46 protein-coding genes and 1 tRNA gene (1 of these 47 running past the window's edge) are annotated in these 57,671 nt (G+C 53.3%); 11 read left to right on the forward strand and 36 right to left on the reverse strand.

The features are described 5' to 3' along the window. Positions 1-155: 155 nt before the first annotated feature. The 11 genes from CE153_RS02975 to CE153_RS08765 form a co-directional block, all read right to left on the reverse strand. The gene (locus CE153_RS02975; protein WP_236824439.1) at positions 156-2,297 is read right to left on the reverse strand and encodes a hypothetical protein; all 2,142 of its coding nucleotides are present in this window, start codon (positions 2,295-2,297) and stop codon (positions 156-158) included. Between the two features lie 175 nt (positions 2,298-2,472). Next, on the reverse strand, positions 2,473-2,886 hold the full coding sequence (locus CE153_RS02980) for a chorismate mutase (protein WP_099571960.1): 414 nt from the start codon (positions 2,884-2,886) through the stop codon (positions 2,473-2,475). 24 nt (positions 2,887-2,910) lie between these two features. Continuing rightward, positions 2,911-3,387 carry an Lrp/AsnC family transcriptional regulator gene (locus tag CE153_RS02985; protein ID WP_099571961.1) on the reverse strand — a complete coding sequence of 159 codons (477 nt, stop codon included), beginning with the start codon at positions 3,385-3,387 and terminating at the stop codon, positions 2,911-2,913. Between the two features lie 380 nt (positions 3,388-3,767). Then, positions 3,768-5,891 (reverse strand): transcription termination factor Rho, encoded by a 2,124-nt coding sequence (gene rho, locus CE153_RS02990; protein WP_099595065.1) that lies wholly within the window; start codon positions 5,889-5,891, stop codon positions 3,768-3,770. Between the two features lie 335 nt (positions 5,892-6,226). Next, complete coding sequence (locus CE153_RS02995; protein ID WP_099571963.1) at positions 6,227-7,816, reverse strand: NAD(P)/FAD-dependent oxidoreductase; 1,590 nt, start codon at positions 7,814-7,816, stop codon at positions 6,227-6,229. Positions 7,817-8,004: 188 nt separating this feature from the next. Beyond that, positions 8,005-8,316: a DUF2469 domain-containing protein gene (locus CE153_RS03000; protein ID WP_003833998.1), complete on the reverse strand. Its 312-nt coding sequence runs from the start codon at positions 8,314-8,316 to the stop codon at positions 8,005-8,007. Next, positions 8,316-9,419 (reverse strand): GNAT family N-acetyltransferase, encoded by a 1,104-nt coding sequence (locus CE153_RS03005; protein ID WP_099595066.1) that lies wholly within the window; start codon positions 9,417-9,419, stop codon positions 8,316-8,318. Before CE153_RS03005 ends, CE153_RS03000 begins: the two co-directional genes overlap by 1 nt. A gap of 283 nt (positions 9,420-9,702) precedes the next feature. After that, entirely contained in the window at positions 9,703-11,199 is a 1,497-nt protein-coding gene (gene gatB / locus CE153_RS03010) for an Asp-tRNA(Asn)/Glu-tRNA(Gln) amidotransferase subunit GatB (RefSeq protein WP_099571965.1), read from the reverse strand. 25 nt (positions 11,200-11,224) lie between these two features. Next, complete coding sequence (gene gatA / locus CE153_RS03015) at positions 11,225-12,754, reverse strand: Asp-tRNA(Asn)/Glu-tRNA(Gln) amidotransferase subunit GatA (protein WP_099595067.1); 1,530 nt, start codon at positions 12,752-12,754, stop codon at positions 11,225-11,227. Between the two features lies 1 nt (position 12,755). Further along, positions 12,756-13,052 carry an Asp-tRNA(Asn)/Glu-tRNA(Gln) amidotransferase subunit GatC gene (gene gatC, locus CE153_RS03020; protein ID WP_003833990.1) on the reverse strand — a complete coding sequence of 99 codons (297 nt, stop codon included), beginning with the start codon at positions 13,050-13,052 and terminating at the stop codon, positions 12,756-12,758. A 10-nt stretch (positions 13,053-13,062) separates the two neighbouring features. Beyond that, positions 13,063-13,275 carry a hypothetical protein gene (locus CE153_RS08765; RefSeq protein ID WP_143433071.1) on the reverse strand — a complete coding sequence of 71 codons (213 nt, stop codon included), beginning with the start codon at positions 13,273-13,275 and terminating at the stop codon, positions 13,063-13,065. A gap of 519 nt (positions 13,276-13,794) precedes the next feature. Between CE153_RS08765 and CE153_RS03025 the strand changes: the two genes are divergently transcribed. Further along, positions 13,795-14,751, forward strand: coding sequence for a type IV toxin-antitoxin system AbiEi family antitoxin domain-containing protein (locus tag CE153_RS03025; protein WP_099595068.1), 957 nt, complete (start codon positions 13,795-13,797; stop codon positions 14,749-14,751). A gap of 272 nt (positions 14,752-15,023) precedes the next feature. Here CE153_RS03025 and CE153_RS03030 read toward each other — a convergent pair whose 3' ends face one another. The 3 genes from CE153_RS03030 to rmuC all read right to left on the reverse strand — a co-directional run bounded on the left by CE153_RS03030 (position 15,024) and on the right by rmuC (position 18,163). Beyond that, positions 15,024-15,707 carry a TrmH family RNA methyltransferase gene (locus tag CE153_RS03030; protein WP_374110519.1) on the reverse strand — a complete coding sequence of 228 codons (684 nt, stop codon included), beginning with the start codon at positions 15,705-15,707 and terminating at the stop codon, positions 15,024-15,026. Between the two features lie 407 nt (positions 15,708-16,114). Beyond that, entirely contained in the window at positions 16,115-16,765 is a 651-nt protein-coding gene (locus CE153_RS03035) for an orotate phosphoribosyltransferase (protein WP_099595070.1), read from the reverse strand. 63 nt (positions 16,766-16,828) lie between these two features. Next, the gene (rmuC, locus tag CE153_RS03040) at positions 16,829-18,163 is read right to left on the reverse strand and encodes a DNA recombination protein RmuC (protein WP_099595071.1); all 1,335 of its coding nucleotides are present in this window, start codon (positions 18,161-18,163) and stop codon (positions 16,829-16,831) included. 172 nt (positions 18,164-18,335) lie between these two features. On the opposite strand from rmuC, the gene CE153_RS03045 reads away from it, so the two are divergent. Further along, positions 18,336-19,217 (forward strand): copper-transporting ATPase, encoded by an 882-nt coding sequence (locus tag CE153_RS03045; protein WP_099595072.1) that lies wholly within the window; start codon positions 18,336-18,338, stop codon positions 19,215-19,217. Between the two features lie 149 nt (positions 19,218-19,366). On the opposite strand, the gene clpB is transcribed toward CE153_RS03045, so the two are convergent. From clpB to CE153_RS03065, 4 genes are all read right to left on the reverse strand, one after another. Next, positions 19,367-22,072: an ATP-dependent chaperone ClpB gene (clpB, locus tag CE153_RS03050; protein ID WP_099595104.1), complete on the reverse strand. Its 2,706-nt coding sequence runs from the start codon at positions 22,070-22,072 to the stop codon at positions 19,367-19,369. A gap of 225 nt (positions 22,073-22,297) precedes the next feature. Beyond that, positions 22,298-23,119 (reverse strand): fumarylacetoacetate hydrolase family protein, encoded by an 822-nt coding sequence (locus CE153_RS03055; RefSeq protein WP_099571998.1) that lies wholly within the window; start codon positions 23,117-23,119, stop codon positions 22,298-22,300. A gap of 130 nt (positions 23,120-23,249) precedes the next feature. Beyond that, on the reverse strand, positions 23,250-24,092 hold the full coding sequence (locus CE153_RS03060; RefSeq protein ID WP_033501455.1) for a YggS family pyridoxal phosphate-dependent enzyme: 843 nt from the start codon (positions 24,090-24,092) through the stop codon (positions 23,250-23,252). Between the two features lie 220 nt (positions 24,093-24,312). Continuing rightward, complete coding sequence (locus tag CE153_RS03065; RefSeq protein WP_099595073.1) at positions 24,313-24,720, reverse strand: HTH domain-containing protein; 408 nt, start codon at positions 24,718-24,720, stop codon at positions 24,313-24,315. 208 nt (positions 24,721-24,928) lie between these two features. Between CE153_RS03065 and CE153_RS03070 the strand changes: the two genes are divergently transcribed. After that, entirely contained in the window at positions 24,929-26,032 is a 1,104-nt protein-coding gene (locus tag CE153_RS03070; RefSeq protein WP_099571971.1) for a glutamyl-Q tRNA(Asp) synthetase, read from the forward strand. Between the two features lie 233 nt (positions 26,033-26,265). Here the strand turns inward: CE153_RS03070 and CE153_RS03075 are convergent, their stop codons facing one another. The 6 genes from CE153_RS03075 to rpsF form a co-directional block, all read right to left on the reverse strand. Further along, positions 26,266-26,994: an MIP/aquaporin family protein gene (locus CE153_RS03075; protein ID WP_099571972.1), complete on the reverse strand. Its 729-nt coding sequence runs from the start codon at positions 26,992-26,994 to the stop codon at positions 26,266-26,268. A gap of 200 nt (positions 26,995-27,194) precedes the next feature. Next, positions 27,195-27,268: transfer RNA gene (locus CE153_RS03080), tRNA-Lys, on the reverse strand. A 586-nt stretch (positions 27,269-27,854) separates the two neighbouring features. Beyond that, positions 27,855-28,301, reverse strand: coding sequence for a 50S ribosomal protein L9 (gene rplI / locus CE153_RS03085; RefSeq protein WP_099571973.1), 447 nt, complete (start codon positions 28,299-28,301; stop codon positions 27,855-27,857). Positions 28,302-28,320: 19 nt separating this feature from the next. Then, complete coding sequence (gene rpsR, locus CE153_RS03090) at positions 28,321-28,569, reverse strand: 30S ribosomal protein S18 (RefSeq protein ID WP_003833963.1); 249 nt, start codon at positions 28,567-28,569, stop codon at positions 28,321-28,323. 70 nt (positions 28,570-28,639) lie between these two features. Then, complete coding sequence (locus CE153_RS03095; protein ID WP_099595074.1) at positions 28,640-29,299, reverse strand: single-stranded DNA-binding protein; 660 nt, start codon at positions 29,297-29,299, stop codon at positions 28,640-28,642. 56 nt (positions 29,300-29,355) lie between these two features. Next, a complete protein-coding gene (gene rpsF / locus CE153_RS03100) occupies positions 29,356-29,643 on the reverse strand; it encodes a 30S ribosomal protein S6 (RefSeq protein ID WP_003810120.1) in 288 nt (95 codons plus the stop codon). Between the two features lie 266 nt (positions 29,644-29,909). Between rpsF and CE153_RS03105 the strand changes: the two genes are divergently transcribed. After that, on the forward strand, positions 29,910-30,923 hold the full coding sequence (locus tag CE153_RS03105; RefSeq protein WP_099571975.1) for a ribose-phosphate diphosphokinase: 1,014 nt from the start codon (positions 29,910-29,912) through the stop codon (positions 30,921-30,923). Positions 30,924-31,181: 258 nt separating this feature from the next. On the opposite strand, the gene CE153_RS03110 is transcribed toward CE153_RS03105, so the two are convergent. The 4 genes from CE153_RS03110 to CE153_RS03125 form a co-directional block, all read right to left on the reverse strand. After that, on the reverse strand, positions 31,182-32,159 hold the full coding sequence (locus CE153_RS03110) for a ribokinase (RefSeq protein ID WP_099595075.1): 978 nt from the start codon (positions 32,157-32,159) through the stop codon (positions 31,182-31,184). 111 nt (positions 32,160-32,270) lie between these two features. After that, positions 32,271-33,722 carry an MFS transporter gene (locus tag CE153_RS03115; RefSeq protein ID WP_099595076.1) on the reverse strand — a complete coding sequence of 484 codons (1,452 nt, stop codon included), beginning with the start codon at positions 33,720-33,722 and terminating at the stop codon, positions 32,271-32,273. Between the two features lie 72 nt (positions 33,723-33,794). Beyond that, positions 33,795-34,751, reverse strand: coding sequence for a nucleoside hydrolase (locus CE153_RS03120; protein WP_099595077.1), 957 nt, complete (start codon positions 34,749-34,751; stop codon positions 33,795-33,797). A 275-nt stretch (positions 34,752-35,026) separates the two neighbouring features. Continuing rightward, a complete protein-coding gene (locus tag CE153_RS03125; protein WP_099595078.1) occupies positions 35,027-36,085 on the reverse strand; it encodes a LacI family DNA-binding transcriptional regulator in 1,059 nt (352 codons plus the stop codon). A gap of 202 nt (positions 36,086-36,287) precedes the next feature. Here CE153_RS03125 and CE153_RS03130 point away from each other — a divergent pair, with 202 nt between their 5' ends. The 3 genes from CE153_RS03130 to CE153_RS03140 all read left to right on the forward strand — a co-directional run bounded on the left by CE153_RS03130 (position 36,288) and on the right by CE153_RS03140 (position 37,733). Beyond that, a complete protein-coding gene (locus CE153_RS03130) occupies positions 36,288-36,761 on the forward strand; it encodes a hypothetical protein (RefSeq protein WP_099595079.1) in 474 nt (157 codons plus the stop codon). Positions 36,762-37,119: 358 nt separating this feature from the next. Next, positions 37,120-37,410, forward strand: a complete 291-nt coding sequence (locus tag CE153_RS03135) for a type II toxin-antitoxin system RelB/DinJ family antitoxin (RefSeq protein ID WP_034879801.1) — start codon at positions 37,120-37,122, stop codon at positions 37,408-37,410. 14 nt (positions 37,411-37,424) lie between these two features. After that, the gene (locus tag CE153_RS03140) at positions 37,425-37,733 is read left to right on the forward strand and encodes a type II toxin-antitoxin system RelE/ParE family toxin (RefSeq protein WP_226669216.1); all 309 of its coding nucleotides are present in this window, start codon (positions 37,425-37,427) and stop codon (positions 37,731-37,733) included. A gap of 527 nt (positions 37,734-38,260) precedes the next feature. Here CE153_RS03140 and rfbB read toward each other — a convergent pair. Continuing rightward, on the reverse strand, positions 38,261-39,310 hold the full coding sequence (gene rfbB, locus CE153_RS03145) for a dTDP-glucose 4,6-dehydratase (protein WP_180753384.1): 1,050 nt from the start codon (positions 39,308-39,310) through the stop codon (positions 38,261-38,263). 465 nt (positions 39,311-39,775) lie between these two features. Next, a complete protein-coding gene (locus CE153_RS03150; protein WP_099595080.1) occupies positions 39,776-39,958 on the reverse strand; it encodes a hypothetical protein in 183 nt (60 codons plus the stop codon). A 446-nt stretch (positions 39,959-40,404) separates the two neighbouring features. Here CE153_RS03150 and CE153_RS03155 point away from each other — a divergent pair, with 446 nt between their 5' ends. Together CE153_RS03155 and CE153_RS03160 are read left to right on the forward strand one after the other, a co-directional pair. After that, on the forward strand, positions 40,405-43,032 hold the full coding sequence (locus CE153_RS03155; RefSeq protein WP_236824440.1) for an LTA synthase family protein: 2,628 nt from the start codon (positions 40,405-40,407) through the stop codon (positions 43,030-43,032). A 60-nt stretch (positions 43,033-43,092) separates the two neighbouring features. Beyond that, positions 43,093-45,117: a glycosyltransferase gene (locus CE153_RS03160; RefSeq protein ID WP_099595082.1), complete on the forward strand. Its 2,025-nt coding sequence runs from the start codon at positions 43,093-43,095 to the stop codon at positions 45,115-45,117. A gap of 59 nt (positions 45,118-45,176) precedes the next feature. On the opposite strand, the gene CE153_RS03165 is transcribed toward CE153_RS03160, so the two are convergent. The 4 genes from CE153_RS03165 to CE153_RS03180 all read right to left on the reverse strand — a co-directional run bounded on the left by CE153_RS03165 (position 45,177) and on the right by CE153_RS03180 (position 50,536). After that, positions 45,177-46,109 carry a glycosyltransferase family 2 protein gene (locus CE153_RS03165; RefSeq protein WP_085381170.1) on the reverse strand — a complete coding sequence of 311 codons (933 nt, stop codon included), beginning with the start codon at positions 46,107-46,109 and terminating at the stop codon, positions 45,177-45,179. Further along, complete coding sequence (locus CE153_RS03170) at positions 46,109-47,800, reverse strand: glycosyltransferase (RefSeq protein ID WP_099595083.1); 1,692 nt, start codon at positions 47,798-47,800, stop codon at positions 46,109-46,111. Before CE153_RS03170 ends, CE153_RS03165 begins: the two co-directional genes overlap by 1 nt. 634 nt (positions 47,801-48,434) lie before the next feature. Beyond that, on the reverse strand, positions 48,435-49,691 hold the full coding sequence (locus CE153_RS03175; protein ID WP_099595084.1) for an ABC transporter ATP-binding protein: 1,257 nt from the start codon (positions 49,689-49,691) through the stop codon (positions 48,435-48,437). Next, positions 49,691-50,536: an ABC transporter permease gene (locus CE153_RS03180; RefSeq protein ID WP_099595106.1), complete on the reverse strand. Its 846-nt coding sequence runs from the start codon at positions 50,534-50,536 to the stop codon at positions 49,691-49,693. The genes CE153_RS03175 and CE153_RS03180 overlap by 1 nt, the downstream gene beginning before the upstream one ends. Before the next feature lie 194 nt (positions 50,537-50,730). Between CE153_RS03180 and CE153_RS03185 the strand changes: the two genes are divergently transcribed. Then, on the forward strand, positions 50,731-51,798 hold the full coding sequence (locus CE153_RS03185) for an acyltransferase family protein (protein WP_099595085.1): 1,068 nt from the start codon (positions 50,731-50,733) through the stop codon (positions 51,796-51,798). A gap of 49 nt (positions 51,799-51,847) precedes the next feature. Here the strand turns inward: CE153_RS03185 and CE153_RS03190 are convergent, their stop codons facing one another. Further along, positions 51,848-53,926, reverse strand: coding sequence for a hypothetical protein (locus CE153_RS03190; protein WP_099595086.1), 2,079 nt, complete (start codon positions 53,924-53,926; stop codon positions 51,848-51,850). Between the two features lie 222 nt (positions 53,927-54,148). Between CE153_RS03190 and CE153_RS03195 the strand changes: the two genes are divergently transcribed. After that, positions 54,149-55,096 carry a glycosyltransferase family 2 protein gene (locus CE153_RS03195; RefSeq protein WP_099595087.1) on the forward strand — a complete coding sequence of 316 codons (948 nt, stop codon included), beginning with the start codon at positions 54,149-54,151 and terminating at the stop codon, positions 55,094-55,096. 72 nt (positions 55,097-55,168) lie between these two features. Here CE153_RS03195 and CE153_RS03200 read toward each other — a convergent pair whose 3' ends face one another. Next, on the reverse strand, positions 55,169-57,671 hold the 3' portion of the coding sequence (locus CE153_RS03200) for an RICIN domain-containing protein (protein ID WP_099595088.1). Its footprint extends 89 nt past the window's final position; 2,503 of the gene's 2,592 nt are visible here — the last part of the coding sequence; the start codon falls outside the window, past its right edge; its stop codon occupies positions 55,169-55,171.

Genomic DNA, 57,671 nt, shown 5'->3' on the forward strand with positions numbered 1-57,671 from the left:
TACAGACAGTCCACCGGACTGTCTGCCTAACGGTTCAGCCGGCTAAAAAGCCAAAGAACTGACCGCACCTGTAGATGAAGCCGGCTAAAACCAAGGAGGGGTCTTCCAGTCTGGAAGACCCCTCCTTGCATATCCGAATCCTGTTTTATGGAATTTTATAAAACAGGAACTGCAAGCAAATATTGAGATTGCGTAGTCGCACTGCTCTGCAACTGCACAGAATCGTCCGGATAGAGCTTCTGCAGAGCTTGCTGCAGTATTTCAGCGGCGGTGGCAATTTTGACGGTCTCATCAATCAGATCACTATTGTCAGGCACAATCAGCGTGCGATTGCCGGAACCTGCAATACCGTATGCGGCAATCGGCAAAGCATCCGTCAACGACGTTTCGGAAGAAGCGGAATCTCCCGCTTTTCCAGTATTTTCAGTATTTCCAGATGCGGAATCTGCCGAACCGCCGTCACTGGATTTCTTTGAATCCACTCCCCCGACTTTCGCAACATTCTTCGAAGTTGCGTCAGCGGCCGCACCAAACGACGATCGCAATCCACCCGCGTAACTCATCACATCATCCATGCTGATGGCGTTCTTGTCGTCCACCAAACTGACCATGGCACCGTCAGAAGCGTTCTGCTGATTGGCGGCATCGGCCTGTGCGCGCTCCGCCTTACGCTGGGCCTTGATGCGCGTCTGCTCGGCACGGCCAGCAAGCGACGTCTCCGCAGCCGACGCAAGCCCAACAGAACCCCTCAACGTAACTTCCGAACCATCGGAAGCATATGAACCGTCGGAAGCGGTCGAATCATCGCCCGCATTAAGCTGATCCGCAAACCGAAGCACGATCTGGTGGAGCGCACTGGCCTGACCCGTATGTTCGCTCGCATCCGCCAACGCGCGCATCGCATCATCAACCTTGTCTGAAGCCGTCTTCAATTTCTCATTACCATCAATATTGTTGCGCACATCCGCAATCGCTTGAGATTCCAAGCTTTGCGCGGAACCAGCGGAGGCCCCCAATTCCTTGAGACGGGCCGTGTACGCGTCGGTGAAATCCATGGAATACGGAATCATAGCCGAAGAAAGCTGCGACTGGCCGGCACTGTAATCCTTGGCTCCGTGTTGTTGCTCTTCGCCCGCACGCTTGCTGAGCTCGGCAACCAAACCGGAGGTTCCGCGCTGTTCGATGGTGCGGATCACCTCGTTTACCGCGTCAGCGGCACCCGTATGCCGATACGCGGCGCTTACATCGTTTACCGCATTGGCGAGATCGACCACGGACTGTGCCACCGGAGTATCGCCGTTCAACTCGGCCGCGGTGCCGAGAATGGCGGTAAGCTGCGTGGACGTGCCGATCGACCCGGAAAGATGCGTAGTATACGAGCCGACATACGCGTCGATATACCCGTCGAACGCCTTCTGATGTTCCTGCTCGCGCTGGGCGATGGTTGTTTCGGCAAGCTCCTTTTCATGGTCGCGCAACTGCTCGAGCTGTGCGATAAGCTCATAATTACGTTGCGATCCGACATTCGTCAGACCGTCCACCAAATTCGACGCACGGTCGGTCAAACTGGTGAGATTGCCAGCAATACCCGCTATTTGCACAGAAGAATCCTGAATGGAATCTTGAGAAGATTCTTGAGCAGTATCGGAAGATTGCGTACTTTCGACGGCTGCGACAGACAGCGAGCTCATCGTGAAATTCTTCGCCGTCACATACGTATGAACCGTAAGATCCTCGCCCGGCTTGCCCACCATGGCGACCAATGTCGACGAATTGCCGGCAGACACGAGCACACCCTCGTCCGAAGTCACGTCATTGCCGACGCGATTGGGAATGGTGAACGCGACGATCGGCGTCAAATCCGCTGTTCTCTTCGGCTGTTCGGACTTCAGATCGATGCGGATGCCGACCACGCCCGACGCTCCGGCAATCTCGGATGCGCTGACGGTCGGACCGTTCAGAGTGAAGGTCGCCGTTATATTCCACGGAAGTTTCACGCGCTCTTGCGGAATGCGTTGCGAAGACGCCGCATTATCATCCGAACTTTCATCCTCATTCGTATCCGCGTCCGCATCAGAAGAGGCACCACTCGTCAAATACAAGCGCCCCGGCTCATCAACGGCCTCATACGCGCTCATCACATCGTGTGAAACCACCGCCGAAGCGTATTCGCCGTTCCGACGCACGGCATCAACCACATTCGAAACCCCGACCGCACATACGGGAACCGCCGTAACCAGCGTCACCGCGATGGCCGCAGCCAGCATACGTCGCAGGTGGACATTCGCCCCACGCATATCGCGCCCGTCACGCACTTTACCGGTGTGATGGGCGCAAGATGCACGAAACGCAACAGAACGATGCATGCCGAGCCTCTCAATCGCAATTACAAATGCCTGAAATACTTTCCAAAGCATTCAATGTAGCGCCCGGCATGCCCCGAAATACTTGTTTTTGCCGAAAACAGACAGGTCAGGCGAATACGTCGAGCACGCCCGGATCTCCACCGTTTTCGGCGATGCGCTTATGCCTACGCTTGGCTTCGGTCACCACGAATTCGCGGTACATTTCGGCGATATCAGGGTCAAGACCCGCGTCGACGGCATTGCGATGCAGACGCTCGATCTGGTAGTCTTCACGCTTGTAATCGGCCGGCGCGAAGCCCGCACGCGCCTTCAGCACGCCCACTTGGGACGTGTATTTGAAGCGTTCCGCCAGCAGGGAGACGATGGCCGTGTCGACATTGTCGATCGACTGGCGCAACGCGGCGATTTTCGCCACGGCGTCGGCAACCTCAGGATTGTTTTGCGCGGTACCCGCGTCGATGATGGTTTCGGTTTCGTGTTCTTCTTCTGGCCGAAGCCAGTCGTGTTCGCTATCGCTCATGCGTACAAGACTACCGCGCGAATGTCACTTGGAGAAGTACCGTTGCAGCACAATCGAGGTTTCCGTGCTCACCGGCACCGTCTGATGAATGACATTCAGCAGATCCTCAAGCTTGCTTGGCGAGGCCGCGCGCACCGTCAGCATGTAGCTGGGAGAACCGGCAACGGAATCACACGACATAATGCCGTCGATATCCTGCAATTTGCAGGGAATCTCGGATTCCTTGGAATAGTCGATCGGGGTCACCGCAATGTAGGCGCGCACGCCGAGCCCACGCTTTTCATCATCAATGACGGCCTTGTAGCCGAGAATCACATCGCGACGTTCCAGCTTCTGTACGCGCGACTGCACCGCGGAAATCGACAGTCCCGTAGCGTCCGAAAGCTGGGATAGCGTGGCGCGACCATCCTCCTCCAACATGCGGAGGATGGTCTCGTCGATGTCGTCAAGTTGACCCACGTTAGCGTACGTTGTGTCGGGTTCGTTGCCGTTGCCTGTCATACATACCCCTTTCCAACAAGCATTCTGCATCGGCCCGGCAGGACCGACTCCCCTATGCAGCTCACAGTTCGTCCATTACGATACCCACCCCAACACACAAACCGTCAACCGCATTTCCGTAACGCTTCCGACGAATTTCGATTTTCAATCACTTATCTTTTAATATTTACACATACCCCCTTATATGGCAATACATTTTTCGACTTTCAACTTTTGATTTCGTATTTTTTAGGATGTCAGAATTTATGTATCGCATGTCCACAACGTGATCATCCATACATCTGCAATGCCTTGCGGATATACGAAAGGGTCGTATGACGATTGCCATACGACCCTTGGCTTGCTTACCGCAAATTGCGATCACTCGCGACTAATTGCGATCAATTGTTGCCATTATTCGCGTTATTGCCGCTCTGCTGAATCAGCGACGCCATGAAATCACGGTTGGTCGCGGTCTTCTTCAGACGTGGCACGAGCGTCTGGTAGGCCTGCTCAGGCTCGAGACCGCCAAGCAGTCGGCGCAGACGGTAGATGATCGGCAGTTCCTGCGGATCGGTGATGAGCTCCTCGCGGCGGGTGCCGGAAGCGTTCACGTCGATGGCTGGGAACAGGCGCTTGTCCGCCAGTTCGCGGCTCAGACGCAATTCCATGTTGCCGGTGCCCTTGAACTCCTCGAAAATCACCTCGTCCATCTTGGAACCGGTTTCCACCAGAGCGGAGGAGATGATGGTCAGGGAACCGCCGTTTTCGATATTGCGGGCGGCACCGAAGAACTTCTTCGGCGGATACAGCGCCTGAGCGTCAACACCGCCGGAAAGGATACGCCCGGAAGCCGGAGCCGCGACGTTGTAGGCGCGTGCCAGACGGGTCATGGAGTCAAGCAACACCACCACGTCCTGGCCGAGCTCCACGAGGCGCTTCGCACGCTCGATGGCGAGTTCGGCGACGGTGGTGTGGTCGGAGGCCGGGCGGTCGAAGGTGGAGGAAATCACTTCGCCCTGCACCGTGCGTTCCATATCGGTGACCTCTTCCGGACGTTCGTCCACGAGCACGACCATCAGGTGGACTTCCGGATTGTTGGTGGCGATCGCATTGGCGATGTTCTGCAGGGTGATGGTCTTGCCGGCCTTCGGCGGAGACACGATCAGACCACGCTGGCCCTTGCCGATCGGCGCCACAATGTCGATGAGACGGCCGGTGAGCTTGTTCGGCGCGGTCTCCTGCTTCAGGCGCTCCTGCGGGTACAGCGGGGTGAGCTTGTTGAACTGCGGGCGGTTCTGCGCTGCCTCGACGGTCATGCCGTTGATAGAGTCGATGGACTGCAGGGGCACGAACTTCTGACGCTGGTTACGGCGGTCGCCCTCACGCGGAGTGCGGATGGAGCCGTGCACGGCGTCGCCCTTGCGCAGGCCATACTTCTTGACCTGGCCCATGGAAACGTACACGTCGTTCGGCCCCGGCAGATAGCCGGAAGTACGCACGAAAGCGTAGGAATCGAGCACGTCAACGATGCCTGCGACTGGCACGAGATCCTCTTTCGACTCCTCGTGGCGCTGTTCGCGTTCGACACGTTCGACATTGCGATCCGTGCGATCGTTGCGTTCGACGCGATCGTTGCGTTCAGTGCGGTCATTACGCTCGCTGTTACGACCACGACGATCGTCACGCTCGTCATAATCGCGGTCACGGCCACGCAGACGGCGTCCGCGACGATCCATACGATCGCCGCCCCTGTCACTGGCACGGCCACGGCCACGACGTGTGAAATCGCCATCCTCGGCTTCGTCATGGCGCTCGTCGCCCTCGTTGCCTTGCGAAGGCAGCGTGGCGAGAATATCGTCGAGATCACGCACGACATCCTCATCCTTCAGCTCCTCCACCGCACGGCGACGGCGACGCGGCTCGGCATCGGCCTCATCATCCTTGCGATGGCGACGACGGTCATCCTGCTTCGGCGAAGCATCATCCAGTCCCAATTCGGCGAGCAGATCGGCGGCTGCTTCCGTATCACGGCGACGACGGCGCTTCGGAGTCTCGTCGAGGCTGTCCAAAGCGTTCACAGCGACCATGACGCCCACGGCATCCTCGCTTGCCGGCGCTTCGGCCTGCTTACGGCGGCTGAAGCGCTCGGAACGCTCAGTGCGCTCGACGCGGGTCCTCCTAGAGGTTTTGGAAACCGATTTTTCAGAATCCTCAGCATCATCGGCCTTGACCTCGGCAACCTCAGCAGGCTTGCCGGCATTCTCGGCCCTACCAGCCGCGACCTCAGCGTCTGCGGATGGAGTTGCGACCTGAGCTGCCGGGTCAGCCGAAGCTGCGGACGCTGCGGACTTCGGGGCTCGAACGGTCACGCCGGCCGGCGCCTCGCCGCCGGAACGAGCAGCCTGAAGCGTCGCGATAAGTTCCGGCTTACGCATGGTGGAGGTGCCACGAAGGCCCATCTGCTTGGCAAGCTCCTTGAGCTCAGGCAGTTTCATATCTTCAAGATTCGGGCTGGTTGCCACTAGTTTTGCCTTTCCCTAGCTTCCCGCAGGCACACGCCCACGACAGCTGTAAAAAAGAGATACGGAAATGTTCCGCCACTGAAAGTTCGCCGCGAAATACCACGGTTTTCGAACTTTTCTAACCATACAACGTTATCCAGACCAACGCAACGCAGGCGTGCCAACGTATTCGCGCCAATCAAGCATTGCAAGTCAATCAAGCATTGCAAGTCAATCGCAAATCGCAATGCAAAAGACCCGCCATGCAATCACATGACGGGTCTTCGCTGGCAAACAACGCGAGCGTCGCACTAAAACAACGGTTTGCCGATCCTACCGAGAGATCCTACCGAAACCTACTTTTCCTCGTGATAGCTCTTGTCGGTATTGACGGACCACACGTTCTTCTTGGACGTCTTGCCATTCTTGATATTGCCGACGGCCTCGATGGCGGTGGCCATGGAATGATCCATGTTGTTGTAGCGGTGCTGTCCGTTACGTCCGACGCAGTACAGATTACCGAAGGAATCGAGGTATTCCACGAGCTCAGGCATGCGGTCGTACGTGTCGAAGTAGGCCGGATATGCCTTCTTCACGCGCTCGCGATGGGAATCGATCACATCCTGAGGGCCGTTGATGACCTGCATGCGGGTGAGCTCCTGGATGGCGAACTTCTTCGCCTCCTCGTCAGACATGTTCCAGAAGGAATCACCCTCCTCGCAGAAGTATTCAAGACCGATCCACACGGTGTTATCAACATCCTTGACCAGATACGGGCTCCAGTTGTTGAAGATCTGCAGGCGGCCGACCTTATAGCCCGGATCCTGCACGTAAATCCAGCAATCAGGCACGATCGGCGGATTACCAAGGGTGGGAATGTCGGTGGTGTTCGGCAAGCGCAGATGATTGACGAGCAGACCGACGGTCACGAAATCACGGTACGGCAGGCCGTTGGCGATTTCGGTCATATCCTTCGGCGCGGGCTTGCTGGAAGCGTCCACTGCGTTGATGAGGTCCTTGACCGGCATGGAGGAGATGAAATCGTCCGCAGCCATTTCGTTGCGATTACCTTCGGAATCCTCATACACCACGGAAGCGATCTTGCCATCAGACTGGCGGATCTCCACCACATTGGCGTCGGTAATGACCTTCACGCCCGCGGCCTCGCAGTTAGCCTCCACGGTTTCCCACAGCTGGCCCGGACCATACTTCGGATACCAGAATTCCTCGATCAGCGAGGTTTCAACCTCGGCATTGCTGCGCTTCTTCGGCAGGAGCTTCTGGAACGCATTCTTCAGCACGCCCATAATGCTCAGGCCCTTGACGCGCTGTGCACCCCAATCGGCGGAAATCTGAGACGGATGACGTCCCCACAGCTTCTCGGTGTACCCCTCGAAGAACATGGAATACAGCTTGCGGCCGAAACGATTGATGTAGAAGTTCTCCAGATTGTCTTCCGGCAGCTTGTGCACCATGGACTTCAGATAGCTGAAACCGGCAACCAACGTAAGCTTCGGCCCCATGGCCTTCAACGTATTGGCACTCAGGGAAATCGGGTAGTCAAAGAAGTGTCGGTTCCAGTAAATACGAGACACACGATGGCGCTTGAGCATCACCTTGTCTTCGACTTCCGGATCCGGCCCGCCCGGTTCCATATCGTGCTCACGACCGAGCTTCTTGTCATCATAGCTTGGCGCGCCCTGCAGCGGCAGGACCCCCTTCCACCAATCCATGATGCGTTCGTCCTTCGAGAAGAAACGATGGCCGCCAATATCCATACGGTTGCCATCATGCTTGACGGTGCGGGAGATGCCGCCGAATTCGCGGGTCGCTTCCAGCACGGTCACATCGTAGTTCTCGGAGCCACCGTCCTTGACGAGCTCCCAAGCGGCAGTCAGGCCCGCAGGGCCACCGCCGATAATCACCACGGATCGCTTTTGCGTCACTTTGAGGTCTCCTTATGAAAACAAAAATCCCTGATAGTCTACCCGATGGTAGGGAAACGAACATCGCAACTTGTGCGAATGCTTACAAAATCAAGCCAAGTCAGGCAATACCAAGCCGAACGGTCTAAAACAAGCAAGACAATATCAGGCCGAGCAAAACGATACGCGACCACATACGACCATATCGACTATATGGAATCAGGAATGTCGATATCGGTTTTCTGCACTTCCTCGACATTGACGTCCTTGAAAGTGACGATACGCACATTCTTGACGAAACGACTGGAACGATAGACGTCCCACACCCACGCGTCGGTCAAACGCACGTCGAAATACACATCCTGACCGGCGGAACGCACATTGAAATCGACTTTATTTGCCAGATAAAAACGACGTTCCGTCTCAACAACGTAAGTAAATAATTTAATAACGTCGCGATATTCCTTATACAGAGCCAGTTCTGCGTCGGTTTCGTAATTATCGAGATCCTCGGCGCTCATCACTTACCTTCCACATCACGCTTGCGACCACGCCCAAGCGTACGCCACCAAGCTTCCTTCGACGTCTTGCGCTCGCCAGCCGTATACGGCCAGCTGTTTTCGACATCGGCATCACCATTAACAGACTTGCGGTCGTCACGCTCGCTTTGCCGCGCAGCATCCACGCTTTCGACGTTCTTCTGCTGGGACGCAGCCACATCATCCATACCGTCAGAAGGAACTTCCCGCACGGATTGCGCAGCCGCCGCAGCATCGTCGGCGCCCACGCCTTCCGCATCAGGTTTCGTGGCATTCTTCTCATTCAGTCGAATGGCAATCGAATGCTCGCGTGCACTCAAAGCCTCCTTGACGCCCGGATTGTCTTCGATCACGTGCATGCCGAACGCGTCAAGCGAGCGGATCGGATCAAACTCGTCAACCAGCGTGTCCATAACGATCAGATCCTGGTAACGGTTCTGCGAGTCGTTCCACAGGGCGTCGCGGGAGCGACCGGAAGGCACGAATCCCAACGACTGGTACACGGACACGGAACGCGTGTTCTGTTCGGGCACTGCGACCCAAATGCGATGCATGCCAAGGCCTGCCGGCTCCGGAGCAAGACCGTACGTCATCACGCGCGGCATGATGTCTCGCGAATAGCCACGGCCCCTGTAATCCTTTCCAAGCACCACCTGAATGCGGGCGGAACGGGCCCAACCGTCAATATCGATCAGGAAAATCATGCCGATCACATTGTCGGAATTCGCGGCATCAATCCTACCATCGCCATCATGGTCGGCTTCGGTGATGATGGACCATGCGATTGTGCGACGTGATTCCGGGTCCCCCACACCGGATTCGGACGGAGCCTCGCCTTGGGACCATGCCACGGAACGACGTACCCACGCACGCACCGCGCCACGCTCGGCGACTCGGTCCTTACCAGTGATTCCGGAAGCGCCGACGTACGCCTCGATGGCGTCCATGCGGTCGAGATCCCCGATCACGGCCGGGCGTAGATGCACCATCTCGCCTTTGATAGGCGGCACAACGATACGTTTCGGCAGCTCACGCGACTGCCGGTCCGACTGCTCCTGTGTTACAGCCTCAAGATTCTCTGGCATTTTTCCCGCCCCCTACGTCATTGCAGGTACGACCGTCGCCGCACCTGTACCGAGGGTATTGTACCCGACTGTACGTCAGCTGTGAATTAGCGCGGCGGCAATCGTTATAAATCTTCCTCTACCAGCATAACTTGATATTGAAAGACACGTCGGTAATCGTAAGAAAAACAACTGGTGATTAGCTCTTTCCCTTTCTTTTGGAAAGATAAGAAAACACACGTCCCAAGTTTTTGGAACGTGCGTTTTCGTGCGATTCAGCAATCGCGAGTAATCGTTGTAAACGTTACTTAATCTTGCTCATCACGATCTTGGTGACGGCTTTCGCGTCAGCCTGACCGCGAGTGGCGCGCATGACGGCACCAATGATGGCGCCCATCGGCTTCATGTTACCGCTCTTGAGCTTTTCAACGATGTCAGGATTGGCTGCGAGAGCCTCATCCACGGCCTTTTCGAGAGCACCGTCATCAGACACGACCTGGAAGCCATGCTTCTTGACGACCTCATCCGGAGTGCCCTCGCCGGCGAGCACACCTGCGACGGTCTGCTTGGCCAGCTTGTCGTTGAGCTTGCCATCGGCGATCAACTTCTCAACTTCAGCCACATCGGTCGGAGTGATCGGCAGCTCTTCGAGGCTCACGCCCTTGTTGTTGGCTTCGCGGCTCAGCTCGCCCAGCCACCACTTCTTGGCGCCGGCTGCAGTGGCACCGGCCTTGACGGTTTCCTCAAGCAGGTCCAGAGCGTCGGCGTTAAGCACGTCGCGCATCTCCAGATCGTTGAAGCCCCACTCGCCCTTCAGGCGGTTGCGGCGCTCACGCGGCATTTCCGGCATCTGGGCCTTCATCTCTTCGATGTGCTCCTTGGTGATGTGCAGCATCACCAGATCCGGATCCGGGAAGTAACGGTAATCGTCGGCGTCGGACTTCACGCGGCCGCCGGCGGTGGTCTGCGAAGCCTCATCCCAGTGTCGGGTTTCCTGCAGAATCTCGCCGCCTTCGCTCAGAATGGCCGCCTGACGGCGAATCTCATACTGAATGGTCTTTTCAATGCCACGGAACGAGTTCACGTTCTTGGTTTCGGAACGAGTGCCGAACGGGTCGGACGGGCTGTTGCGCAGCGACACGTTCACATCGGCGCGCATATTGCCCTGCTCCATACGAGCGTGGGAGATGTTCAGCGCACGCACGATGTCGCGGATGGCGCGCATATAGGCGCCTGCGATTTCGGGGGCACGGTCTCCGGCGCCTTCGATCGGCTTGGTCACGATCTCAATCAGCGGCACGCCTGCACGGTTGTAGTCGACCAAGGAGTGATCGGCACCTTCGATACGGCCGTCAGCACCACCGACGTGGGTGTTCTTACCGGCGTCGTCTTCGATGTGGGCGCGTTCGATCGGCACGCGGAACACGGTGCCGTCTTCAAGTTCCACATCAAGATAGCCGTTGCCGTTGGTCGGCTTGTCGTACTGCGAGATCTGGTAATCGCGCGGCATGTCCGGGTAGAAGTAGTTCTTACGTGCGAACTGACTCCATTCAGCGATTTCGCAATGCAGGGCAAGACCCAGCTTGATCGCGTAATCGACGGCGGTCTTGTTGACTACCGGCAGAGAGCCCGGCAGACCAAGGCTCACCGGGGTGAGCTGGCTGTTCGGATCGCCACCGAACGAGACTTCGGCCGGGCAGAACAGCTTCGTGGTGGTGCTCAGCTCAACATGGGTTTCCAGACCGATGACCGGGTCGAACTTCTTGACGGCATCGGCGTACTTCATCAACTTTTCAGCCATTTTGTTTTCTTTCCTCCGATGCTTCTTACTTGTTCAAGCCGTCGAGCCACGGGGTCTTCAGGGACTGCCAGATCGGGCCGTTCCAGTCTTCCTCGAGAGCTGCTTCAAGAGCTGCGGCAGGCTTGTACATGGCCTCGTCGCGCTGCTGCGGAGCGAGGAACTGGAAGCCGACTGGCAAACCGTCGTCGCTCAGACCAGCAGGAATGCTCATAGCCGGAACGCCGGCAAGGTTGGCCGGAATGGTGGTGATATCGATGGCATACATAGCCATCGGATCCTCAGTCTTCTCACCGAACTTGAATGCGGTGACCGGGCTGGTCGGGCCCACAAGCACGTCGACCTTGTCGAAAGCCTTCTTGAAGTCATCGATGATCAGGGTGCGCACCTTCTGCGCAGAACCGTACCATGCATCGTAATAGCCAGCGGACAGGGCGTACGTACCGAGGATGATACGGCGCTTGACCTCGTCGCCGAAGCCGGCTTCACGAGTGTAGGCCATCATGTTGGCAGCGGTCTGAGGAACACCCGCCGGCGGCATGACGCGCAGACCGTAGCGCATGCCATCGTAACGGGCCAGGTTGGAGCTGACCTCGGATGGCATGATGATGTAGTACGCGCCAAGGGAGTACGGCAGGTGAGGCAGAGACACCTCGGTGATCTCAGCACCCATTTCCTCGAGCTTCTTGACGCCTTCGTTGAAACGTGCCATAACGCCCGGCTGGAAGCCTTCGCCGCCGAGCTCCTTGATCAGACCGACCTTGAGGCCCTTCAGATCACGCTTCATACCTTCGCGGGCGGCCGCCACCATCGGGCGCGGGCCTTCCGGAATGGACGTGGAATCACGCTTGTCGTGGCCGCCGATCACTTCCTGGAGCAGGGCCGCGTCGAGCACAGTGCGCGAGCACGGGCCGATCTGGTCGAGCGAGGAAGCCATGGCGATCGCGCCAAAGCGGGAGACGCCGCCGTAGGTCGGCTTGACGCCGACGGTACCGGTCAGCGAACCCGGCTGGCGGATGGAACCGCCGGTATCGGTACCCAAAGCGAGCGGGGCTTCGAATGCAGCCACGGCAGCTGCAGAGCCACCGCCGGAACCGCCCGGGACGCGCTCGGTATCCCACGGATTGTGGGTGGTCTGGTAGGCGGAGTGTTCGGTGGAGGAGCCCTGCGCGAACTCATCGAGGTTGGTCTTGCCCAGCAGCGGCATGCCTGCGGCCTTGAGCTTCTCGATGACGGTGGCATCGTACGGGGGCACCCAGCCTTCGAGGATCTTGGAGGCTGCGGTGGTTTCGATGCCCTTGGTGACGATCATGTCTTTGATGGCGATCGGCACACCGGCGAGTTCCGGCAGTGCAGCCTTTTCCTCATCGGACTTGGCGTCGAAGGCGTCGGCCTGTTCGAGGGCCTGTTCGCCGGATACCTTCAGGAAGGCCTTGATGCTCGGTTCGGCGGCTTCGATGACTTCGAGGTGCGCTTCGACCAGCTCGCGGCTGGAAACTTCCTTGGTCTTGATCTTGGCCGCCATCTCAGCGGCGGAAAGCTTGACGAGTTCGCTCATGTCACTCCTCCCCTAGAATGCGCGGCGCAACAAACATGCCGGCTTCAGAAACCGGGGCGCCCGCAGTTGCTTCTTCCTGAGTCAGCGGGGTTTCCGGCACATCCGGGCGCAGGTAGGCTTCCAGCGGAATCGGGTTTGCAGTCGGTTCCACATCGTCGGTAGCGACTTCCTGGACCTTGTTGATGGATTCTGCGATGACGTTCAGATCGCCCTGCAGACGGGTAATCTCCTCGTCAGTGAGTGCAATTCGGGCCAAATCGCCCAGATGCACGATTTCTTCTTTGGTGAAAGTAGGCATGTCCCTAACATTAACGCGTCTGTGTGACTAGCGCCCCACCCATTTCGCCTATCGCCCCAGCCTCACGCTCCAGCCGCACCAGCCCAGCCGGAACAGCCTCGCCGCACCAGCCGCCGCAGTCCAGCCAGACCAGTCGCCGCAGTCCAGCCGCACCAATCGCCGCAGTCCAGCCGGACCAGCCTGGCCACACCAACCCAGCCCACCAGCCTCGCCGCAGCCACACTAGCCCAGCCCCACCAGCACACCGTCCCGCCAAAGTCTCACCAGAAGCACACCGCAGTCCCAAATCCCCCAGTCGCTGGAATAATCCACCCACAAACCAGCCACTCACAATCCCAAAACTTCCACCCACTGGAACAATCACCCCGCTGACAGGCCTCCAATCGTCCCGATTCCTCCACCCACTGGAGAAATCACCCCGCTAGACGCCCCACAGGAGACCAAAATCCTCCACCCACTGGAGGAATCTACCCGCCGACAAGCCATTCACAGTCCTAAAACCTCCATCAACTGGAACAATTCGGACTCTAAGCAGTATCTCAATACTCAAAATACCCAGTTAACAGAAGAAACAGCCTAAATTCATATGGAATAAGGTGACATTAACCTTTATCTACAAAACAACCAACCAGTTATCCACAAAAATCGTAAGTTATCCACAGACACGCCCGAAACGGCATCCTTTATCCACATTTGTCAATCGCGCTTCCTTAGCAGTATCTCAATAAGGTAGCGTCAAACCATGAAAGCATATCCTCAAATCGATACGCTGCTCGATCAAGCAGAAAATGCGCGACGATGCGCACATAGCAGCGACCCTCTCATCCAGAAGGGCCTGTACCGCAGGTACCGCGCGGGCGATCTTGCGCGCCCATATCCGGGGCTCTTCACCCGCGCCGAATATTGGCATCAGCTCAACGAGCCAGAGCAATCGTTACACATGGCCAGAGCCCTTAGGGATCTCCACCCCAACTGGGTTTTCTCAGGAATAACAGCCGCCGCAGCCCATGGATTCGATCATCCGCGAATCTTGCACCGGCAAGGACTGACCATAACATTGCCCAGTCACGGATCATACCGACCGCACGAAAAACTCAATATCATATACAGTCCATGTCCCAGAGAAAAAGCGGTAATCGCAAATGGAATTGCCGTCACGAATCCCTCTCGTACGCTGCTAGATTGCGGACGCACGATAGATTTCGTCCATTCTCTACCGATTTTTGACGATGCAGCTTCGAATGGAATCGAAGAAAAGCAGATTTTGCAAGAATGTGCGCGCACGACTCTCGACTGCTCACGCATCTTCAAATTACTGAGATATACCGATGCGAGAAGCGAGAATGGCGGCGAATCTTTTGCTCGTGCGGTCATGATTGAAAATGGATTTTCGGTTCCCCAATTACAGGTTCCCTTTACTGATCCCCTTACAGGAAAACAGTTCAGGGTCGATTTTTTATGGCGCACAGCCGATGGACGAATCATTGTTGGGGAACTTGACGGCACCGCGAAATACGTTGATCCGCAAATGACCGATCGTAAGAGCATACAGGAAACCGTGCAGGCCGAGAGAGAACGCGAACAGGCGCTTTTTCGCGCAGGAGTTACGGAAATCGTCAGATTTACTTTTGACGATGCAGTCCGGCAAAAACCGCTGATTGCGAAACTGCGGCGCGCTGGGGTTCCTTGCGTTTCATAGGGTGATCTTCTGCGGGAAGATTCCTCCAGTAAGTGGAAAAGTCGGGACGCTGAGAAGTTCGCCACCGGGAAAATCCCTCCAGAGAGTGGAGAAATCTAGACTCTAGCAAGGCACTCAGCGGAAGGATTGTTCCAGTAGGTGGAGGATTTGGGTCTCTGGTGAGGCTTTCTGCAGGAAGATTCCTCCAATCGCTGGAGAAATTGGGACGTTGAGTAGTCTGCCAGCAGGAGGATTCCTCCAGTGACTGGAGGATTTGGAACGATAGGAGCCGGTCAGGACTGGGGTGCGGCGTGCTGGGCGATCCAGGCGTGCATGGAAACCGCGGCGGCAGCTCCGGCGTTAATGGAACGCACCGAACCGAATTGGGAAATGTAGACCACGTCATCCGCCAGCTCAAGTGCCTTTTCGGACAGTCCCGGACCTTCCGCACCAAACAACATAAGACATCGCTTCGGAAAGCGATATGTTTCCATCGGCACCGCACCCGGAATGATGTCAAGCGCAATCACCCGCGCAGCCTTCAACTCGGCAATGCGCTGATCAATCGCTGCCAGCTGCGTCATATAGGACAGCTTGTTCCCATTTTCAGCGCCACATGCGGTTGAAGTATCCATTGAATTGCCAGCTGGAGCACACTCAGTAGCACGGCCCTCATTCAGCGAAGCAGCATCGTTCATACCGGTACCGTGCCCACTTTTCGCGTTTTCGTGCATATGTAATGCGATTGCGGAGGCTTGCGATCGCGCCGCCGCGATTTCTCCGGCAATGCGCAGCTTCCAGCATTCGACCAGTTCGGTTATGGAAGGGTGGTTTTCGACGTGCTGGTACAGTTCCGTCATCAACGCGCCCTTGCGATTCCATTTATGCGGACCGACGATATGCACGCGTTTTGCCTGAAATGCGTTGGCAGTGCGCACCATCGATCCGATATTGAAATCGTGCGTCCAGTTTTCCACGGCAACCTCAAAATCATGGCGACCATGAGCGTCAAGATCATCTTTGATGGCCGAAACCGTCCAGTAACGATACCGGTCAAGCACGTTGCGGCGATCACCCTCATCAAGCAGAGACGAATCGAATCGACGATCATAATTCGGCGATTGCGGATCATCCGGACGGGGCTCGCCAAGATGCGCTTCAGCCCACGGACCTACGCCCACTTCACGAAAGACCGGCTCTCCGGATGCTTTCGCCGCAATATCGATGGGATTAGGCTGATGCACGCGATTCCTCCTCACAACTCATTAATTGATCCAACTAGACGCAAAGTCGTAAAACGTTCCGTGAAACACGCTATTTAGCGTTACCGAACCACCAATGCAACCGAAAAGCTGCGACACTTCGATACTCAGTGTTGTGACACTTAATGAAGTTCCGATTCCTTGAATACTTCCACAAACGGCAGATCGGATTCGCTTCCGTCAACCGGATTGATGACCTTGATAGAAGGCGACGCCATATCGACGCCACCAATCAGCGATGCGACGGCAAGCACTTTAGCACCCTCGTTTTTTACCACGGAGAAGTCAAGGCTCAACTCGTTGCCATTGCGCAACGTAACCAACGAGGACGTCTGCACATACGACTTTTCAGATAACCAGGAATCCAACAAAACCACGCGCTTGCCTGCGATCGAAGGCCCCTTGATGGACGGATACACGAAATCCATCACGAAACCGTTCAGGTTCTCCCCACGAGAAGCGGCCGCCTGAATCATGGCGGACACCAGCGGAACCGAGGCCGCGGTCAACGCACCCACCGCGTCGAAATCATCCACGGAATAACCGGCCTCTTCCAACGTGTCCAGCAGGATATGCCCAACGATCGAAGCGCCACGATGGTCGAACAGTACGGAGGAAAGCTCCGAGAATGGCTTGTCTGCCATTTCAGCCTGCAACAGCGACTTCAGCTGGTCACGCGGCTCAAGCATGGCGAAATCGATGTCGCTATGCGTGGAAGTATCGGCAGGCGCAGCAACCGACTTGGTCTTACGGAAAGTCTTCTCTTCGGTCATGTTCCTAGCCTATCCTTTCGGCTCGTCAAACCTTATCCCCTACCGACACGTATCAGGCAGAGGTTACTGTGCACTGGTTTCGGGAGCGTTGAGTTCGCGGACATCGGCCTTTTCGGGCGCGATCATGTTCACGGGTTCGATAATTCTGCTCTGGTCGACGCGCTGCAGCTTGCGTGCGGTGACCAGCACACGCGATTCCAGTGACGAGGCGAACGCATTGTAGGCGCCGACCGTTTTGGTGATAGCGGATCCCAGCTTGGTGGCACGGTCCCCAAGCACGGCGAACCGTTCATACAATTCGCGAGACAGGTCGAACAGCATTTTTGCGTCATCGGTCAGGCTTTGCTGCTGCCATGCGTAGGCCACGGACTTCAGCACCGCCCATAAGGTAATCGGCGAAGTCAAGGCAACCTTGCGCGCAAACGCGTCGTCCATCAGCGTCGGATCGGTTTCCAAAGCCGCCTGCAACAAGGATTCGTTGGGAATGAAGGCGATCACGAAGTCCGGCGCGTCGTCGAACGCATTCCAATAGGCCTTGTCGCCCAAGGTTTTCACATGATCGCGCACCGCTTTGGCATGCGCATGCAGCAATTCCGACTTTCGTGCCAACTCCTCAGGCGTGGCGGTGTCGGGAATTTCACACGCTTTCTGATAGTCGGCATACGGGGCCTTTGCGTCGATCGGAATGGTCTTGCCGCCCGGCATGTGGATGATCATATCCGGACGCTGCGCGCGACCGTCCGCATCGGTGACGACCACCTGCGTATCGAAATCCACGTGTTCCAGCAGCCCGGCGGATTCCACGATATTCCTCAACTGCGCCTCACCCCACGCGCCGCGCACCTTGTTGTTGCGCAACGCGGACGACAGGGCGTTGGTCTCGCGGTCAAGACGGGCCTGCTGCTCGCCAAGCCCCTTGAGCTGCTCGCCAAGCGCACCCATTTCTCGCTTGCGACCCTCTTCGATTTGCGAAACCTTCTGCTGCAGGGCATCAAGATTCTTCTGCACGGGCGCGAGCGCTGACAATACCTTGCTCTGCTCCTGCAGTTTTCGCTCGTTTTCGGCCTGTTTGCGTTCCGCTTCGGCTGCGGCACGCTCACGCTCACGCTCCACACGTTCCTGTTCGGCCCGCTGGGCCTGCGCGAGCTGCGATTTGAGATAGGTCAACTGTTGGGCCAACCCTTCCGCCTGCGTACGGTATTGGGTCACCGATGTGGACAATTCGCTGATTTCCTGCCGATCAGCTTCGATCTGCGCTTTTGCCTCGTTAAGATCAGCAGTTTTCGCATCACGGGCCATTTCCTGCCCTTTAGCGCGGCCCGCAAAAAAGCCGGCCGCAGCTCCAAGCGCGGCCACAACCACCAGAAGAATCACCACAAACACAGGATTGTCGAACATATGTTCTATGTAACAGTATGCCCAGGACATCTTGAAAGATCAAGGTTCGCAAGACAACCGCGCCCAGCTGCATTATGCTTGGAGCCGAAGCGTGCTCACGAACATGGCGGCAACGCGAGCACGCTGAATATTCGAGAGGTATTCAAGAGGCAATCCGGGGGTTCGGAAACACATGGGATTCGATTTGTTCATGACGGTGGCGGCAATTGTTGCGGCGGCCGTGGCCACTTGGGCCATCCTCAGGCTATTCCTAAGAGAAAACGATGTCACAGCCCCCTCCCACCAGCACACCACCGATGAAAAACCCACCGAAAATCACGTCGAAAACCCAGACGAGATAGCCGGCAAAACACACAGAAGCGACATCACCAAGCGTCTCGTCATCGCAACCATATTGACCATTCCCACATTCACCGTAACCATGCTGACATTCGGCGGCATCGCACTCCCCCACTGGCTGACCAATCCATGGCTGCACGCCATCATCGCCACGCCGGTCATGTTCTATTGCGCCGCGCCGATGCACAATCATGGCACCGCCGCCCTGAAAAGCCGCACGCCTAACGCGGATTCGCTGCTGTCACTCGCCATGACCATCGTGTACGCTTACAGCCTGCTGGCGTGCGTGGTGTCGTGGCTTTCCCCCGAAAGATCACGCAACCAATGTTTCGCTTTCGCAAGCATGGTCGCCGTGCTGGCGCTTGCAATTTCGATGATCGAGCAACGCCCCACGGCAAAGAAAGCATCGGAAGGCGATATTTCGACCGCACAATTGCAAGAGACGCAGGAAATACAATCGCAGGAAACGCAAAAAACACAAGAAACACAGCAAAGCACGGATACGCTTATCCAAGCCAGCATCGTATATGAGATTCGCACGCGGGTAACGCAGATTACCGCGACCGTGACGATGGTCATCGCGGTTTGGACGTTCGCTTTGTGGCTGATTTTCGGACTTCAGCCGAAGCTTACGATTGCCGTGTTGATCGGTGCGACGGTTTTGACGGTCGCAGGCTTGGTTTTGCAGGCATACGACCGCCAACCGTCACGGTAAAACGGTTTTCGCAAAAAATCGCGCAGTCGCGAAAAATGGGCGGACCCGCATATGCGCAATCCGCCCATCGTCAACGGTTAGACCGTTTTCGCGACTCGGCCAAGCGACAGTCAGTCAGGCCAAACCGATCAGCCGAATGACTCCGACCGTCACTTAGCTTCCGCCGAAAAATCGTCGTCGATCTGCCCCGGAGCCCACGAGGAAAGCTCCAAATGGTCGCCGCCGGTCTGGTCCACAAGCACGGTGTCGCCGTCGTGCACTTCGCCAGCCAGCAGCATGCGCGCCAGCTGGTCGCCGACTTCGGTTTGCACCAAACGACGCAGCGGGCGAGCGCCATACGCCGGATCGTAACCGGTGTTGGCGAGCCAATCGCGCGCCGAATCGGTAACATCCAGCTTGATGCGGCGATCCGCCAAGCGGGCCGAAACCTGCGCCACCTGAATGTCCACGATGCCGCCAAGTTCTTCGCGTGTAAGCGGGTGGAACATGACCAGTTCATCCAAGCGGTTGATGAATTCCGGCTTGAACTGCATGTGCACGGCGTCCATCACGGCCTTCTTCTTGGCTTCGTCATCCAGTTCGGTGTTCACCAGGAACTGCGAGCCAAGGTTGGAGGTCATGATCAGAATCGTGTTCTTGAAGTCCACGGTTCGACCCTGCCCGTCGGTCAAGCGGCCGTCGTCGAGCACCTGCAACAGCACGTCGAATACTTCAGGATTGGCCTTTTCAACCTCATCGAACAGCACCACCGAATACGGGCGGCGACGCACGGCCTCAGTCAGCTGACCACCCTCCTCATAGCCGATGTAGCCCGGCGCAGCACCGATCAGACGAGACACGGAGGCTTTCTCCATGTACTCGCTCATGTCGATGCGCACCATGGCTTTTTCATCGTCGAACAGAAAGTCGGCGAGCGCCTTGGCAAGTTCCGTCTTACCCACGCCGGTCGGTCCAAGGAACAGGAACGATCCCGTCGGGCGGTTCGGATCGGAAATGCCCGCGCGCGATCGGCGTACTGCATCAGAAACAGCTTGAATAGCTTCTTTCTGACCGATCACACGCTTGCCGAGATAATCTTCCATGGTCAGCAACTTCTCGTTTTCGCCTTGCATGAGGCGGCCGACGGGAATGCCCGTCCAGTCGGACACGATTTCGGCCACGGAATCGGCGTCGACGCGGTCCGGCACCATCGGAATATCATCCGCCGCGCCGTCGTCGCCAGTCACGCCGGCCGCACCATCCTTGGCCACCGCCTCGTTTTGTTCGGCTTGTGCGATTTCCTTCTGGATGGCCGGAATTTCGCCATAGTTGATGGCGGAGGATTTCGCCAGATCGCCTTCGCGCTCGTACCGTTCGGCTTGGGTGCGCAGTTCATCGAGCTTCTTGCGCAGGTCGCCGATGCGGTTGTGTCCGTTCTTTTCGGCGTCCCAGCGTGCTTTCAGACCGTTGAGTTTTTCGCTTTTGTCTGCGATTTCCTTATTGAGGTCGTCGAGACGTTCCTTGGCGCTTTCGTCAAGCTCGCTTTCGGCTTTGCTTGCGGCGGCATCGTCTTTCGGATTGCCAAGCAGGTATGACTTCTCCATTTTGAGTCGGTCGACCTGGCGTTGCAGTTCGTCGATTTCCTCAGGCGAGGAGTCGAGTTCCATGCGCAGGTGGGATGCGGCCTCGTCCACCAGGTCGATGGCCTTGTCTGGCAGCTGACGGCCGGAAATATACCGGTTCGACAGTGTTGCCGCGGCCACGAGCGCGTCGTCGCCGATGGTCACCTTGTGGTGGGCTTCGTATTTCGGCGCGATGCCGCGCAGAATGGCGATGGTGTCTTCAACACTCGGCTCTCCTACGAACACTTGCTGGAAACGACGTTCCAACGCCGGGTCCTTTTCGATGTTCTCACGGTATTCATCGAGCGTAGTGGCGCCGATCAGGCGTAGTTCGCCGCGTGCAAGCATGGGCTTGAGCATATTGCCCGCATCCATGGATCCTTCGGCCGCGCCCGCGCCGACGATGGTGTGGATCTCATCGATGAAGGTGATGATCTGCCCGTCGGCGTTCTTGATTTCCTGCAGCACGCTCTTCAGACGTTCCTCGAATTCGCCACGGTATTTTGAACCGGCCACCATGGAGCCCAAATCAAGCGAAATGAGCTTCTTGTTTTGCAAGGTTGTCGGCACGTCGCCGGCGACGATGCGCTGTGCGAGGCCTTCCACCACGGCGGTTTTGCCCACGCCCGGCTCGCCGATCAGGACCGGGTTGTTTTTGGTGCGGCGGCTCAGGATCTGGATCACACGGCGGATTTCCTGATCGCGACCGATCACCGGGTCGAGTTTGCCTTCTTTCGCGGCCGCGGTCAGGTCGGTCGAGTACTTTTCGAGAGCTTTGTACGACCCTTCAGCATCGGGGCTGGTCACTTTCGCGCCTCCTCGAATCGATGGCACAGCCTTTCGTAGCGCGTCGGCGGTCACGCCGTATTGTTCCATGATTTGCGCGCTTTGGTTTGGTTTTGCCGCTGCGATGGCGATGAGCAGATGTTCGGTGGAGACGTATTCGTCGCCCATCTGCCGCATTTCCTTGCCCGCTTGTGCAAGCACGGCGGACAGTTGCCTGCTGACCTGCGGCTGCGCGGTGGTCGATCCGCTGGCGCTCGGCAGCGTGTCTTGCGCTTGGTGCACGGCTGCGCTGATGTTCTGCGCGTTGCCTCCCGCAGCTTCGATCAGTCCGCGGATTACGCCGTTTTCCTGACGCAGCAGCGCGTCAAGCAGGTGCAGGGTTTCGACTTGCGCGTTGCCTGCAGCCGACGCGTTCTGCACGGCGTCGGAAATGGCTTCCTGCGCCATTGTGGTGAACTTCTGTTCCATATCATCCTCCATGGTTCGCGTCGAACGTCCGGTTTTCGCACGGTTGCGTCGACGCATATGTCGTTGTCTGATATGCTCAACCGACTTCACCACCATTCTATTCCCAAAAGTTGAGTCCGCAACACTCAACTTTTGTTCGCCGCACGGAAAGTCGTGAAAAAACGCGAAAAGGCCGCCATCCACGAAAGATGACGGCCTTCATATCCGCAATATGCCAATCGACGATCAGCCGCGCACTACCACATTGCGCAGGCTGCCGATGCCTTCGACATGCACGATTGCCTCGTCGCCCGGATCGAGATGTCCGGAAGCGTTCGGGGTGCCCGTCAGAATCACATCGCCCGGCAGCAGCGTCGTAAAGCTGGAAATCGCGGCAATCTGCTCGGGAATGCCGTGAATCAGGTTCGCCGTGGTGCCGGAAGCCAACTCGACATCCTCACCATTCAGCGTGAAGGAGATCTTCGCATCCTTCCAATCCAAGTCATCACGAGTCACAATCCACGGGCCAAGCGGGCAGGACGTGTCGAACCCCTTCGCGCGCGTCCACATCGGGTCAAGCCCCTGCAGATCGCGCAACGTCACATCGTTCACGCAGGTGAAACCGAGCACATAGTCCATGGCCTGTTCGACCGACACATTCTTGGCGATGCGTCCCATCACCACGGCCACTTCCGGCTCGAAATTCATGTCGTTCGAATATGACGGAATCACAATCGGATCATCCGGACCGATCACCGACGTACTCGGCTTGGAGAAGATCACCATGTCTTCCGGAGCATGCTTGATATCGGAATGGCCGGCTTCATGCATGAACTGCGCGTGCGCCTCATAATTTTTGGCCAGACCATACACCTTCGACGGAATCACCGGAGAGAGCAGACGGATGCCATCGCCGTCCACCGGAAAACGCTCGCCGGTCGGCTTCACGCCGGCACCGGCCAGAGGATGCCCCTCAAGCGCTACGAGATAGTCCTTACCGTCGCTTTCATCGGTCTGCACGAAAGCGTATTGCGGTACATCATTATGCGAAAAACGTGCGATTCTCATGCTTGCCAGTCTACCCGCAACAATCGTCGAATCGTCCATATCATCGACATGCGACGCCCGACAATCAAAAACATCGAAAAAAAAAAACGGGCCATCACATCATGCGAAGGCCCGTCACAGGAAGAAAACGTCAGATAAAAGCACGCTCACCGAAAATCGCGGTGCCGACGCGCACGATAGTGGATCCTTCCGCAATCGCAAGTTCCATATCGCCGGTCATACCCATCGACAGTTCACGGCAAGACTGCGTGCCAGGCTCCCCCGATTCGAGAATATGATCGCGAGTTCTACGCAGATGCTCGAATCCCCGGCGAATGGCGGTTTCGTCGCTCACATGCGCGCCAATGGTCATCAGACCCTGCAATTCAAGCCCGTCCAATGTGCCGATTTTCTGCGCGACGCGAATGGCATACGCCGGATTGCAACCGGATTTCGACGCCTCGCCCGATTCATTGACTTCCAGCAGCACACCCACGGTGATGCCGCGCGCCACCGCCCTACGTGAAATCTTTTCCGCCAGATCAAGGGAATCAACCGATTCGATGGCATTGACGACCGGCAACACCTTGCCGATCTTATTGCTTTGCAGCTGTCCGATCAGATGGAACGGAATGCGCTCGCAAGCAACTTCGGAATCGTCTGAAGCGGACGCGATGCCGGAATCGTCGGCAACACCCAACGCAAACCCGCGTTCCGCGCAACGCGCCATCAACCCTTCGGCCTTCGCCGTCACTTCCTGCGGACGATTCTCGCCGATCATGCGCACGCCCGCGTCGATCGCCGCCATGATCTCACCCACATCACGCGTCTTCGTAGCGGCAAGCAGGCGCACGGAACCCGCGTCACGACCGGCATGCTGCTCGGCCGACGCGATACGATCCAACACGCGATGCACGCCATCGGCGATCTGCACGGCGCGCACGTCGTCGATCACCTCATTGGCAAGATTCTTATGATCCATATATGCGGTCATGTTCAGCCTCTTACATTTAATCCCAACTACCTCTACCAGAGTAAGAAGAAGCCCGTACGACGGTCTGAAGCGAAGCGATAAAGCGACCAATATTCGCACGGGCCAATAAAACAGACAGCAGCAGAAGAGGGACTTCAAAGACTCCGTCCGACAATCACTATATGGAAGATTTACTAAACACGCGCCGAAAAAACAATCTATTTTTTTCAGCTATCGCACTTCATCTCTGTATTTCTTTCAATTGCCGTTCCAAAACGTCGATGCGATCCTTCAGTTCAAGTACCTGACATGTCAACGACCGAATCTGCCCCAGCTGAACGGACACCAGTCGCTCGCGCGTCTCGGCAGACAACGGCCCCGACGAACCTCCGCTTTTCGCGGCGGCCATGATATCCGGATCCGCCTTCCAGCGCGCGATATTACGCTCCACACGCTTGCGACCGACAATCGCAGGACTCAATCCAGCCGACGTGAAAATCGAACTTGGCCTCTCGCCATCCAAATATCTGCGCATGCAGCTGATTTGAAAATCACGCGAATACGTGATTCTGTTCTGCGTAACCGACTCAACCGCCGGCAACGCACGAAGATACTCGACCTCCGTGTTGCTAAACTGCCTTTTCGTCATATCGACCTCATTCACCCGACAAAACGGAATACCTTTTCCACGCTCGCAGATTACCTTCGCAAACGAACGTACCGGAACGGCACATACTACCACCTTATACACACTGGTATGGGGGTTTGCGCCACCCGAATCGCCCTACGCTGAACCTGAATGAGTCCCAGAAGGTACAGTTGCATACTGTCACCATTGATGTATCAAAGGAGCCACCATGACCGGCCGATTCGCACCCACCCCATCAGGCCGCATGCATATCGGCAATGTCTACGCCATGCTTGGAGCTTGGCTTTCCGCACGTAAAACAGGCGATTCCATACGATTGCGCATTGAAGACATCGATGAACCGAGGGTCGTTCCCGGCGCTGCCGAAACCATGATGCACGACCTCGGCTGGCTCGGTCTCGACTGGGACGGCGAACCAGTATTCCAATCGGCGCGACACACCCTATATCAGGAAGCGCTCAATCTTCTCACCAACCTCAACATTGACGAAATCAGCGATACTATCAGCACTATCGGCATCGGTTCCTACGATTCCGATTCCTACGGCACTACCGCAAACAACACCATAAACACACCCGGCGCAACGCCGCTCATCTATCCCTGCTTCTGCTCGCGCGCCGACATCCGCGCCGCGTCGGCACCGCAGGAAGGCGACCGTTTCACCGTATATCCGGGAACATGCCACCGACTCATTGCCAACGACCCGCAACGCGTGAAGCAACGTCTCGCCAGCGGAGACCGCCATTCGCTGCGCATCGCCACCACCGACACCACCATCGCCTTTCACGACGAAGTGTTCGGCAACCAGCATTACAACCTCGCCCAAGACATCGGCGACACCATCGTCCGCCGATCGGACGGCATCTACTCCTATCAGCTGGCCGTCACCGTGGACGATCTTGACATGGGCATCACCGACATTGTGCGCGGCCGCGACCTGCTACGCTCCAACGCTTTGCAAATCTATATCCGCAAAGCCCTTATCGCTGCGGGATTCCAGTCTTCCGAACCTGCCGATGCGGCCATTTCATACGCGCATCTGCCCCTTATCGACAACGCGGCCGGTCAACGCCTCGCCAAACGCGAACGCTCGCTCGATCTCGGTATTCTCACGGCACATGGCGTCACCGCGCAACAGATCATCGGCTATTGCGCATGGCTGCTTGGATTGCAAGGCAATCCGGAACATACCAAGCCGCAGCCTATGAACGCCGCCGAAGCGCTTGGCGAATTCAGTTGGAGCGCCGTTCGCGCCAACACTTCGGATCGTGTACTCGACCAAGCCGAGTTCAACGCGTATTTCGGACTATAGTCACGTTCCGCAGTTTTATTTCCGCTTATTCCGCAGTCTTATGCTACCGTCACGCAGGTGGCAGCATATCTCTTCCAAGGCAACGCTACCAGCCAATAATGGGCATGCAAAAAGCCTGTTTCCCCCCGAACCAGAAAATTTCCGAGGAAAACAGGCTTTGCATGTCAGTTCTTATATGTCAAACACAACTTATGTGACAGTCAGACAAACAAATCACGAATGACTGCAAACGATCAGACGAACAGCTTGAACATGGCCACACCAACGATAGCGCCCAGAACCGGGGCGACGACCGGAATCCAAGCCTCGTCCCAGCGGGAGGAGCCCTTGGACGGAATCGGCAGGATGGCGTGCAGCAGTCGCGGCATGAGATCGCGGGCCGGGTTCAGGCCAGGACCGGTCGGACCACCCATGGAGGTCACGAGGCCCCACACGATGAAACCAACCGCGATGGATGCGGCAGCATGGTCTTCCTCACCCCACGGCAGGGACAGGCAGCACAGTGCGCCGACCACGAGCACGAGGGTGCCGAAGAACTCGTTGACGAAGTAGTTCACGCGATCGTTGTGAGCGTCGGTGGTGCAGAAAGTGCCGAGGATGGCGTCGGCGTCTTCGGTGTCCTTATAGTGCGGATAGTAGGTGATGTATACCACGAGCTGACCGACTGCGGCGCCGAGCAGCTGAGCGATGATGTACGGCAGCACCAGATTCCAGTCGAACAGGCCGTTCACCGCCTGGGCGATGGTCATGGCCGGGTTGATGTGCGCGCCGGAAACGCCACCGAACATGAGCACCGGGAACATCACGCCGAAGCCATAGCCCATGGCGATGTTCAGCCAGCCTGCATGGTGGCCCTTGGTGTTCTTCAGTTCAACGTTCGCGACAGCGCCGTTGCCGAAGATCATCAGAATGGCGGTACCGAAGAATTCGGCCGCAAGTTTGACAAAAGTCGAGTATTCCACTGCTGTTTCCTCTATTGCTTCTTCTCTGTAAGAATCAGATTGATGTCGATTCCGCTCTCGGCGGACAACAGCGTCCAACACTACTCCCCACACTGGAAGTCGAGCACAAAAAGGCTTGACAGGCCGTCGGCTTGCCAGACAGTCATACGGAAATCGGAAAACAAAAAAGCCTTGGAACCGAAGTTCCAAGGCTTTATCTGTGCCCCCTCAGGGATTCGAACCCTGGACACGCTGATTAAGAGTCAGCTGCTCTAACCAACTGAGCTAAAGGGGCGTTGGTCTTGCGAGGTTTTGTTCTCGCTGAGCACGAGAAGTAAATATACTCAGAATCGAGAAGAATGCAACTTTCGGCGTGTCGCGGTTGTAAAACCGCTATTTTTCAACGATTTCGACATATTGCGCAAATCGCAGAAAAACGCGATTCAACCATCATATTTCCTACCTAAAGAGCACAATCAAGGCAGGAAATCACAATTTCTTCACAAATTCAGTTCCTTGCAATCCAGTTGCCCCAAACGCTCCCGCTAATTCATTTGCACAGCCATGCATGAAAACTGACGGTAAATCGCTCTTCTTGAGTGAATCAGCATGCTTCACGCAACACCCACTTAAGGATTGAGCTTAGGTTGCTTCCAAGCACCGTTTCCGCACGAGAGAAGGAAAGTAACGACCATGACGTGTCCAAGTTGCGACAAACCAACTAATGACGGTGGCTACAACTGATTAAATATGAAAATCCCCCTGCACAACTGTTTTCAGCTGGCGCAGGGGGATTTTCCATGCTTAAGCTCAGACGTATCTCAGTCTGAAGTCATTCATCATGGCTGCAACGAATGCAGTCTTGATGAATGGGGCCGAAATCACTCAGCGACAACCTTCACGGTGAAGGAAGCGGTGATTTCCGGGTGCAGAGCGACGGTCGCAGCGAACTCGCCGGTGGTCTTGATCGGATCCACGGTGATGTTCTTCGGGTTGACGGCAGCCTTGGAAGACAGAGCGATGGCGATCTTGTCGGCGGAGACACCACCGAACAGCTTGCCAGACTCGGAGACCTTGGCGGCGATTTCGACGACGGAACCCTCGATCAGGCCCTTGGCTGCAACAGCCTCTTCGCGGGTGGCGACGGCCTTGGCCAGACGAGCGCGCTTCATGGCCTCGATCTGGGCAGCAGCGTTCTTGGACCAAGCAAAGCCGAGGCCCTGCGGGATCAGATAGTTGCGAGCGTAACCGGCCTTGACGGTCACGACGTCGCCCGGGTGACCCAGGTGATTGACGGACTTGGTAAGAATAACCTTAGCTTCAGCCATTGTTCAAACCTCTCTCAGATCAGCGACCGGAAGTGGCGTACGGCAGCAAAGCCATCTCGCGGGCGTTCTTGATAGCCTTGGCGAGCTCGCGCTGTTCCTGCACGGAAACACCGGTGATACGACGGGAACGAATCTTGCCGCGATCGGAAATGAACTTGCGCAGCAGGGCAACGTCCTTGTAATCGATCTCGGTGACCTTGGCGGCCTTCAGTGGATTCGGCTTCTTCTTAAACGGCTTGACCGGCGGCTGCGGCCTCTTGCGTGACATCTTGATGTTCTCCTTAAAAACTGGAAATCGCTTTTCTTCTAAGCTGCTTTAAGCTGCGATCCAGATCGGATCAGAATTCCGGTTCGTCGCTGTTTCCGCCGAACTCGGAGGAACCGAACGAACCGAACGAGGAGGAACCGGAATTATCCGAGCTGCCCCACGGATCCGATGCCGGAGCGGGCTGCATGGCGGGCGCGGCGTTGGCTGGAGCAGAAGCTCCGCCCTGATAGCCTGCACCACCGGAATATCCGGCACCACCCTGATAGCCACCGGCATTGCCGGCGAAGCCACCATTGTTGAATCCGCCATTGCCACCAGCGAAATTGTTGCCACCACGATTGCCGGCAAAATTACCACTGTTAGCACTGGAGGTTCGGGTGACCTGGGCGGTCGCATAGCGCAGGGACGGGCCGATCTCATCGACCTGAAGCTCGACGACCGTGCGCTGGGAACCATCATTCGCCTGGTAGGAACGCTGCTGCAAACGACCTTGCGCGATCACGCGCATGCCCTTGCTTAAGCTCTGCGCACAATGTTCGGCCATGTCGCGCCACGCGGAGCAGCGCATGAACAGGGCCTGACCATCTTCAAACTGGCCCGTATTACGGTTCCAGGTACGCGGAGTGGAGGCAATCGTGAAGCTGGCCACGGACGAGCCGTTGCCAACTGTACGGATTTCGGGATCAGCGGTGAGGTTACCCACCACAGTGATAATCGTTTCGCCTGCCATCGTTACCTACTTACTTTGCAGCTTGTTGTTTTGCAGCTTGAAAAGCTTGGAATTACTTACTTGCGAAGAATCTTCGTGCGGATGACGGATTCGTTCAGGTTCAGCAGACGATCGAGTTCGTCGCTGGTGGCCGGCTCAGCGGAGTAGTTGACCACAACGTAGTTACCTTCGGTCTTGCCAGCGATCTCGTAGGCAAGCTTGCGACGGCCCCAGATGTCGATGTTCTCGACAGCACCGCCTTCCTTGGTGACAGTTTCCAGATACTGCTCGGTCAGCTTCTTCAGACCACGCTCATCCAGCTCAGGATCGGCAATGAACATCAGTTCGTACTTATGCGCAGACATCACCCACCTCCTTCGGACTATCGGCCATGGACCTTCCATGGCAGGAGTGTGTATGCGTACTGCCTTCACACATTTCTATACAAGAGGTATAAAGATGCATTTCAGACAACCTGTTCAGCATAGCCCTTCTGCTGGACGAGCGGCAATCGCGCACGTTCCGCAAAACAGGCGCGTCATGGGCACCCGCATTGTTATATTGAATACAGCTACTTTTGTACGGTTGGCATACCGTATTTACGCGACTCTAGATTTGTGGAAGGCGAAGCATGTCGGCGATTCTCGAAGGCACTCCGGATAAAAAACTGGCTTTGGTAACGGGTCGTGCATACCCTGATCAAGCCCATGAAACCGCGAAATACCTGGGAATCGACGTGCTTGAAACCACGGCCTACGATTTCGCTAACGGCGAGATGTACGTGCGCTACACCGAACCGGTGCGTGGTGCCGATGCGTTCGTGATGCAGGCGCACACCGAGCCGATCAACAAGTGGATCATGGAACAGCTCATCATGGTTGACGCCATGAAGCGTGCTTCCGCCCGCTCCATCACAGTGGTCGCACCGTTCCTTGGCTATTCTCGTCAGGATAAGAAGCATCAGGGCCGCGAACCCATCACCGCCCGCCTGATTTTCGACTTGTTCCGCGCAGCCGGCGCCGACCGTATTATGACGGTTGACCTGCATGCCGCCCAGGAGCAGGGTTTCTTTGATGGTCCGGTCGATCACCTCACCGCCACTCCGGTGCTGCTCGACTACGTGCGTAACAACATGCCGCTTGAGAACACCACCATCGTATCTCCGGATGCTGGCCGTATCAAGGTTTCCGAGCAATGGGCCGCAAAGCTCGGCAATCTGCCGCTCGCCTTCATCCACAAGACTCGTGACATCACTCGCCCGAACCATGCCGAGGCACATGGCATTATCGGCGAAGTCGAAGGCCGCGACTGCGTGGTGGTTGACGACATGATCGACACCGCGGGCACCATTTGCGAAGCTGTGCGCACGCTGAACAATGCCGGCGCGAAGTCCGTGACGTTGGTTGCCACCCATGGTCTGCTGTCCGGCCCGGCTGTGGAACGCCTGAGGAATTGCGGTGCCAAGGAGATCGTGCTCACCGACACCGTGCCAGTTCCGGAGGAGAAGCGTCTGCCGAACATGACCGTGCTGTCCGTAGCTCCGCTACTGGCTGCCGGCATCCGTTCCGTGTTCGAATCCGGCTCCGTTTCCACGCTGCTCAACGGCTTGCCCGAAGACATGCGTCCGCGCAACATTTACGCCTGATCCGCGCATACTTACCTAAGCAAAAACTCGCCCACCCCCGGTAGGCGAGTTTTTTCATAATCTATTTCTTTTTTAAGAAGAAACGCCAACATAGACGTCGTCACAGGTAGTGCCCGAGGTTTTGAAGGGTGATTTGTAACGAAATAGAGCCTCTTGTATCAAGAGAGAAAAGAGAGAAATCTAGCTATCGTCCGATACGTGCCTCGCTTTCAGAACATGCAATGGGAAGAAGAAACTTCGGTTAATTTCGCTATTTGACTATTTGGCGAATGCTTCACGGATTTGCGCGGCATTTCCGTAGGAGGCCTGCGCACCATAACCGGTGGCTGCGTATGCGGACACGTACGAGGCAAGCTCGGCCGCTTCGCTCAACGTCATGCCCGAGGCAAGACCGGCCAGCACAGTACCCATGAAGGAGTCGCCGCAGCCGGTGGTGTCCACCGCGTTGACGCGTACCGGGGAAATACGCTGAATCGGCGTTTCCGAGGTGGCGTCCAGCACCACGGAACCGTCGCCGCCGAGCGTCACGATCGCCTGTTCGAAACCGAATCCGCGCATCGCTTCCAACGCATGATCCCAGTCGAAACCGTCCCAATCATCGTTTTCCGGTTCGTCGATGCCCAGCAATTGCACCATCTCATGCTCGTTGACGAGCAGAATGTCGGATGCTTCCACCAGTTCGGCCGGCAGCGATGGGGTGAACGGCGAATCGTTGAGCAACACCTTCACGCCTGCTTCGTGGCACATGCGTGCGGCGGCCGTCACCGTTTCGATCGGGCTTTCCAAGCACAGGCCAAGCACGGAAGAACGTACCAGCGCCTCGCGCACGGATTCAACATAATCCACGGTGACCTGCGCGTTGGAACCCGGCGAGTACACGATAGTGTTTTCGCCGGCTGCGTCCACGGTGATCACGGTTGTGCCAGACGGTCCGAGCACGCGGCGAACATGCGTGGTGTTCACACCAGCTTCGCCCAGGGCACCCAGCAGGAAGTCGGCGTTGGAATCGGAGCCTACCGCACCGAACATCTGCACGGTTGCGCCGATGCGCGCTGCGGCGGCCGCCTGATTGCCGGATTTTCCGCCCGGCAGCAACTGCAGCGGGCCGCCGGTGATGGTCTCCCCCGGCCCTGGCAGACGCTGTGCGGTGACGGTGTAATCCGCGTTCATCGAGCCGATTACGGACACCGTGCCGTGGATGCGGTCCAATGCAGAGAGAACTTCAGTCGCGCTCATCTTTGACTTCCTTACATTAGTTAAATAAAAAGGAGATTTGCGGAATATTGTTTTTCAGTATTCGCAATTATCGCAAATCTCCATTGTTTATATCGAGGATGTTATGTGCGATTACTTAGCCGATTCCTCGGTTTCCAACGCATGGTTGCCTTCGTAGATCTTTTTCTTGAAGACGAAGAACACGATCAGACCAAGCAGTGCGGTACCGGCGGCGATCAGCAGCAGGTTGGAATAGTTGACGGCGTCACCGGTAGCACCGGTGATGGAACCGCCGGCGAGGGCGTTGGAGCCGAGCAGGCTGCCGATGATGGCAATGCCGATGGACGGAGACACGTTCATAGCCAGATCGTTCATGCCGACGCCACGACCAGATTCGTCCTTCTCAATGGTGCCGAGCACGGTGGAAACGACTGGAGAGTACATAAGGCCACAGCCCGCGTAGAACACGCATGCGCACAGGGTCAGCACCACAAAACCGGAGTTCACGCAGAATGCCGCGCCGGTCCATCCCAGGAACATGAGGGTGCCTGCGGTCACGATGCCGGCCTTGATGCCGATCTTGCGGATGATCATGCCGGAGCAGGTGCCCACCACAGCGGCGACCACGAAGGCCCACACGATGTGCAGGGAAACCTGGGTGGTGGTCATGCCGTAGATGTTGGTACCAATGGCATTGAAGATCGGGCTCAGTGCGTAGTTCACGAAGTAGAACACGAGGATCAGGCAGATGGCGCGCAGCCAACGGGTGTTCTTGAAGAACGCCGGGGTGATGAACGGGTTGGAGGCCTTGTTGATGTAGAAGGCGAATGCCACGAACAGCAGCAGGGAGACCACGAGCATCCACCATGCCATGTACGAGAAGAACAGGGTGAGGAATGCGGTGGCGAAGCCGAAGATCACGAAGCCGAATGCGTCGACCTTCTGGCCGTTGCCACTCTTGGACGGCAGGGTCTTGAGCAGGATCGGCAGGAACAGGATGGTGACGGCCGGGATCAGGAACAGGAACTGCCATGCGATGGAGCTGAGCATGCCGGCTGCGAACACGCCGATGGAAGCGGACAGCTGGTATGCGGCGGTGAACAGGCCGAAGAAGATGACCTTCAAATCGTTACGCAAGTACTTAGTGGCCACCACCAGGAAGGCTGAGCCCGCCACCTGTTCGCCTGCGGTCTGCAGCACACGGGCGATGATCACGGTCCACAGGTTTGCGGCGAAGAAGTAGTTTGCCACGAAACCGAAGAGGGAGCCGATGAACAGCGTGACGAGGCCGACGGTCACGAGCTTACGCAGGGAGACGAAGTCGCCCAGGGAACCGTAGATGAAGCACACGATGCCGAGCACGATGCTGGGGAATGCGGTGATCAGGGATGCCTGGTTCGGAGCGCCGACGTCGGCGCCGACTTGCTGGAACACGAGGTTGAAGCCCTGCAGGCACAGGGTGCCGAGCACGAAGGTGATCAGCAGCGGGATCAGGGAGCGGATGGCCATCTTGTTGCTGGTCACCGGATCGTCGAACGGATCAGCGAATGCGGCGCTGGTCACAGCGGTTGTTTTGTTAGACATTGTAAAAATCCTTGATTCTCTCGAATTGCGCGATACGCGATTTGTGATACGCGATTGTTTGGCTGGTTACGCTTATTCGGCTTTGGCCGCGAGGCCGGAGATGCGGGTCATGAATTCGTTCAGGAAGCGCGGCACGTCAACGCCGACGGCCACCTTCATGGTCTTGACAGGGTCGTTCAGGCGAGTTTCGTCGCCGATGGTGCGTCCACGGGTCGGACCTTCCACGTCGACCTTCATGTTGATGTCAAGGGTGGTGACGAGGGTCGGGTCCACCGCCACGCCGACGGCGAGCGGATCGTGCAGACCGCAGCCGCCCAGGTGCGGGGACGTAGTCTCGTAGGCCTTGATGTAGAAGTCGGTCATGTCGGCCAGGAACTTGCCGGCCTTGGTGCCGAGATCGCGCCACTGCTGAGTTTCCTTGTAGGTGAGCAGGGTCTGCAGGGTCACGTCGAGGCCGATCATAGTGGTCGGAGCGCCGGAACGGAACAGGTAGTCGGCGGCTTCCGGATCCTGCGAAATGTTGGCTTCCATGCAGGCGTTGCAGTTACCGGGCACGGTCAGTGCGCCACCCATGAGCACGATCTGGCCGATTTCGTCTTTGATTTCCGGAGCCTTCTTCAGTGCGGCTTCGATGTTGGTCATCGGGCCGGTCGGCACGTAGACGAGATCCTTGCCATAGGTCTTCACTGCGTCGATGATGAAGTCTACCGCGGATTCGGTTTCGACGGAGCGGTTGGAATTAGGGATTTCCACGTCGCCGATGCCGTTGTCGCCGTGGATGAACGCGGAGATTGGCAGTACTTCGAAATGGTCGGTGGTGCTGGAGTGCGGCAAACCCTGATACACCTTGACTTCCGGGTGGCCGAGCAGGTCGGTCACGGCCAGTGCGTTGCGCACACCCTGCTCGACGAGCACGTTGCCGTAGGTGCCGGTGATGCCGATCAGTTCAATCTCCGGGCTTCCCAGAGCATACGAAATGGCAAGTGCGTCATCAACGCCGGTATCAAGATCAAGAATCATCTTTTTCATGTGTGTGCCTTTCCTCTTTGACGGGCCTGACGACGGTCCGCCACTATACGGGTGTATCGTCAGTTATGTATCGAACACTTTCTCATTTATGTTGTGTGTTGACAAGATTTATGATAAAGCGTTTTATCAAGAACGCAAATTCGGCACTACCCTACGGCGTGTTGCTTTTATTTCCAACAATTTAACCGTATAAGAAACTCCGACGACACTTTAATCAAGATTTATCAGCGCCACCCGTCTCATCATGATCCGCAGGTATCTAAAAATCCTCAATCCTACGCGCAGGCGGCCTGCACCAGTTTCGGCGTAAGCACTTCAACCTGCGGATTAGAAAGCCACGGGCGAGCAGCCCTCGAATCCACGCCGGATTTGGTACGAATCGCAACATCAATCCGCTCACGTAACATACCCCAACAGGCGGCGGCCAAATCAGCCACACTCTGCTCAACGGTGGTCATACGCCAACCAAGCCCGAATCGCTTGAGAATATTGTCGTAACCAATCACCTGCATATCCTCAGTAACGCGCAACCCACGTTCCGCCATACGCTGACGGAAACCAAGCGCCATCACATCATTGCAGCAGAACACGGCCGTCGCACCGCCATCAATAATCTGATCCGCAGCATGATAGCCACTACCGAAACGGTAATCCCCCTCAACGCACAGCGACGAATCGAAACACTCCCCCGCCTGCTCGACGGCATCCACAAACCCACGACGACGCTCCGCAGCACTCGACTCCGCAGTATCGCCAGTCACAATGCCAATACGAGTATGACCACCCTCCAACAGATAACGGGCAGCCAAACGACCGCCAAGATAATTGTCAAAACCAACGGCATCGCACCAACCGCACTGCGTCAAACGATCAATCAACACCACAGGGCACGACACAAGCGCCACATCCTCACGCAACCGCTCAGCAGCATCGCCAGCGCAGGACTCGCGCGCCGGAATCAGCATCACACCGTCCACCCCACGAGCCGGAAGGCGCTGCAACAACTCATGCTCGGTAACACGCGAATCATCGGAATTGGCCACAATCAGCGAATACCCCTGCGCGGCGCACTCATCCTCCACACACTTGGCAAGCGCCGCGAAAAACAAGTTCTCAATATCAGGCACGATCAGCGCAACCAGCTGGGACTGCTTGGTCACCAAGCTTCGCGCGCTCTGATTCGGCACGTAATTCAGCTTCTTCGCCGCGTCGGCAATGGCCTTGCGCTTCTCCTCAGACACGCGAGCCGGTCGATTATTCAACACCAGCGAAACCGTCGTCACAGACACCCCCGCGGCAGCGGCCACATCCTTCAGTGTCGCACGATACGCCATCCAAACCCCCTTAAAACGTTTCTCCCTCCAGCATAAATGCCATGCGATCCTGACGCGCCCAGCATCGCAATCACAAACAAATTCCTTTCACAGCAAAATAATCCGCACTATTTCCAGCGGTAAATCGTTTTTCGGAAGTGTTTTTTGTATACTCACAACGTTTTATCTGAAATGAGAGCCACACAAGAAGAGAGGAACCACCATGCAGCCAACCATGCAGAAAAACAATGTGAAACAGCGCAAGACCATCGCCATCATCGCCATGATCGCAGTAGCTGCCATCGCGCTCGCAGCCGTCGCCATCATCGCAGTCTCCAACAAGCGCGAAATGACACAAGCCGCCAGCGACACCTGCACGTTGAATGCGAAGGCGCTCGCCACGCATCAGCAGAACTTTGAAGAAGCGCAACAAGAAGCTGAAGAAGCAGCGAAACTCACCGTAAATGACGTGGCGGACGGCACCACGCTCGAAACCCTGAAGGATGCGATCACACTGTCCAAAGCCGTGGAAAGCGCGCCAGCATGCCCCGCAAGCGGCAATGCCAGCGACTTCACCAAAGCGACGGACGACATTCGCAAATACGCCGACAACCTGCGCAACATCACCAACGAACTCGACGCGGCCGCCAAGTCGGTGGTCGCCAGCCAAGAACTCAGACTCGAGTCCGCCGAGTAAGTCAGGTAAGCCGCCCCGACGGTTAGCGCCGACGTCAGCGCCAAACCCTACGTTTAACGGGGCCAAAGTCATCCAAGTCTGCGACTTCGCCCCCATTACAAGCGCTTTCGCATCGTATCTGGCTTATATATGGCAGGTCATTCCGGAAAGACCGCAGTTAGAGCGTACAAAATTACCCCCTAACTAGCTTGTTTCAAAAACAGACTGCCATATATAAGCGAAACGCATCCGTACAAACCCCAAAATCTGCCATACATAAGCGAGATACCATCTGCCGACTTTCCTTTATTTTGCATTATGCGTGCATTTGACATAGAATACACATTAATTGCACGCAAGATTAGGGCAGGTGATTCAGATGGGCAATATTACCATTCGCATGAACGACGATCTGAAAGCTCGGGTCAACCAGACACTCGACGCCATAGGCATGAATTTCAACACTTACGTGACCATGGCGAGCATCCAGCTCGTGAACCAGCAGCGCCTGCCTTTCGACACTTCCGCGCGCGCCGCGGAACCAAACGAGCAGACCAAGCGCGCCATGCTCGAAGCCGAAGCCAAGGAACGCGGTATCCTCCCAGACGACGCGGCCACCTTCAACAGCGCGCAAGACGCCATCGCCTGGCTGCACAACAATCACGGCTGAACAGGCAAAGCGCCATGATTACCATTAAATTCGACCAACAATTTCAGACCGACTTCAAACGCATCTCACGACGGATACCTCAAATCGTAACGGAACTCGAATATGTAATCGAAGCTATTGAGGAGTACGGGCACGTTCCGGAATCATATAATCCTCACATGCTTGATCACCCACGAGGAATCTACTCGGGATATGCGGAATTCCATCTTGCCGAAGGGAAAATGGATGTGTTGGTGATCTACTCGGAGCGGCCGGAAGCGTCGACAATCCGATTCATTCGCATGGGATCCCACGACGAACTGTTTGACGGTCCGTTGCTTTAGATGAGACCATCGTAGGGCCCAACGAGATTCAGCCATCAATTTCCGCCCAATAAAACTTTTTCCCACCATATCGGGCTTATATATGGCAGATTCGACAGCCCGACTTGAGGTTTTTCGCTTATATATGGCAGGTCATTCCGGAAAGACCGCAGTTAGAGGGTACAAAATTACCCCCTAACTAGCTTGTTTCAAAAACAGACTGCCATACATAAGCGAGATATGCCCATGAATTACGCATCTATGCTGTGCAGGCGCGACCTCGCGTCGCTTAGAGGCTTGACAACACCTTCCATTTGACAAAAGTTGTCAGTTGCCACGCACCAGGAGACGCAATAGGGGCCGCACCTTCGAGGTGCGGCCGTTTTTCATCCTTCACCAAACCTGGATCTGCAACTAAGGCTAGCGAACAAAATGTACGCCAAACCACACATCCATTCCCCGGCGAGGTTGACTCGCCTGCAACGTGTCTCCTCGATCACCGCTTACCGAACTTCAATTGTCCGGCTCGCGCCACACGAACCGAATTCTTACTGGCCTTGGGCGCGGTAGCGGGCTTCGGTGGCGGCTTTGGCGGGCTCCCACCAGGCGCGGTTGTCCGTATACCAAACGATGGTCGCTTGCAAACCGGCTTCGAAATCGGTGTGCACGGGCCGCCAGCCGAGTTCGGTACGCAGCTTATTGGAATCGATCGCGTAACGTCGATCATGCCCAGGACGGTCACGTACCCAGTCGAATGCGTCCTCCGCACACCCCATAAGCCGCAGAATCATACGCATTACGGCAATGTTGCTCATTTCACCGTCCGCGCCAATCAGGTACGTTTCGCCGATTCGCCCGCGCGTCAGAATCTCCCACACCGCGGAAGAGTGGTCTTCCGTATGAATCCAGTCGCGCACGTTCTCACCAGTGCCATACAGTTTCGGCCGCACACCCTCCATGATGGATGTGACCTGCCGCGGAATGAACTTTTCCACATGCTGGTATGGCCCATAATTGTTGGAACAGTTGGAAATCGTGGCGCGTAGACCGTACGTGCGCACCCATGCGCGCACCAGCTGGTCGGACGCCGCTTTCGACGCACTGTACGGACTCGACGGCTTGTATGGCGTACTTTCGGTGAATTTGCGTGGATCGTCGAGCGCGAGGTCGCCGTACACTTCGTCGGTGCTGATATGGTGGAATCGCACGTCATACTTACGGGCGGCTTCAAGCAAATGGAACGTACCCTCCACATTTGTTGTAATGAAGGGTTCAGGATTGGCAATGGAATTGTCGTTGTGTGATTCGGCTGCGAAATGCACGATCGCGTCATGATCCGGTACGATACGTTCCAGTAATGCAACATCGCAAATGTCGCCTTGCACGAGTTCTACTTGTGACTGCGGGAGACCGGCGATATTTTGCGGATTTCCTGCATATGTCAGCTTGTCGAGCACGGTTATGTGCACGTCAGGATGGTTACGTACCACATAGCGCACGAAATTGGCTCCGATAAACCCACATCCGCCGGTCACGATGATGTTGCGCGGCTTGAAAATCTCACTACTCACAATTTCAGAGTACCGGCAGGGTTGCATCATGGAGCGCTCGTGGGCGATGTCTCGAATCACTAATTCACGTAACCCGCGCAAGCCGAAAAGTTCAATGGTTGCACGGCTTCCTCCGTGGCGGATGCGATATCTATGACAGATTCAGCAGGTTTTTCGCACTCCAAACCTTGATTTGGTGTATGAACGGCACCTCAGTTACCCTTGATTTGGTGTATGAGAGCGCCTTTCGCAACCCTTGATTTGGTGTAAAGACCGCATAATCATTGGCTTTTCAAGCAGAGACCCATTGAACTCAAACGAGCACCCTAAAATTTAGGTCCTGGCAGAAGAGAACTTCTGGATTACATGGCAAGATTCGGGCTCTAGGCCAAGTATGAGTCAGGTCCCGCTTCTGCCTCCAGTGAAGCCGACTCGCTTGCAGCGTGACATCTTCAAAAGCGACGCTTACCGAATCTCAGTTGTCAGACTGCGTCACATCGCCATGGCGAACTGTCATAAGCGTTCCCGTCCGACGCACTTCACAAATTCGTCTTCCTGAGGCTTGGAACCCTTATAGTCGGCAAACAACACTTCAAAATCCGGAACAGCAATGGTCTTCATACGAGCACAAGTTGGAACGGCATGTTCAGCAGCAATATGTCCAGAAGTCGGAATAGTGCGTTCATGGTCTGTCATGGCAACCACGTTACATCTCACGTCAACGGTCTAACTGCGCCAAGCCACGCACCGAATCCGCCGCCCGCCTTCTCGTCGCCCCATACAAGCCACGCTTTCGGCGCATTATCAGCTGGTGGCATCCAACACTTGCGCGCGCATATAGTCGTCCACCTTGAACACCAAATCCGTCTGTCGACTGTCGCTCGCAGCAAATTGAGTAAAAAGATCCACATATCGAGCCTCTCCCCCAGTCTGCAAATCAACCAATTCCTGCGCTACGACCCTTCAGATTTCGCATACATTTTGTTGCCCTTTCCCACTTACGTTGTAGGCAGATACCCCACGTAGCACAGTTAACCTTCCAGCTACCTTTAAGACATCCGCTAGGCACCCGTTCGTCCACAGCTGAACACTAGAATATATCCGGTTTAATTGTACAGAGCCCCTAATTATAAGGGGCTATCTTGTTGAAGGATGCGACGATGCCTATTTTCTCGCCTGACCGTCACGCTTGCGCACCTTCATACATAAAACTTACTAAGCAGCCGATTGCGGGTGGAACATATCGCCCTCTTGCGGACAACGAAGACAGCAACGCCTGTGCTCCATCCACCCTTTCAGGTCACCACAGTTCAAAGCTGTATACGCAGAAGTCGGCAATTCACGCCACCTCCGACAACACAAGCGTTTTCATTCCCAACGTCGACGCGCTCCATCTGCCAGAAACGGCTGATAACAAGTCCGGCAACGGAGCATTTGGCGAAGCAGGGAACGACAATATCCATTTCACCCCCCTATCTGCCGAAATTCAACTCGCGCAAACTGACGAACATCCTCTGATGCAGGCCTTTGAAGTCTGCAAGCAAGCAGCCCGCACCACAACAAACGCGCTTTCCACCGCAGGGCACGCAGTCGTAAAAGCCGCCAAAACTACCGGCCACGCCATCCATGTCGCCGCCACAGCAGTAAAGACCGCATGGCACACCTTCACCAACTTCAAAGCCGTTCAACTCATCATCAAATTCTTTAGAAAAGCATATGGCCCGTGGAAGAAGCGCATGAGGTTCTCCTATGCGTTCTACGCCATCGTGTTCACCCTATTGACTTCTGCCGAGGTCATCTTCCTTCAGTGGGGAATGTATAGCGAACCCGAATATGCAGAAGATTCAGAGGTTGATTATACGACTCAGATTTTGCAAAGCGTTGCTGGGCAAACCACTAGATTCGTCAGCCAGATTTGGCTTGAACAAAAGTATCAATTTCTCCTTAATTTCATTGGCATAGGGCTTATTTACCTTGCATTAGTTTTTGTATTAAATCGCTTTTGGATAGCGACCGTTATTTTCGGTGCCGCTATGACTGCCTACGGCGTAGCGAACAGCATCAAGATGGGACTTCGTAACGAACCTATTCTCCCTTCAGATCTTAGCTTTGTATCAAATGGCAATGGCGGGAGCCTCCTTTCTTTCATACCGAAAGACCAGCAAGCTCTCGTTAATGGAGCAATCACCGTATTAATCTGGTTCTCTTGTGCCTGTCTTCTTCTTTTCGTTCTTGATGGAAGACGCCGCTTTATTCACTGCTCTTGGAAACACCCCTCTTCGAATGCCAAAAATATAATTGGGACATCATCTCGCGCACTTGCTGCAATTCTCAGCATCGTTCTTCTGGTTTCCTACACATGGAATCTCAATATTCCTGGAGCTTGGTCCTATACTCTGGCAACCAACTTAGGATACAAGCCTGTCCCGTGGAACACCTATGAAGATGCCAAATCAAACGGCCCAGCCACTACATTTCAAAGTCTCGTAAGAGTTAAGGCAATGGATAAGCCGAGCGAGTACAGTAAAAAAACTATGGAAAAGATAGCCGCTCGCTATACTAAAGAAGCAAATAAAATTAATACATCACGGGCAAACATCCTCACGGATAGCACTGTGATTCTCATTTTATCCGAGTCTTTTTCTGATCCCCTGCGTGTTCCTGGCATCTCCTTTGATATCGATCCGATGCCTAACATTCGAGCTTTGAAAGATGTCACCACCTCAGGACTTATGCTATCGCCAGGCTATGGTGGCGGCACAGCTAACATCGAGTACCAGTCTCTAACTGGAATGAATCTCGCTAATTTTAACGATCAGCTTATTTCTCCTTATCAACAACTTGTACCCAGTCAAAAAAACGTATACACCTTCAATCAAATTTGGAATGATGCATGCCAGGCGCAATGCTCATACGCTTTTCATCCCTATTTGAAGAATTTTTATCTTCGAGATTCGAATTATAAAAAATTCGGTTTCAAATACTTCCGTACAATCGACAGCAAACCGGCGTTGAAATATCAGGATCACATTGACGCTGGCTATGTCAGCGACGCATCGGCATATCAAAATGTGATCGACCAGCTTAATCAATCTGACGGAGAATCCCAGTTTATTCAGTTGGTAACCATGCAAAACCATTTGCCATACGGGGACTACTACACCAACAATGAATTTAAAGAGGCAGATACTTCAACAGGTCTCGATGAAAACGAAGAAGTTCAGATTGATACCTATGCAAAAGGCATCAGTTATACCGATCAGGCCACGGCCACATTCCTCGATCAACTAAATATGATAGAACAGCCAATTACTGTCATTTTCTACGGAGACCATCTTCCTGGCATCTACGCATCAGCAGCAAAGTACAAAGAAAATCAACTCACTTTACACGAAAGCGATTATTTCATATGGTCTAACTCTTCTTCTTCGAGCGCTGGTTCAAAGCTATCGCCCGAAGAAAGCGATTACTCGTCTTCGAACTTCTTTATGGCTAGCGCCGCAGAACACATGGATGCGAAAGTTACGCCTTTCCTAGCTCTGCTTACAGAAGTACATCAATCTGTACCGGCAGCCGGCAGATTCGCCTCGACCGATGCCGATTGGGGTACTGGGTCAGCTAGCTATCTGGATTCTTCTGGACAGTTAATAAAAAAGAAGCATCTATCATCAGAAGCAAAACAGCTACTGGAGGATTATCGTCTGATCCAGTATGACCAGACCGCAGGAAAAGGATATCTCAGCGAAAACTGGTTTAATCGAGTGCCATAAAAAGGAAACGGCAATCAGGATGCTCTGGAGGGAGGAAAAACAAGAACGTATACTGGTGTTATGTCTGCACTAGAAGAAAACCAAGAATGGGAAGCAGTTAATAGAATTGTTTTCCCTACTACAGACGCGGAAAGCACGCTTCCTCTCTACGTTGTCAATTGGACACCGTCGCACCCAGATCCAGCTCTATTTGATGCCCGAGAATCTCTGGAAAAAGTCACCTTCTCAAGTTTAAGTAAACGACAGCTCTCGGGGACTCTCAGGAATGGGATCTTTTCAGCACAAGAAGCAAGTAAAACAGAGCTTCCCGCGGGATCAGTTTTAATTAAGTCTCGAACTTCAATTGAGTTGGCAGCAGGTCAGCACGTCTCATTGTGCACTTTCTTCAACGCATTTCCGGCAAGTTACTGGCAACGCTGGACCAAAGTTACCAACGTACGTTTTATTGCGAAAGTTGGCGGCGTCGGACGTATCGTCGTCATGAAATCATCAGCCCGAGGAATCCCCTCTCCTGTTACCACAATTCCTGTGACACAAGAAGATGAATTCGTTGAAGCCGACATTAGCTTATCTGGCTTCATGGATGGCGGATTCATTTGGACTGATATGGAATCCGCTTCGAATGACTCTTTGACCGTTACCGACGCCCAATGGCAGGTCCCCACCCAAGAAAGGCGCGCCCCTCACAACTCGTCTCTTTCAATTGCGATCACCACATTCAATAGACCGTCATACTGTTTGAATCAACTTCAAACCATTGCCGCCGAAAAAAACTTACGAGATCATTTAGATACAATTTATTGCGTCGATCAAGGAACAGATCGAGTACAAGATCAACCCGATTTTCAGCAAACGAGAGAACTCCTAGGGCAACAGCTAACATATATCCTGCAAGACAATTTAGGCGGATCTGGCGGTTTCTCACGAGGGATGTATGAAACAGTCAAGGCCCAGAAAAGTGCATACGTTTTACTTCTTGATGATGACGCAATCACCGAACCTGAAGCCATATTAAGAGCCCTTCAGTTTTCCGATTACGCTACCAGACCAGTTCTCGTTGGTGGTGGAATGCTGCATCTGGACAATAGAACTGTACTGTACTCTTCCGGCGAGCGCTTTGACGCAAGCTCTGCAATGCCAGCACCAGCCACCGGCACACATTACAATCATGATTTTGCTGTAAACCCGCTAAGGGATACTCCTGAACTGCATAAGAGGATCAATCCTGACTTCAACGGCTGGTGGCTATGCCTCATCCCCACGGAGGTCTTGAAGAAAATTGGTCTTTCCATGCCGGTTTTCATTAAATATGACGATGTGGAATTCGGCTTGCGTGCCAAAGAAAACAACATTCCGACTATATGTCTTCCCGGTGTCGCCGTGTGGCACCAAGCATGGCATGATAAGGATATTTCCAGAACTTGGGAGGAGTATTTCGCTCAAAGGAATCGTTGGCTCTGCACTCTTATGCATTTCCCCGTACCAAGCAAAAAGTTTGCTTTCCGAATGCTTTATGAAGATGCTCATCTAGGAACAAAGCTTCTTTATTCTGCCATGAAGTTAAACCATATGGCACTCCGCGATTTGACCGAGGGGCCGGAATACATCGTCAGATGCCTCCCGCAGAAACTAGCAGAAGTTCGTAAAGCAAGAGAAGGTTTCACAGATAGTCTTGTTCTGCATAATCTCGACGATTTTCCAGCGGCACTTGCAGACTATGAACCGACATTCATTCCGTCGGATCCCAAAACCGTCACGAAGATAGGGCTCAAATCCGTTATTTCTGCATTCTTTTCTCAATCGAGCGGAATAAAAGACACTCACCCTCAAGTGTCCATCATGTCCAAGGATGTAATCTGGCCGGCTTTTAACAAAGTATCGTCGGCACTTGTAACTACTGCTGACGGAAACGGAGCGACCTGGTTCAAGCGAGACAGCAAGTTGTACCGCAAGGAGCTTTTCCGCTGCGTACATCTAGCGGCCAATATCTTGAAGCAGTGGAACAAGCTTTCTCGCCTTTATCGAGAGAGCGATTTCTGCAGCATAAATACTTGGCAACGAATTTTCAATCAATCAAGTAAATAAAAGCAGTGAGTGGCGGTACATCAGAGTCGGTTCTCGACGTGTACCGCCACTCGCTGTTTTTACTTTGCAGCTACTTGTGGATAATCAACTCTCGGATTGAACTTCCACGCTTCAATCATCTTTTTGTACATCTTTTTTCTCAACGGCTTTGCAACATTTCCATGTCGCATACCGTTCCAGACCAGCGCGCAAAAACGCAAATACTGATAAAAACCTTCATGATGCAAGTGATAGGAAGCCTCATTACGAACTCCGTAAGAGAACTTCCAAGCGTTTTTCTCATCAATCATGGAGAAGTTAACTCCCCGGTTAACACCCATATCATGGAGAACGACACTGTCAAGTACCTGCACGCCAGGGCAAGACTTCGTTATACGAAGCGTGTACTCAGCATCATCGAACCAAATGAAGTATTCCTTATACGGCAAGCCAAAAGCTTCCATCACCCAACGTGGGATTAAGACAGAAACGAAGGAGCATCGGGAAACCATGACAATGTCAAGTCCTTTAGCTTTCAACCTTCCCCAATCCCATGTCGGAATCGGATTATTCATTTCCGAGATAGTTCCGTCAATAAACTTCACCATGGAACAGGCAAAAGGTACGTCAGGCCCCAGCTCCGCTACTGCGCTATCGTACCCGAGCACCAACTTATCTAGAGCATCAGGTTCCGGATAACCGTCATCATCAAAAATCCAAGCGTAATCAGCGCCCAGCTCATAGGAGCGACGCATGCCAGCAGAAAAGCCTCCTGCACCACCCTCATTTTTCTCAAGCGTGACAATATCCAACTGCATGGAATCTGACAAGGCGAATCGCTGAGCATACTCCTGCAAATATTCCGCAGTTCCATCCGTTGCAGCATTGTTAACAATGACCAACATCTGCGGAAGTCTCGTCTGCGATTCAAGCGAAGCCAAAACTTTTTTCAACTTCTCAAGACGGTTATATGTTACGACAACGGCCGCTACTTTTCTCACGTCTGTTGACATCAGTCGTGCCACTCCTTCAACATCTTCTTGAAATATGCCTCAGCAGATTCAAGCTCAGAGAACTTCTGAAGACGAGTAAGTTCACTCTCCCAAAGCTTCCTGCGATCTTCTTCATTATTCAAAATATGAGACAGTGCGGATTTTGCGTCATGTACAAAGTTTGAAGTCATACGACGGCACAAACCCCTTGGAGGAATTAATGTTCCTTGAGAACCAACATTAGCTGAGAGAACGGGCACTCCAGCACTAATGGCTTCAATACTCGTCAAGGTGATGCCTTCGTTAATTGACGAGATGAGTAACGCATCCGCATCCCGATATGTCTGAGCGACAGGAGCATCCAACGCTCGGCGCTCTATGACTTCTTCCAACCCATATCGTTTGATCATCATGTCGGAAAAAGCATCCATATCTCCATTTCCTTGCATGATGAAACGAACTTTTCCAGGATAAGCCGCATTCACAGCTTTAGCCGCAAGAATGAACGCCTCAGGTCGTTTCTGACGAACCATGCGACCAATGTAAGCCACAGTAAAAGGCTTCGTCTTATCTCGCTCTTTAAAACTTGGAGTCTTAGCATCAGCAGTCAGGCCAACCAAAGGAGCATCTACGACTTTCTCTGGAGCAATCTGATGATCGTTGATTAACCAATGTTCGAGTTGGGGGGAAATGACATGGTGCAGGTCAATCCACTCATCATGAGCTACGGATTCCTTAGGGAACCCACCGTGGAAGTAATACTCCACAATATGCAATGAATCGACGATTCTAGTCTGAGGGAAATGCGTCTTAACCCACCACGCGTTGTCATACATCCACTGGCAGTGGTGAATCAAAATACCAGCAATATCAAACTGTTCAAACAAAGCACGCAATACTGGAGAATCCCCCGGACGCTCTTGTACCGGCATGGTCATAGGCAATAGGATAGCGTCATCAAACGCTGGATTAGCAATCCATGGCTGATGCCCATCACGATCAGTAATGACAATCGGGATAAATCCCGCAGCACGGACAAGTTTCACTGTTTCCAACGCCCAACGTTCAGCTCCTCCAGCCTGGAACCAATGCATAGCAACAATCACAGCTCGCGGGCTCCCCTTAGGGGCCTTCCCCGGCGTAATTTCAACCCATGGATGTTGGACTTCACCAGCGTTGTTGACGTTGTCCGCACTTCTAGCCATGATCTGCGGAATCGGCTTTTTCCCGATATTTTCACGTAGCGCCCTCTTCATGTCGCGAAATACATCGAATGCGGCAGGAACGGATGCCTCTAGTGCGTTATAGAGCTTGACAGCTTTACTGTCAATCGGGTGATTCAGCTCGACATCTTTATCTGTTGCCTCATCCGGCGTCAACAAGATATGACGGACATTATGATCAAGAATCTGGTCATCACCTGCAAAATAGTGGGGAGAGAAATCAGTTTGATTTCTGCTGACAGAAGTAGCCTTAAAAACCATAAACGGAACAAGCCCCATTTGTTCGGTAATGTCCCCACTAAGAGTAGAGGTATCCGTTAAACGCGGATACTGCCATTTTTCGCCCATATACAGCTTATATGTCAGAGTTCTCCCCGGTTGGATCAGTGAATTATAATCCACCGCACCATAAACCAGCCTTTGCATACGCTTGCTAAGATTTTCTATCTGCGCAGCGTCCTTCTCATCAACCTGGAAAAAATGTCGCATAAGTAACAGCGTAACCCACTTTCATCTCCACTGATGCCATCTTTTTTATTCTCACACATAATGTCCGGTTACTATAACTACATCAAAAAAGCCGCGTGCCTCAGATTCCAAAGGATAACGTCCGCCCCAGAATGTGCATGGAATCGAACTTCAGTCAAACGTGCATCTTTCGTTAAAAATACTCGAGAAAGATTTCAAGGCACAGAACGGGAAACACTCCTTACCTTCCCGCAACGCATCCTCTTACAATAGAAGAACTTTATCTTGAGCATATAATCTTGTTTAAAGATGCTATCAGCTATGTTTTATCCTTTGAGGAAGCCACAGGAATGACTCGTAGTATTGAAAATATAGATGAGTCACATTCTACCGGCCTCTACCCCATCGGCGATTGAGTTCCAACGCAAAATATGAGATACCGAGATTTCTCTATGATGGCGCATCCCGCATGGAATACCTATCTTACCCGTTACTACGGAAACTATTTTAGAATTCCAAAAAAATAATAACTCCCATGAGCACGTTGCCAACGATTATTTGAACTCTGAAGCAGTATAGAACTCCATGCATCGCTATCTCGACAAATAAAAATAGGGACGTTATCGAACATACATTCGATCACGTCCCTATCAGCTCATCTAATTTGTTTGATCTGCAACGCATTATCATTCAGTAATGCATAATCACGAGTATGCTCATCACGAACCGCAAAGATACAGCAGTTGTCATCATTCGTGAACGCAACCATGTCGGTAAGGTTTGGATTCTCTGCATTCTGGGTGCGTAGCGACACAACAAGCTTGAATTCCCCATTGTTAAATAGTTTCAACGGCACTTCAAACTTCACCTTGCAATGACCATGCTGGTTCAGCTTAATCACATTGGCTCCAGTATCGTAAGTGACTCCGCCACGCTTTATGTCGTGCATAGCAATTGCAAGATAATACGAGTTTGGCTCGTCATACTGGTATTCCACTTCAAACTGGAACGTATCATCGCATGTCAGAATCTGCTTACTAAGCGCATTAATCCGCAACATTGGGACTCTGGCGTTCAAACCTGTTGGATATTCATCCGCTTTGTCATTATCCGTGTCACGTTTATCAGCACGCATATTTTCCAAGGTATAGCGGTTAGCAACATCATCTTTATTCCCGTTAACAATGACTTCGCCATCTTTAATAAGAACCGCCTTATTGCAGTACTTTTTCACTGCGCCCATATCATGCGTCACTAAAATAACGGTCTTTGTCGGATCTTTTTTCACCTTCGCGAAATAGTTATCACACTTACGCTGGAATGCTTCATCACCGACAGCAAGAACCTCATCCAGAACCAGAATGTCGCCCTTAGCTTGGATAGCAACAGAAAACGCTAAACGAACTTGCATACCAGATGAATAGTTCTTTAGCTTCTGATCCATGAACTCTTCAAGCTCAGCAAACTCGACGATGTCGTCGTACATGTCCTCGATTTCTTCACGGGTAAAACCAAGCAAAGCTCCGTTGAGGAAAACATTCTCTCGACCGGTCAACTCAGGATTAAAGCCGACCCCAAGCTCGATGAAAGGAACGAGCTTACCTTTTACCTCAATCCTTCCGGAATCTGGAACATATATGCCGGAAATCAGTTTCAACAACGTTGACTTGCCACTGCCGTTACGGCCTACAATTCCAAAGAAGTCACCTTGGTGGACTTCAAAATTGATGTCTCGAAGCACATGCTGTTCTTTGTAGCCTTTGATGCCTTTAGTCCAATTAATGAAGGCCTGCTTCAAACCGCTCGCTTGCTCTGTTGGAAGTTTGAAGTATTTGCCAACATGCTCAACTGAAAGGACAACCGGACGATCCACTTCCTTGATGGAAGCAGATTGAGACTGTGTATTAAGCATCACATGACCTCCGCGAATTTACGATTATGCTTCCGGAACACATGCACGCCCAGCGCAAGCAACAGGAACGCGAGAATAACAGGAATGATCGCAATCAAAGGATTCCCTACGAGTGTCCACACGGTAGGTTGCGTTTCTGGGGCAATCAGATTGTGCCGAATATCTTGAATCGTCTGCGCAATCGGATTGAGGAGCTGTATTTTCGCAATAATCAAGCCCCATTTGCCCAAAGAATCGTTATCCATCACCATGGAAAGCGGATAAATAACCGGAATCGAATAGAACAGTACCTGCTGCAGAACTTCCCATAGGTGAGCGATATCACGGAAATAGACGTACATCGTTGCCATCAGTAGAGCTGCGCCCAGTGCCAACACATACAATTCAATGAAATTTAAGGGCAGCAGCAAAACTCTCCAAGTGAACTGGATCTTGGAGAAGATAGCAAAAATCACAACCACTAAAAGATTGATACCCAAACTGATCAATGCACCAATAGTGGCAGAGACAACCACGATATAGTTCGGGAAATGTATCTTCCGAAGCAAGTCACCACGATCCACAACCGCTCTCAAACCAGTCGCTGTGGCTTCTCCGAAAAACTGCCACGTACTAATTCCAAGTAGCAGAACAACTGGATACGTCGGTGTTCCGTCCGACATGCGTAAGAACTTCGCAAACACTACGTACATCACGCAAAAAAGCATCAATGGACGCAGAACGGACCATGCAACTCCAAGAAACGACCCCTGATAGCGGAGCTTAAAATCCGTCTTGACAAGCTCTTTCAACACTACCAGCGAATAGTGGTAGCGCTCTTGAATCCTCTTCACAAATGTATTCACGACTGACAAGTCTATCGACTTACGACCCCAAGATAATGCCCCTACCGTTTTCTTCGCAAAATCCTCAGCACACAACCAACCATCCGCTTGTCTTGCTACGATAAATACACCACACAAGACACAGGACCTGATAAAAAGTGAACACATCATCCAATAAGAGAAATGTATCAATTGAGCTTCTTCGGATAATCGCCATGCTGCTGATTGTCGCATGTCATTTCATCATTCATTTCAACTGGAATACACATCATTATGATTTAATGCTCATCCAGGAACCAGGATGGACGAACGCTCTCAAGTTCTTGATTGTGCAATATGGACAAGTTGGCGTATCTATCTTCTTTATAATCTCTGGCTATTTCCTGGTAGATAAGACTTTTAAAAGAAGACGCATTTTCAAAACATGGTTTCAGATGTTTTGTTACTCAAGCGGGTTTTTTATAACACTTTTAATCATTGGGGTATTCTATAAATACCCGACAGTCATACAACCGCTAATGCAAGGGAGCGAGCTATTCCGAACTATAGCCGCTAGCTTTTTCCCATTCTTCTATGGGAGCTACTGGTTCATCAGCGCATACATACTCATGCTTCTATGTGCGCCGTTCATCAATTCCTTATGTCAATCACTTTCCAAGCGCGCTAATCTAAGTCTGCTCATTCTTTTTTCTTTTTTAAGCATCCAGATCCTCATCTTTGGACGAGTTTCCAACTGGAACAATTTGACATATGCCATTTTCGGTTATCTGATTGGCGCTTTTATCAAAAAGAACAATACAGAGATTTCGAAACGAATGCGCACAGCCCCCATGCTTGCAGGCATCGTCTTCATGACACTGTTAATGCTGCTATTTAATTATTTCGCATCGTCATCATCACCCATTAGCAGTGCACTCGGCTGGACAAACCAAATTCACAACGGAATAGCACTATTCCCAATAGCGATAGGAGCATTCGTCTTCATCATCATCTCACGCATTAATTTCGACAAAATCCCAGAACTTATCAGTAAAACGATAGTAGGAATTTCTTCCACGACGTTTGGAATCTATCTTCTTCATGAGAACATCTTCGGATTCAGGATCTTGTGGGAATATGTGTCTAAATTTTGCTATGCGCCCGACAGTTTGCTACTCAGAATTGTCTCAGCATTCTTCATCGTCATCATCGCGTTCTCAGTTCTGAGCTGCATTGCAAAAATAATAGATACTCTATTCGTTCATCCCCTCACGGACAAGATACTCTCATACTTTATGAAATGATTTTTAGGAGAGGTGGTTGCTCACCTCTCCTAAAAATCTCTCCTAAAAATCAGCTTAGAAAACTGAACCAAGATTCAATCACACGATATAGAGCATCATTGGAGCCGCTTAAATATCCATATCTCCCATCTGATAGGAGATTCAGATAGCTCAAGAATACACCCACTAACGTCAGTAGGACAAATACGTTGAGGCAGAGATTCGAAATCCTTTCGCTCGAATACTTCTTTACGTAAAGAGTCACTGTGGATATCGCACCAATTATCAACAACCAGCCGAATTCACTGTAATATCTTGTCGAGATACCGACAATCTCAGTATCAACCACCAAAAGAACAGCAGCAAAGCCAACGAAAAAGAGGTTAATTCCCCAAATACCACTTGCTTTAGCCTCTTTTCTTACTGTGCAAAGCAAAAATGCAAACAAGGCTGCCGGAACAAAGGCAAAAAAACCACCAAAGTTAGGTTCCATGATGGTTTGCCCCATGAAGCCAGACGGCACATCTAACTGTTTCATAAATGGATAATTTGGGCTTATGTTAATTGGCTGAAAAAGATACATCCACAATCCCCATGGAATCCTCGACAAGGCATAGGATCGATGAACCATATCAAAACCAGTTAGATTATACGTAGCGCCAAAATCAAAGAAAGAATCAAACCGGACATAATTATACGCCATAGTTACCCCACCCACAAGAAGAAAAGGCACTATAACGGCAAGCGTGTTCCAAATACCTCTCACAGAGAAGAAAAACCTCTCTCTGATTTCAGACCAGAATATCGGAAAAGCGACGAAGACCACCAGAACAAATTGAGGTCTACATCCAAGATTTAATGCTATACAAATCGCACCAATCAAAAGATGTAGCTTAGACAGCTCACCAGTATCTTTTCTTGCATTAATCCATAAGCCAAGTCCTGTTAAAGTTAAAACCAAAGAAAAAAGGATTGGTAAAGAATAGATCATCGGATAAAACGCTTGTGTCAGGACACCGCTTCCAGTCACGAGCAAGAGCAAGGACACTAGGAATAGCCCGAAGGATGGCTTGATGTATTTTTTCATGAATGAGTACAAAAAGAATACCGCCGCAAGCACAAAAAATACTGTCATCAAAGCGACAGCATAATCAGTCCTCAAATCATGTCCAGTTATGAGTTTAAAGGGGACGAAGAGCGACAATGCAGGCAATGCTCCAAAATAGCAATAATATTTTCCATTATAAAAAGCATAATCCCAGTACGTAGGCTCGCCGGTTTTGAAAGATAATTGCGCTCTCGCAGATGCATCATAAGGATTTGTCATCTTCTGCATCCATTCCGGAACAGGGAGATCCAAATAAGTATGGCCATTTATGATGGCATTAGCTAAGTAATTATACTGATTCTCATCGCCTATAAAAGCTCCGCCGTTTAATTCACGAGTTGAATCAAAATACTGAGCGGGATGAATAAGCTGTGTCACAGCAAGTAAAACCATGATTTGTATGAAGACAAAGATGGATAAAAGAATTTTCTGCCGCCGTACTTTCAAATCTAGATTCCACTGATACATGTCACGAGATGTCCAAAAGCAGAACACCAAATAGGAGACAAGCAGCATTATGAGGAACCTCAAAAAAGAGAACGAAAAAGGTCTCTGAGCATTTATGGAAACAGAGTCAATAACAATCTTGTCGCCTTCTTGCATATTCAGCTTTAGTCTAAGACCCGTAACTTTTCCCGCAGGATGAATCCGGATATAATGCGATTCAGTTAAGTTCTCGGAAACATGTGCCGTGCCAAGAGATATATACTCGTTAGTATTACCTTCGTCAAGCACATATGGACTCAAACTATACGTCCCGCCAACTACGGCATCGGAATCACTAGCGACCAGATCAATATCCAAATTGTCTATCTCTGTAGGCCCATCTACAGCATACTCAATGTACGGAGTGTCGGAACCAGTAACCCTATACTCATTTCCCTCTCTTACAATATTGTTCAGAGAGGATACCGAAATCTGCTGCTGCTCAGGAAATGTCAGAGCCTCCCAAAAAGCGAAATTGAAGAGAAAAGTTTCAAGGAGAAAAACCACCGCTAACGGAATAAAAAACTTTAATCTGACTTGCCTTTTACAATCCACACTTACTCCTTATTAAACTCATTCACCAGACACAAACCAACGAATTCGAACGCAAAGATCTTGTTCTTCACAGAACGCCCCTGTCGTATCCGCGCAATTTATCATCCTAGCTTATATCACGCCTCACGCCATTCTCTCATAACCTTTGCCAAGAAGACAGCAATCATAATTGAATCCGCAGGACGCCTCGCTCCGACCACAGCAAAGGCTATAGTGTTCTACATGCTCGAGAAGAATACAAGCCCCTCCGTTGCCGTACTGCTGCCTTGCTATAACGAGGAAGTCACCATCGGCAAGGTAGTGCGTGATTTCAAGACAGCATTGCCGAGCGCCGACATTTACGTGTATGACAACAACTCCACCGACCGCACGGCGGAAATCGCGGCCCGCGAGGGCGCAATCGTCCGCAAGGAACCACGCCAGGGCAAAGGCAACGTGATTCGCGCCATGTTCGAAGACATCGACGCCGACGTGTACGTCATGTCGGATGGCGATGACACCTATCCGGCAGACGCGGCGCCCGTCATGGTGGATAAGGTGCTCGAAGGCTACGACATGGTAATCGGCGACCGCTTGAGCTCCACCTACTTCCAAGAGAACAAGCGCCCGTTCCACAACTTCGGTAACCGTCTGGTGCGCGGTTCGATCAACGGCCTGTTCCACGCCAACGTCACCGACATCATGACCGGCTACCGTGCCTTCTCGTTCACCTTCGTCAAAACCTACCCCGTGTTGTCGCGCGGCTTCGAGGTTGAGACCGAGATGACCATCCACTCGCTGAACAACAACCTGCGCCTCTACGAGATGCCGATCCAATACCGCGATCGCCCAGAAGGCTCCGTCAGCAAACTCAACACCGTGGGCGACGGCATCAAGGTGATGAGCACCATCTTCCGCATGATTCGCGAATACAAGCCGCTGCCGTTTTTCGGCGGACTTGGCGCCATCCTCGGCATCATCGGCATCGTGCTATGCGGCAGCGTGACCGTGGACTTCTGGCATACCGGCATGGTAGCGCGATTCCCCACGCTTATCGGCGCGGTCATGCTCGTCATTGCCGGACTGCTATTGTTCATCACCGGCATCATCCTCGATGTCATGGCCAAGAACGACCGCAAAGCATTCATCATTGACGCCAATCAATTCGCCATGATGCGGCACCAGAAATAGCACAGATTCCAAATATGGCTGAGAGCAAAAAGATACTTGTCCTCAGCCATATTTTATTGGTTAATCCGTCTGCTATTTCACCCACTTTTGGGCATTCGTGCCATTTGCGGCATATAGCTGCACATTGGCACCATTCGAGGTAGAAGCACCCGAAACATCAAGGACTTTGTTTTCCGCGAGCGCCGACTGGAAAGTGTATGAGCCATCGGAGTTTTTGACAGCTATCCACTTCTGAGCGTATGTTCCATTGGAATCGTACTGTTGCACGTTGGTTCCGCTGGCAGATACGCCGCCATTCACATCCAACACTTTGCCGGAGTTCACGCTGGTTAACGTCACATACCCGTTGGAATCATGCGTCACTTTCCACTTCTGCGCATTGGTTCCATTACCCGCCCAGATCTGCACGTTTCCATAATTTGAACGGGAAGCGCCGCTTACATCCATCTTCATAGACGTATTAAGCTTCGATCCAAAAATGTAGGTACCATCTGGCAGATCTTGGCTATGCTTGGCTGCGGTTTCGTTCAAACGTTCGCGCAATGTCAACGGCGCCCTTGCTACCAACCACTGCTGGGCAGTGGTGCCATTCGGCGAATAAAGCTGCAACTGAGCCTGCTGCACAGCATTGCCACCTGGAATATCGACAGCTTTGTTGGCGTTCACCGACACCAACGCAATCTTGCCACTGCCGTAATTCCGCACCGTCCACTGCTGAGCAACAGTGTTATTACTCGTATATTGCTGCAATGCCGCTCCATTAACAGTGGATCCGCCAGCCACATCCAGCATCTTGCCGGAATTAATATTGACAATCTTATAAGTTCCATTGCCAATTGATTCAAATCGATATTTCTGGGCGTTCGTATTATTACTTGAATAAAGCTGAACTCGTGCCCCGTTCGCCGTCGATGCACCCGTCACATCCGTGACAAGTTTTTTATTCGTAACCGAAGTGATAATCATCGACACTCCAGTAGCTATATTGACATCGCTTGACGAAACAACAAACAGCTGTGAAGCAGTGCCATTTGGCGTATACAGCCGAATCGCAGCACCATTCGCAGTATTTCCACTGCTCAAATCCAGAACCCAATTACCGAGAGCGGATTGCAAATAATATCCCGCTCCAGAATCACGAATAAACCATCGTTGAGCTTGAGAATTATTTCGAGAATACTGTTGCACTATAGCGTTATTCTCAGCAACACCATTACACACGTCTAAAGCCTTGCCGGAATTCACATTGACGATCTCGTAGCTCCCATCAGACTGCCTAGTAAAAGTGAACTGCTGAGCCTTGGAACCGTTACCGGAATACAACTGAATGGCGGTGGAATCTGCAGCACTTCCACCAGGAATATCAACACTGGACGCAACTTTGGAACGAACATTGATGTAATAATTGCCATTCGGAATGGTAACTGCCGTCATTTTGCGTACATCAATGGCCGCTTGTAAATCATTGCTACTCCCGCCATTCACATACGCCTTATTCCCAAACGCATTCATATCCACATTGCCGCTGATGCCATTCACTTTGCCGGAGCTGGTGTATTGCCATCCGCGACTATTGGTCGGGAACGAGTCGAATCCCATGCGAGCGCCATACTGCGCCACCCACGTGGTTTTGGCGTAAATATCAGCATGCTTCAGCGGTCCTTGCAGGTAGCTGGTGTACGAGTAGACGCCCAGATTCTTGTATCCGGCGGACTGCAGCGCGCTGTACCAGTTGTTGACGATATTGTTGTACACGTTCGGATCGGTGGGCGGCTGATGCCCCTCCCACGTCCACTTTTCCAGGTCGTAGTACACGGGGTACGCCAAGTCGCTCGGATTCACACCGAATTGCTTGAGTTTGGTGACCACGTCGGCACCTTCTTCTTTGGCGAGCGCCGGCGTGTCCGCGTAGGAATACCAGTAGACGCCGAAGGGGATGCCAAGCCGCTTGCATTCGGAAATGTTGCGTTGCGCTTTCTTGTCGGCATTGTTGCCTTCGCCGTAGCCGAGGCGGATGATCACGCCTTCCACGCCGTCGGCTTTCGCTTTGGCCCAGTCGATGTCGCCTTGCCATCCGGAAACGTCGATCACGCCTTTGGCTTGCTGCACGAACAGGTTGTTCTGGTAATCAAAGAAGGCTTTCGAATTGTTGTAGGTGCCCCAGTGCGCGCCGTATTCATTGCTTTCGAATTTGGAGAGCTGTACGTTCACGTCGGCTACAGCATTTTTGACATCTTCCGCACTTACCGGAATGAAGGATTCGCCGTTAGTTTTGGCGAGCGGGTCAGGCTGCTGATCCTGCGTACCGATCAGCGTCGCATCGGTTACGGTTTCGCCGGTTTCAATATTCTTGACCTCACCTTCGGGGGTAACGGCCAGGTCTTCCGAAACTACAGTTGCATCGTCGGAAATCTCGTCACTGACGGTGCCTGGAAGTTTCGCATTCGGATTGTCAGGCATGCTGGTCGCCGACTGCTGGTCGCCCGTCTGATCATCCGACTGCATAACAACGCCATTATCTGCAGTAACGGCACCTCTCTGTGCAACAGCATCCTCAATCGCAATATCCTGCAAT

It is taken from the genome of Bifidobacterium sp. N4G05, from assembly GCF_002742445.1.
In the GTDB taxonomy this organism is placed as follows: domain Bacteria; phylum Actinomycetota; class Actinomycetes; order Actinomycetales; family Bifidobacteriaceae; genus Bifidobacterium; species Bifidobacterium hominis.

Bases quoted from the DNA above. Each gene is read 5' to 3' on its own strand.
- CE153_RS02975 (WP_236824439.1), bottom strand. From the start codon at position 2,297: ATGCGTGGGGCGAATGTCCACCTGCGACGTATGCTGGCTGCGGCCATC.
- CE153_RS02980 (WP_099571960.1), bottom strand. From the start codon at position 2,886: ATGAGCGATAGCGAACACGACTGGCTTCGGCCAGAAGAAGAACACGAA.
- CE153_RS02985 (WP_099571961.1), bottom strand. From the start codon at position 3,387: ATGACAGGCAACGGCAACGAACCCGACACAACGTACGCTAACGTGGGT.
- CE153_RS03000 (WP_003833998.1), bottom strand. From the start codon at position 8,316: ATGAGCGCCGAGGATCTCGATAATTACGAAACCGACGCAGAACTGGCT.
- CE153_RS03005 (WP_099595066.1), bottom strand. From the start codon at position 9,419: ATGCCAGAGAATCTTGAGGCTGTAACACAGGAGCAGTCGGACCGGCAG.
- gatB (WP_099571965.1), bottom strand. From the start codon at position 11,199: ATGGCTGAAAAGTTGATGAAGTACGCCGATGCCGTCAAGAAGTTCGAC.
- gatA (WP_099595067.1), bottom strand. From the start codon at position 12,754: ATGAGCGAACTCGTCAAGCTTTCCGCCGCTGAGATGGCGGCCAAGATC.
- gatC (WP_003833990.1), bottom strand. From the start codon at position 13,052: ATGCCTACTTTCACCAAAGAAGAAATCGTGCATCTGGGCGATTTGGCC.
- CE153_RS03025 (WP_099595068.1), top strand. From the start codon at position 13,795: ATGAAAGCATATCCTCAAATCGATACGCTGCTCGATCAAGCAGAAAAT.
- CE153_RS03035 (WP_099595070.1), bottom strand. From the start codon at position 16,765: ATGACCGAAGAGAAGACTTTCCGTAAGACCAAGTCGGTTGCTGCGCCT.
- rmuC (WP_099595071.1), bottom strand. From the start codon at position 18,163: ATGTTCGACAATCCTGTGTTTGTGGTGATTCTTCTGGTGGTTGTGGCC.
- CE153_RS03045 (WP_099595072.1), top strand. From the start codon at position 18,336: ATGGGATTCGATTTGTTCATGACGGTGGCGGCAATTGTTGCGGCGGCC.
- clpB (WP_099595104.1), bottom strand. From the start codon at position 22,072: ATGGAACAGAAGTTCACCACAATGGCGCAGGAAGCCATTTCCGACGCC.
- CE153_RS03055 (WP_099571998.1), bottom strand. From the start codon at position 23,119: ATGAGAATCGCACGTTTTTCGCATAATGATGTACCGCAATACGCTTTC.
- CE153_RS03060 (WP_033501455.1), bottom strand. From the start codon at position 24,092: ATGACCGCATATATGGATCATAAGAATCTTGCCAATGAGGTGATCGAC.
- CE153_RS03065 (WP_099595073.1), bottom strand. From the start codon at position 24,720: ATGACGAAAAGGCAGTTTAGCAACACGGAGGTCGAGTATCTTCGTGCG.
- CE153_RS03070 (WP_099571971.1), top strand. From the start codon at position 24,929: ATGACCGGCCGATTCGCACCCACCCCATCAGGCCGCATGCATATCGGC.
- rplI (WP_099571973.1), bottom strand. From the start codon at position 28,301: ATGGCTGAAGCTAAGGTTATTCTTACCAAGTCCGTCAATCACCTGGGT.
- rpsR (WP_003833963.1), bottom strand. From the start codon at position 28,569: ATGTCACGCAAGAGGCCGCAGCCGCCGGTCAAGCCGTTTAAGAAGAAG.
- CE153_RS03095 (WP_099595074.1), bottom strand. From the start codon at position 29,299: ATGGCAGGCGAAACGATTATCACTGTGGTGGGTAACCTCACCGCTGAT.
- rpsF (WP_003810120.1), bottom strand. From the start codon at position 29,643: ATGTCTGCGCATAAGTACGAACTGATGTTCATTGCCGATCCTGAGCTG.
- CE153_RS03105 (WP_099571975.1), top strand. From the start codon at position 29,910: ATGTCGGCGATTCTCGAAGGCACTCCGGATAAAAAACTGGCTTTGGTA.
- CE153_RS03110 (WP_099595075.1), bottom strand. From the start codon at position 32,159: ATGAGCGCGACTGAAGTTCTCTCTGCATTGGACCGCATCCACGGCACG.
- CE153_RS03115 (WP_099595076.1), bottom strand. From the start codon at position 33,722: ATGTCTAACAAAACAACCGCTGTGACCAGCGCCGCATTCGCTGATCCG.
- CE153_RS03120 (WP_099595077.1), bottom strand. From the start codon at position 34,751: ATGAAAAAGATGATTCTTGATCTTGATACCGGCGTTGATGACGCACTT.
- CE153_RS03125 (WP_099595078.1), bottom strand. From the start codon at position 36,085: ATGGCGTATCGTGCGACACTGAAGGATGTGGCCGCTGCCGCGGGGGTG.
- CE153_RS03130 (WP_099595079.1), top strand. From the start codon at position 36,288: ATGCAGCCAACCATGCAGAAAAACAATGTGAAACAGCGCAAGACCATC.
- CE153_RS03135 (WP_034879801.1), top strand. From the start codon at position 37,120: ATGGGCAATATTACCATTCGCATGAACGACGATCTGAAAGCTCGGGTC.
- CE153_RS03140 (WP_226669216.1), top strand. From the start codon at position 37,425: ATGATTACCATTAAATTCGACCAACAATTTCAGACCGACTTCAAACGC.
- rfbB (WP_180753384.1), bottom strand. From the start codon at position 39,310: ATGCAACCCTGCCGGTACTCTGAAATTGTGAGTAGTGAGATTTTCAAG.
- CE153_RS03150 (WP_099595080.1), bottom strand. From the start codon at position 39,958: ATGACAGACCATGAACGCACTATTCCGACTTCTGGACATATTGCTGCT.
- CE153_RS03160 (WP_099595082.1), top strand. From the start codon at position 43,093: ATGTCTGCACTAGAAGAAAACCAAGAATGGGAAGCAGTTAATAGAATT.
- CE153_RS03165 (WP_085381170.1), bottom strand. From the start codon at position 46,109: ATGTCAACAGACGTGAGAAAAGTAGCGGCCGTTGTCGTAACATATAAC.
- CE153_RS03170 (WP_099595083.1), bottom strand. From the start codon at position 47,800: ATGCGACATTTTTTCCAGGTTGATGAGAAGGACGCTGCGCAGATAGAA.
- CE153_RS03175 (WP_099595084.1), bottom strand. From the start codon at position 49,691: ATGCTTAATACACAGTCTCAATCTGCTTCCATCAAGGAAGTGGATCGT.
- CE153_RS03185 (WP_099595085.1), top strand. From the start codon at position 50,731: ATGCTGCTGATTGTCGCATGTCATTTCATCATTCATTTCAACTGGAAT.
- CE153_RS03195 (WP_099595087.1), top strand. From the start codon at position 54,149: ATGCTCGAGAAGAATACAAGCCCCTCCGTTGCCGTACTGCTGCCTTGC.